This is a genomic window from Shewanella sp. MR-4 (assembly GCF_000014685.1).
Taxonomy (GTDB): domain Bacteria; phylum Pseudomonadota; class Gammaproteobacteria; order Enterobacterales; family Shewanellaceae; genus Shewanella.
Window position 1 is genome coordinate 3,928,847 of record NC_008321.1, and the last position, 57,671, is coordinate 3,986,517.

Sequence of the window (57,671 nt, forward strand, 5' to 3'; positions counted from 1 at the left end):
CTTGTACCACCAGCTTGTACAGACCATCACTTAAGCTCTGGCTAGATAGCTGAAAACTGCCGTCGCTACCAAGGCTTGTGGTACTCACATTGCCGATCAGGCTTTGGCCCGCACCGTCGAGCAAATAAATGCCCATAGTTACCTGCGCGACATACCCATCGCTATCATTAGCCATGCCAGAAACAGTCAGCACGCCCGCGTTATCTGCACCTGTGACATTGGCAAGGGTAGGCAAGGCATTACGGTTTACCCTTTGGTTATTGTCGGCAAAAAATTTTCCTAAATAGGTGGCAAAGTTAATGCTGTCGTCGGCCACATAATCCCCCGATGCACCCGCCCCACCAGACCATGAATGGTCTAAGCCATCGAACCACAACATTGCCACCCGTTTGTTGCTCCACAGGGTTTCAGATGCCGTATGTCCAGCGCCCTCAGATAACGCATTGGTTCCGCTTAACTTAGTCACGCCATAAACCGTGGCAAAACCATCGGCATTCTGCTGGTTATAGCAAGTGTTGACCGTAGTGTCGGCCTTACCATGGCCAATCACGGCTAACTGAGTCCCCAAATAACTCTTATAGCTACCCGCGTAGGATTCACAGCGTGATTTAAAAGTAGATGTCGATACGGTTTCACAGGTAGAGATCGCCCCATTCGAACTCGTCCCTATGCTTGGCCCCGCGCTTGAGGCCACCCCTGCAAACACATCGGGTGCCACGCAAGCTGTTTGCATTGCCATCGCCGCGCCCGAGGAGAGTCCTGCAATATACACCTGAGTCGGGTCGATATGACGGTTTACATCACCCGACAGGGCATTGGCCAAGTTAATCAGATTTTTATAATCCCCCGATGTACGATTAATGCTGCCCTGCCAATAGGACCAACAGCTGTAGCCCGCCTTATTCATCGCATCGGGTACGGCAATGACCATGCCGTGAGCCTCTGCAGCCTGTTCAAGGTTGGCAGTGAGATAGTTGTTGATGGGTTGCACGCAGCCATGCAGCACTAACATCAATGCCTTACCGTCGCCCACCTTAGCGTCAGTATCTGGAGTGTAGATATGTACTTTGTTAAAACCACCAATGGCTACATTCTGTTGCCAACTTCCGGCGTACGTCAGAGATGAAAAAAGCCCAATTACAAGGAGTAGAAATTGGGCGACGAGACACGATTTATTCCATTTCATTGTTATCACCTTTAAGGTTATTTTTGTTTGAAAATAGACATCAAACTAAACCTAGGTGAATCGCCTTTAAACGGATATGGGTCTTTAGAAGTAGATGCTAAAGTAATACTAACCTGTTGAGCTAAAAACGATTAGACCGACCTTGGATACTAACCTATTGCGCGGTCCAGGCACCGTCCATGGCCAGCGATGCGCCGGTAATACCCCGCGCCGCACTGCTACATAAAAACAATACAAATTCACCAATCTGACGCGGGTCGAGCATCTCTGGCAGGGGTTGTTTTGCCGTGACGAGTTGATACTTAGCCTCGTCGTAACTTAAGCCCTTATTGCTGGCGATGGCCTCAATCTGCTTGTTGATCAGCGGTGTATCCACCCAGCCAGGGCAAATCGCATTGACGGTAATCCCCTGCTCGGCGCACTCGATGGCCACGACTTTGGTTAGGCCGACAATCCCGTGTTTAGCCGCACAATAGGCCGCCTTATTGACCGAGGCCACTAAACCATGCACAGAGGCGATATTGATAATGCGGCCCCAACGCTTTTCGGCCATCGCAGGCACGGCTTGTTGAATGGTATGAAAGGCCGAGGACAGGTTAATGGCGATAATGTCGTTCCATTTATCAATCGGGAAATGAGCAACATTTTCAGTGTGTTGAATACCGGCGTTATTCACCAAAATATCAATACTGCCCAGAGCCTTAACACCTGCGTCCATAAAGGCATGAATGCTCTCTGGATCCCGCAGATCGGCGTTACTGAAGAAAGTATGAATGTGATATTGCTCGGCAAACTCCGCCGCCAAGCGTTGCCCCTCAGCTTCGGGCATTAAGCCGTGCAGAATAAGATGACAACCTTGCTCCGCCAGCACATGAGCCGTCGCTAAACCAATTCCACTGGTGGAGCCGGTGATCAGCCCCACCTTGCCCTTTAACCCTGAGTGTTCAACCGCCATATTGCTTGTCTCCCGATGCTTTAAAATCCAGTCACAGCCCTTTATCCATGCCTTGAACACAGGGATGGCGGGGCGCATATCCCCAACACCCCAGACTCAATACCATTAGAATATGGCAATTGACCGCGGTTTTATTTGGCACCTTAGTACCATAGGAGCGCTCGAAAAATTGGGTAATAGTAAGCGCCACACTTTCAGCAAGCGTAAGAGAGCACTCCATGTCTGGATTGAATAAGGTGGTTACCAGCTACAGCGATGCGTTAGCGGGACTCGAAGATGGGATGACGGTGATTGCGGGCGGCTTTGGCCTTTGCGGTATTCCTGAAAATCTAATCAAAGAAATCAAACACAAGGGCACCAAAAACCTGACCGTCGTCTCCAATAACTGCGGCACTACGGAATACGGACTTGGGATCTTATTGCTCGATAAACAGATCAAAAAAATGATCGCCTCCTATGTGGGCGAAAATGCCAACTTTGAAGCGCAGATGATGTCTGGCGAACTGGAAGTCGAACTCACGCCGCAGGGTACGCTAGCGGAAAAAATGCGTGCGGCGGGCGCGGGCATTCCAGCTTTTTATACCGCAACCGGCTATGGCACTGACGTAGCAATCGGTAAAGAAGTCAAAGAATTCAATGGTCGCCATTACATTCTTGAAGAATCTATTACAGGCGACTTTGCCATAGTCAAAGCCTGGAAGGCCGACACCTTCGGCAATTTAGTCTTTCGCAAAACTGCCCGTAACTTCAATCCCCTTGCCGCCACCGCGGGCAAGATAACCGTGGTGGAGGTGGAGGAAATTGTCGAACCGGGTCAATTAGATCCCGATGAAATCCATACGCCCGGCATCTATGTCGATAGGCTTATCCAAGGCAGCTTCGAGAAACGTATCGAGCAACTGACTACCCGCCCCTCCAGCAAATAGGATTTGGTTATGGCACTTTCAAGAGAACAACTCGCCCAGCGCGTCGCCCAAGAACTCAAAGATGGCTATTACGTGAATCTTGGCATTGGTATCCCCACACTGGTGGCTAACTATATTCCCGAAGGCATTGAAGTGATGCTGCAATCCGAAAACGGTCTGTTAGGGATGGGGCCTTTTCCGACGATGGAAGAGGTCGATGCCGACTTAATCAATGCTGGCAAGCAAACAGTGACTATGGCAAGGGGCGCCGCCATCTTCGACTCGGCCGAGTCCTTTGCCATGATCCGCGGCGGCCATGTGGATCTCACCGTATTAGGCGCCTTTGAGGTCGATACTCAGGGCAATATCGCCTCCTATATGATCCCGGGCAAATTAATTAAGGGCATGGGCGGCGCCATGGATCTTGTCGCCGGCGCCGACAATATTATTGTGACCATGACCCACGCCTCAAAGCACGGTGAATCCAAATTATTAACCGAGTGCACCCTGCCGCTAACGGGCAAGGGCTGCATCAAAAAAGTACTGACAGACTTGGCCTTTATCGAAATAAAAGAAGGCAAATTTCATCTACTTGAACGCGCGCCCGGTGTGAGTGTCGAGGAGATTATTAAGCTCACCGCTGGCGAATTGGTGGTACCTGAGCATGTCCCCGAAATGATGTTTAACTAACCATCTTCGAATAAGGCATGTTACAGAGGAGGAAGACAGAAGGTTAATGGGAGTGAACACGGATTCCTTAACCATTAAATCTGTCACTGCTTGCATAGAAGCGGTCAAAGTAGAGAGGGAAATTGCTTAGCGATGTCCATCTCTACAATCTTCATCATTACAATTAGATTACCTCGAGAATCTCTAGCCATAACTAACTCAGATTTACGGGCAAAAATTGTTTGTGTGTCTTAACGGCTAAGTCCCAACATGTACTATTAATATTTGATTTAATATCTTGATAAAACATCTTGAGCAATAACTCCTCAGATGTACGAGCAGAGATATCTGCACCGACTTTAATGGCCCCTTGGATCGTCTCTTTATAGTACTGGTTATCATTGTATGACTGGGTTAATGTCCGACCCGTTTCAAAGTAGTAGTGTAGATAAACCAACTCACCCACCATAACGCCATAAGAGTCTGATTCTGTTTGATCATCTATTTCCATTCTCAAAGCCGCAGCTAAGAGAATGCATTCTCCGATCTCTTTTGATGGTTCAGGCTCCTGAGCATTGACTATAAATGAGCCAACAAACGAACAAGCGATAGCTAAGCCGACAACGAGGCTTTTGATTGATGTTTTCATAATGGTTTTCTATTTGTTGATAAACCGAGCGACATAACTCTCACAAGTCATGTTAGTTGCTGCTCTAGTTACATCTTGGAAATAACGGGTTAATTGCTCTTTGGTATAGGCTTTCTCATCAAATAGAGCATTCTCATTAATAAGTCTCTCGGCTGTTACATTGATATAACTAGCTGATTTAAATCCAAACTGCCTGACTCTTGCCTGCTCAGCAAGTACAACTCGTGCTTCAGCATAAAACTCACTCTCATCTCCTACAGACAAGTCACGGATTGACTGAGCTAAAGCCGCACAAGTGTTGAGGAAGTTCGTAGTGTCATCCGATGGCTCAACCTCCGCCCTTACCGATAGTTGGATAAAGCCTAGGAGGAATGCTATTGCGACTATACGTAGCAAAATGATTCTTACCGATATCATTAGTTATCTCCTCATCAGAAAAGCTTTAGCGCTACCCAAGCGAACACAACGGCATATCCGAGAATGAGGAATAAGTTAGCTAATTCAAGTAATGCAAATTTAGTTTTATGTTTCATGGATGGTTACCTCTCTATTGGTTGTTCGTATTGGCCAGGCTATCTCTGGTTATCATTCTGGAGAATGATTGGGGTTAGCCGGCCGAAAATCGCTTAGTGGTGGCTTCCTATTTGGTTTAAATTGATGCATCTTGCAGCCCCTGAACGAGGAATGGTTTGCCACTGAGAATCCTAACTTCTTCATGGAAGTCAGCTTCATATCCGGCTAACAAGTGACTGATTAACGGTGAAAATGCACTACATATCGAAAAAATGGTTTTGTTATCTAGCTTGAATTTAACGTTTAAAGACATGGCCGATAGGATTGGGTCCAGCTAACCACCTAGATACTGTCTTTAGATTGTCCCCCCCTCAATATCAGCCACCGGTGAATTGGGGATAACAATAGATTAGCGTCACGCGAAAACTGGGTGAGTTAAGTCTTTTGGAACTCAAACTTCTCGTCGAACTTCTCTGTTTGCTGGCCATCTTTTAGATTGATGATCCTGCCGTATAATTCACTGACTTGTGGAATCTCATCACCCGTGAGAATAATTCCGCCTAAATCAACGGTGAAGATAACCTGGGAGTGGTCTTCAAGGGTGTCAGCAACCCACTCAATGTCTGTCACAAATTGAAAGTCTTGCACAATTTGAGCGCCTTCTATTGAGGCCCAGATTTTCCCCCACTGACCATCGACAACTAACCGACCAATATCGTTATCTTTACTGTCTAGGCAGGTGATGATGTTACTGCCGTCCCCCCAATCTTCAATCACTCGCGCACATGGCAACTCCACTCCAGTTAGCGCTTTGATGCCATTTGTGTTGTAAATGACTGGAGGCTTTAAACCACGGTCATAGGGAGCTTGATCTAGAATCGCTTTACCATTGTGCTCTTTGATTGATGGACCAAATGCAGCATAGAGTGATAAACCTATGTTGATACGCTTGGCCAACTCTTGAGGTGCACTCAGAGCCGCCTCTCCAACTGTCCATACATCCCCCACATTTTGGGCTACACCAGCAACAACATATGCAACTTTCTGTAATGCTGGCTTAACGGTGCCAGCGTCTGCTTCACTTCCACATCCTCCTAATAAGATGCCAATGGATATCAGCAGGATAGATAAATACTGTGTTTTCATTTAGAACCCCAAATGCGGAATAACATCCCATAGTTAACTCATTTCCATCCCTCGAAATTGCCGAAATGACCATCAACAAACTGACTTCCCCTAAAGGCTTCACCAAACACGTCAATTTGCATAAATATTCAAACAGACTTTTAACAACGGTAAGATGTTAACAACCGCTATCCACTGTCGAATACTGAGGTAAAGTGGTTGCAGTTGCAGCCTCATAGACTAAATAACAAGCATTAGATGCCGTGCTATCTGCAGTTTTTCCCTTTGGAACCAGTTTAAAACTCGTCCCGTTAATAATGCGGATCCCCCAATCTTCAGAGGACACTGAAGTGGTATCATCACTTAACTCCTGCAAGCTCACATCTAATATGTCCTTTAAGTCTTCTGCAACAATTCCAACAGAAGTATTGCTCGTCATGTAACCATAATCGGCGATGACAATAACCCCAGGCTCCAATGTCACGATCTGGGCTTTAGCCTTTTCGAGCCCCGCTATTACTGCTTTTGAATACACTAATGAATTTGCTCCTTGCAATGCTCCCTTCATCCCTTGAAGTGTCGATTCCCTCGCATCGGATTGTAGATTTATAAACTTTGGTGCAGCCGTAACAGCTAAGATCCCAAGAATAATGATCACAACGACCAACTCTATCAGGGTAAATCCAGTTTGTTTTTGCATGATAAATTACCTTCATTGAATAGCTAACCAAACAAACCATACGTACACTTTTTAAACTGCTCAAGCTAAATTGTTTCAAAATTACACAAATCAGTTCAAATTGTGAACAAACGCTGATTTTTGTGAAATTAAACTACAAAAAAGTTTTTTAAGGACTAAAGTTATTTGGTAATTAATCGATAATTACGCATAGATATTCAATCAAACTGACTAACCCTGATATTTTTGAAAACTCATATACCAGTGAGCACAAAAGCAAAGGTTTTCCGCCGTAGGCTAGTACATCAGTTTTCACAAAATATTTTGGAATGACATAGGACCAGAAAATGAAACATTTTAAGAACATAGGCTTCGGTGGTTTATTCTTACTCTCACTCGGAGCTCAAGCAGCTTCAACCACACACTTAAATGATCTTATCGATATGAGAGCAAGCAGTGGTGAGCATCAGCTAGAAGAGCGAGGCTATACCTATAAAAACACGGTAAAAATCTCGAGCAGCTCTATTACTTATTGGTGGAGTGCAGACAGGGAACAGTGTATTGCAGTCACCACAAAGGAGGGACGTTATAGTGCCATTATGAATCAACCGTCAGAGGTATGTGGTCATTCATCATCTAATAACCACAGTCGTGATAATAAGCACGATCACGATAATAGACATGAACAGGATAGGCATGAGCACAATAGACACTCAAATAGCTTGGATAGCATTGTTGGCCTGCGTGCTAGTTCGGGAGAGAGTGAACTCCAAGACCTAGGCTATTTCCACCGCAGCACCAAAACGCTTAATCACAGTAAAGTCAGCTATTGGTGGAATCCAAATAAGCAAAACTGTATTGCTGTCACCACCAAGGATGGAAAATACGCCTCCTATGCGAATCACCAAAACAATAAGTTTTGTGATGACGAGAATACTGATGAAGCAAGACATCACAGTGTTCGCCACCATGCAAACAACAATAGTAACAACTCAAATGATATTCAAAATCTTGTGGGAGGAAGGGCTAGCGGAGGTGAAAGAGTACTGGAAAGCCATGGCTATGAGTTCATCAAGTCTCAAAAAGGTCCAGATCGTATCTGGGGCTTCTGGTGGAATAAGTCACAGCATAAGTGTCTCACGGTAGTCACTTTTGATGGTAAATACGAAACAATCACGGATTCCCCCGCTTTCGATTGTGGTCGTAAATAAGCGACTACAGTCACTAAATAAAGGGTAACAAATGATATTAACTGGCAAGCAAGAGCAAAGTATGAGAGCGATGACTGACTTCCCATTTTATAATGGCAAGCCGATAAGCTTAACCGCTGGTCAGTGGGCGCTGTTAATCTTAGGGGCGATACTAGGCTTTATTAGCTTGGTATCTCCTTACCCTTTTGGAGCATATCCAGGACGAGATTGGGTAAGTACCATTCTCTTTCCTGGTATTCCGCTCTGTATGTTTTACCTTATTGTTGGTGAGCATTGGCGATTAATTTTTGACAAGCTTGACTTAAAAGCGGTTGGGTGGATGTTTTTGGTTGCCCTTCTCAACATAGTGGTCACTTTAGTCATCGGTAAGATGGTAATAGACACTGTGGGCGCAACCGCTAATCCTGTGTTTGAAATGCTCCGTCATCAGGATATAGGGGAAACACTGCAATTCTTTTTACGCACTATTCCGCAACTCTTCGGTGAAGAGATTATCACTGTCTTTCCATTTTTAGCCTTAATGTGGTTGCTCCACACTCATTTTGGCGTCCAACGCAAAACCGCCATTATTATCGCTTGGATAGGTTCAGCAATATTGTTTGGCATGGTGCATCTACCCACGTATCAATGGAATTGGGTTCAATGCCTGATTGTGATCGGTACAGCGAGAATCATACTGTTACTCGCCTACTTGAAAACAAAAAATATCCTTGTCTCTACAGGCGCACACATCATCAACGATTGGACCCTATTCAGTGTGGCACTATTACTAAAGTAGCGACTGAATGACTCACAACTCGTTAATAAAAAGGGATACCTAAGGTATCCCTTTTTTTACGCTATGCCAAAGAGGCATAGATTGCAGATTTTACAGCGCTTAGCCGAGGCGGCGACGCAGTTCGCGGGTCGCATCGACCATGTTCTTCAGTGCGGGTTCTACCTCATCCCAAGTGCGGGTCTTAAGGCCGCAATCGGGGTTAACCCACAGTTGGCGCACAGGCACTTTTTGCGCCGCTTTTTCGATAAGGTGCACCATGGCCTCAACACTTGGGGTATTTGGCGAGTGGATATCGTAAACGCCTGGGCCAATTTCATTTGGATATTCAAAATCTTCAAAGGCGTTGAGCAGTTCCATGCGTGAACGCGAGGTCTCGATGGTGATAACATCCGCATCCATGGCGGCAATGGCCGCAATCGTGTCGTTAAACTCGCTGTAGCACATATGGGTGTGGATTTGGGTTTCATCCACAACCCCCGCCGCACTCAGTTTAAAAGCATTCACCGCCCAATCTAAGTAAGCTTGCCACTCGCTTTGCTTTAATGGCAGACCTTCGCGGAAAGCTGGCTCATCAATTTGGATAATGCCAATGCCTGCATTTTGTAAATCCACCACTTCATCACGAATCGCCAGCGCCAATTGGGTAGCAATGGTATCGCGGCTGATATCTTCACGGGCAAACGACCAATGTAGAATCGTCACAGGGCCAGTTAGCATGCCTTTGACGGGTTTGTCCGTCAGGCTTTGGGCGAATTCGGCCCACTCAACCGTCATAGCCTTAGGGCGGCTCACATCACCATAAATCAACGGCGGCTTAACGCAGCGAGAACCATAACTCTGCACCCAACCATTTTTGGTAAAGCCCACGCCTTCAAGCTGCTCGCCGAAGTATTCCACCATGTCATTACGCTCGGCCTCACCATGAACTAGTACATCGATACCGAGTTTGAGCTGACGGTCTATGGTATCGCGGGTCACTTGCTGCAACTGCTCGGTATATTGAGCATCGCTTAGCTCCCCTTTGCGCCAACGGCTACGTAAGCCACGGATAGCAGGCGTTTGTGGGAATGAGCCAATAGTGGTCGTTGGCAGTAATGGCAAACGATACTTACGCTGCTGCACCGCTTGGCGCTCAGTAAATTCGCTCACACGTTCATAGTCGGCTGGGATCAGCGCAGCGACACGGGCGATCACTTTAGCATCCGCCGCCTGAGCCTTAGCCTCACGGCGTGCCACACAGGTGTTAACTATCTCTTTGGCCGCGACAGACTCAGGCGCCAGCAGCAATTGGCGCACATTAGCCAGCTCCAACAGCTTTTGCTTAGCAAATGCGAGCTGCTGACGTAGCGTCGGCGTGAGCGTCGTCTCCACCTCTAAATCTACAGGGCTGTGAAGCAGTGAACAGGAGGTGCCAATCCATAGGCGCGCTCCTAAGTCTCGGGCAACACTACCGATACGCTCGACAATCAGGTCAACCTCTGCTGCCCACACGTTACGGCCATTAACTACACCCGCCGACAGAATTTGATCTGGTCTTAAGGCATTGGCAAACAAGGCCAATTGTTCAGGGGCTGTTACTAAATCGAGGTGCAGACCCGCCACCGGCAGCGCGGAAACCAGCGCCTGATGATGACTGATGCTGCCATAGTAGCTGGTGAGTAAAATCTTCACTTGAGCCGTTTTAAGCGCTTGATAAGCTTCGCTAATCGCAGCTTGCCAATCGGCGGCTAATTCGAGAGCCAGAACCGGCTCCTCAAGCTGTACCCAAGTCACGCCCTGCGCGGCAAAACGCGCAAGTATGTCGGCATAGGCCTTTAACAGATTGGGCAATAGGCTGAGTTTATCGAAATCCTGACCCACGGTTTTTGCCAGATACAAGTAACTCACAGGGCCTAACAGCACGGGCTTGGCTTGATAACCCAGCGCCTGCGCCTCGGCGACTTCATCAAAAAACTGCTCATAGGCGATAGAGAACACTTGGTCTTGCTTAAGTTCTGGCACTAAGTAGTGATAGTTAGTGTTGAAATACTTAGTCATTTCCGAGGCTGGCGCATCGGTGCCAGTTGGCGCACGGCCACGGGCAACGCGGAATAAGGTATCAAGATCGATAGCGCCCTCGCCACGGTGACGATCTGGAATGGCGTTTAGGGTCGCACTCAGGGTTAACACTTGATCGTAAAAGGCAAAATCACCCACTGGCACTTGCTCGATCCCAGCGGCGACTTGCCATTGCCAATGGGTACGACGTAACTCCTTGGCCACCTCATGCAGCTCGGCTTGAGTGCTCTCACCACGCCAGTATTTTTCGAGGGCAAATTTCAGTTCACGACGACGCCCGATACGGGGAAAACCAAGACTGTTTAATTGCATACCATATCTTCCTTTATTTGAGATAAGCCATATTCGGCACTAGCACCCACCAGATTGTGTTTCTGGGCAACTTTTCGCATTTAAGTCTGGATAAATCACAACGGGCGTCTGGACGTCTAGAAGTTTATTGTGATAGTCTCTATGCCAGCAACCGAATTGATTTCAAGCACAACATGAGCGAAATTCACTTGGAGTGATCATGATCGAACTAAGACATCTGCGAACCTTAATGGCACTGAAGGAAAGTGGCAGCTTGGCGGGCGCAGCCAAAAAACGTTTTGTCACTCAATCGGCTCTCTCCCATCAAATTAAGGAGTTAGAGCAACGAATTAATTCGCCCATTTTTGTGCGTAAAAGCAAACCCCTCTCCTTTACTCAAGAAGGCGCACGGCTACTGCACCTCGCCGAAGAGATCCTGCCTAAGGTGTTAGAAACGGAAACGGATCTGAAAAATGGCCTAGAGACAGAGACCAATCAGCTCAGAGTGGGGATTGAATGCCACAGCTGTTTTCGCTGGTTAATGCCAGTGATGGAGCAATTTAGGCAAGATCATCCGCAGGCCGAGTTAGATCTATCGAGCCGTCATCTATTCGATTCGCTCAATGCCTTAGAGATGGGCGAACTCGATATAGTACTGACCTCAGATCCCGTACCGGGACACTCGCTCGCCTATCAGCATTTGTTTGATTTTGAAGTGAAGTTAGTGGTTGCCAAGGATCATCCCTTAGCGAAAGAAGCCTATGTTACGCCTAAGCAATTGGCCCGCTTACCCATTATCAGCTACCCAGTGCCACTGGCGCGTTTAGATATTTATCGCCACTTTTTAGAACCCGCAGGCGTTGAAGCCGGCGAGCAAAAGACCTGCGATTTGACCATGATGTTACTTCAACGCATCGCCTGTAAGGACGGTATCGCCGCCCTGCCCAACTGGTCAATCAATGAGGGACATGGTTTGAGTTTAGCTTCAGTCAAACTCGGCCAAGAAGGCTTAAAGCGACCACTATTTGGGGCCTATCGCCGCCACAGCGCGAACTCGGCCTTAGTGCAAAACTGGCTGCAACTGGTGGCAAGCGAAGGCTTAGCGCGTCAGCAAAAATCCAATTAGTGCCGTCAAAACAGCATAAAAAAGCCTGCAATTGCAGGCTTTGTTTTTATGAGCAGTGCTTAGAGCGGGTTGAGTAACATACCGCGCATCGAGAGCACACGGCGCAGGATTAACCCTGGAGAATTTTGATTACGGGTCTGGCGCAGATTGTGGGCGATCATAAACTCTTGGCGCAGATCCTGATCGAGATCTAAAGCCTCAAAGGCTTCGATGGTTAAGGTCTGCTGCTGATTATCAATCAATGACTTAATCACGCTTAACGGGAAAGATTGCTCAGAGCTGGCATTTAAGTAAGCAAAGGCGGTTAAGGCAATGATTTGCCCGAATACACTAAACAGCGCCAAGGTTTGTACTTCATCGGGGTCAACATCGACATCCGGCATATCGACTAGGCTGTCGACCGCATCGGTAGCGATATTTTCCGTGAGTTTCCAATAACCTTGTACCAACTTCTTATAGGGTTGGGGCAATTCATCGAGGCGTTCTTTCAAATAGAAGGTGAAGGCATAACGATAAATATTGACCTGGCCTAAACGGATTAGGGCGTCTTTTAAGGAGCGAGATTTAGGATTTACTACACCTGAAGCCTGCGCCGAATTACTGCGCATCAACATGTGGGCAGCTAATGCGGGATCGCTCGAAATAATATCGATCACATTACGAATGTCGCCTTCGGCTAGGATCGCTTTTTTGAGTGGAATTAAGATCCCACGGCGACCGATCACTTGCTCTTCATTCGCTATGATGGCTCTCACTTGAGTAAAAACCTGTTGCTCAAGATCTGTCATAAGACACTTTACACCTGTTAATTAGCTATAAGATGATTCGAATACCGCTCACATCATACCCAAACTACAAAGAATTTCAGCCCTAAGTCGTAGAATAATTGTGACAATGCGTTATATGCAGTGATCTACAGCACAAGCAACGACTTAACTCATCTCAAAATAGGCTGAACCTATAAAGAATACACCGAGAAGATAGATTTTTCTCTGCGCATCCCCAAACAACAGAAATAATAAAGCCAGACTGAGTCTGGCTTTAAAGATTCACTATTGAACCGAGCTTAGAAACGATAGCCTAAGGTAAAGCGAATATCACGGCCTCGGCCTGAGTAATAGCTATCACCCCAAATGCCACCGTAGTAACCCGAGCTAACATACTCTTTATCAAACAGGTTATCGATACGCAGGCTCGCTAACCAAGCATCACGGGTATAGTTAAGGGCTAGATTACCTAAGACATAGCTAGATAATTTATCGCCTTCGTTGCCGTTATCGCCTTCAATAAAACGATCGCCCGTGTAAATCGCCTCGGCAAATACTTGGAAATGCTCGGCAAAATCCATGCTGACATAACCGCGTCCCGTATGTTCAGCCACCCAAGACAATTGCTTGCCATCATTCACCCCGTCGGTAAATTCGGCATCGATATAGTTATATTCCAAGCCTAAGGTGAGGGCTTGAGTGACCTGCCAATCCCAATCGGCACTCGCGCCATAGCGGCGTGAAGCATCGGCATTGACGTTGGCGCCTTGGAAACTGCCACCAACTGGTTTTTCAGCACTCGGATCGAAGACGATTTCATCTTCTAAATCGAGGCGATATAGGCTGACGCGTAGGCTTTGGCTCGCCACAGTCCAATCCCAACCTGCCTCATAGGAACGGCCTGTCTGCGGCTTTAAGCCATACACATCTTTCGGGGTGTAGGCTTGCTCATCGACCTTAGCAAAGCGGAAGTTTTCATCGCCACGCAGATAGAATCTGTGCTCGGCGCTCGGACGGTAATTTAAACCGAACTCGAATGCGGTCGCATCTTCATCTAAATCGATGCCGTTTGGATACACATTGCCATCGACCAGATCGTCGGTCACCCGCGCATAACGGCCACCCACCACATAGCTTAAGGTGTGGCTTAATGGCACAGTGGCTTGCAGGTAAGCACTTTGCATTTCCTGCACGTTGCTGCGCGCCATAGAGTCAAACTCGGCCTTACCGCGGCTGATATCCAAACCAGTGACTAGGTTTAGCTCACCTTGACGGGTGCTGTAATTAGCGAGTGCTTTAGGGCTAAACATCAGCAGCGAGCGAGTATTTTGGCTACCCGCGCCCCAGTTTAATGAGGTCACTAAGGTATCGCTGTAATCCAGATCCGCCGCTAACGCCCAGTTTTGGTTTAGCTGATGCTGATAACCGCTGCGCGCAGCAGTCGTCATCTCATGAACATATTCGCTACTATTGAAAGATTGGCGTGGATCGTCCTTGAACTGATCCACCGTCAACGAGCCAGGATTTTCGCGATCATCATCGTAATAGCTAGTTTCAACGAAGAAAGAATCTGTGGCGGTTTTATATTGAATACGGCCAAGGATAGAACCCGTTTCATTGGCATTGTGCTTGCGATAGTTATCGCCTTGGTTGTAGCTACCGGTCAGGAAATAGTGCCAATCTTTATTGATGGCGCCCGACACATCGCCGCGACCTTCATAGGTATTAAAGCTGCCGCCGGATAATTGCACGCTGCCGCCCGTATTCTCAGGTGACTTAGTCACAATGTTGATCACCCCGCCTACCGCTTGGTCACCATAGAGCACGCCCGCACTGCCCGATAAAATTTCGACACGCTCAATTAAATTGAGTGGAATGGCATTCAGGCTAGGGGCGGCGATATCGATGTTATTTAAGCGACGACCATCGAGCAAAATCAAGGTGTTGTTAACGGCGGTGCTGGCGCTAAAGCCGCGCATCGCGAAGCTAGTACCAATGTTATTGTCGGACAGCTGAATACCACTTTGACCACGTAACACTTCGGTCAAGCTGGTTGCGCCACTCTGCTCAATCGCAGCGGCATCAATCACATTCACATTGGCGGCAATATTTAAGGGGGTCTTGTCTGAACGGCCAATCACGACGATATGCTCATCGACTTTGGCAACGCTGGCATCATCGGCCGCCACGGCGGGGGCGATAACAGAAAAACTGCAAAGGCTGCCGATCAGCAGCGCGATTTTTGTTGGATGTGTTCCCATTTTACCTTTAACTCCTGCAAGGAAAACGGGGCATTGGCGCCACGATACCGTTGATTCAGTAACAAATACTGACAGTCACTATCGCATTTTGAGATCTGCCCACCGAAATCTCAAAAACACCTTTAGGGCCGGTCTCCGGACTTAGGCTATGTTAATCCAAGCAATAGAAGGACTAACTCGAAACTGACCTTTCACATTGCTTATCGGGTTCTTCTTGAACGCCTAGCGAATGCGGTCGTCTCTCACCTTTTACCGTTGCGGGGGCAGTGCCAGAATTTCACTGGCTTCCCGATTATCTCGCGACGAATGCATCGCAAGCACCACAGAAGGTTGACTAAAAATAGGTTCAGAGGGCGAAAAACCAGTTAACGCCCAATAAGGCTCGTGGCATATCAAGCCTGAGCGCGCGCATTATAGACGTCTATACGGATGAAAGTCCATGTTCATCCGTCTGTCGACTGATAACTACTTTAATGAATAGGGCGCTAAGCCTGAAATAAAGTCGGCACTATTAGCCGCCTGCAAGGGAGGTTTATCGGCAGAAAACACATCGCCACGCATCGATTTATGCAGTAAATACAAGTCCTTGTTACCACTTACCACGGTATAGTAACCAATTTCGCCCTGGGGATTTGAGGTAAAGGCACTGGGATTAAACTGAGTCGCGCCATGGACATGCGGCATTGTGGTACATCCGAGAATAGCCTGAAAGCCTTCGTGACCATCCACTTGGGTATCACCCAATTTCTGATAGACCACTTCACCGTCACAGGCGGCTTGATATGACTCGGCCATCGCATCTAAAAACTGCTCCGGGCTGGCAGTTTCGGCCATGCCCTTAAAGCCTTGCACACAAAACAGCGCACTCCATTGATTAAGCGCTTCCTGCTCCGGCACAAATTCCGCCATAAACATGTCCGCACGTTCTTCATGGTAGGCTTTGCGCCACCCCGCTGGCAGGTTAAATCCTAATTGCTGACTAAAGACAGGCAACACATGGGTGTGCGACGCGCCACTTTCACTGCGAGGCATATCCAATTTTGCCTCGACGGATTCAGAGCCGATTAGGCTGCACAGCATTAATACGCTCGCGCCCTGCCATAACCTCATCTGCATATGGGGTATACATTTCATTATTATCATCCTTGTATCGCATTGGTATGGTTAATACGACATATGAAACTGCATAGAAAACATCCTGTATTCTAGCGAAGATGTAAATAAGATAACAGTTAAAATGCTAAATGAAATAACACTTATACAGTCATAACAACTGTAAAACTTCAGATAACAGCCAAAGATAAGGTCTATGATGGCTTAAAAAGCTGATGAACCCCGTTTCACCAGCCTTTCGCATTACTCAAAGACTAAAAGCTAGATTAGTCAAATGACCAATTGATTTTACGTTGCGGCCTTGCCTGACTCAAAATCGCCTGCCGTTGCTCTGGGGTCTCACATTGGGCAGCGGGGGTAAATTCCAGTGGCTTAATCACCAAGGAATCGGCAGGTTGTACCGGCGGTTTATCAAACATTCCGAGATTCATCGACCAAGAGACCCATTCTCCTTTTTCACTGATCCCCACAAAACCATCATTTGCCGGCGCTAACCAAGTGAGGCGTGGAATGCGTTCAATCAGTTGCTCGACATTTTTAAGGTTTGCCCGATAACCGACAGGCACCACTTTGCCATCGGGGCGCGTAAAGGCAAAGGAGGACTTGCCTAGGGTAATTTTGCTGCCTTGCTGCCAATACTTGTCGAGGATCGCTTGAGCATGATGAAAGCCAAACAGATAGGCGTAATCCGTATCGTCAGCGAGAATTTGCGGCGCAGCGTTGTCACGCAGTAGCAAGAATCCCGGGCCGACACTGATAATCTCTTTCACGCCTGTGATATCGGTTTTCTTGATCCAATCGACGCCACAGTTAATGCCATCGCCCCAGAAATGGGCATCCCCCGTCGGACTTAACACCGCAAACGCGCAACTGTTTGCCGTGAGACTCGCCACATCCTTAAGAGCGCTGCGGATCGGATAAGCATCACTGCGCCAACCCCAACTCACCACTGAGCCATCTTTTTTCAAAGCGGCATAGGTATTTTGAAAATATTCGATATGTTTAATATCCGTCAGCTGCGACTGCAACTTCTTCATATTGGTCGAACTTTCAACCTCACCCCACACTACGGCGCTGGCGTCTTTTTTCAGGGCAATAAAACTGCGCCCTTTAGCAAAGATATCGACCACATCGACTAACTCATCCTGCACCTGCAAACTATTGCCGCCGTAAGGCCCGTAGCCCCAAGTATGCACCTTACCATTGGCGTCGAGCGCGGCTAGGGCCTCTCGGTTGGCGAATAACTTAGTGATATTGGTCATGCGCGCTTGCAATGCCTTGTCCAGATTTAATTTTCCCGCATTGCCCCAATAGACCACAGAGCCATCTTTACGCAGCGCGGCAAACCCATCTTTAACGGGGACAATTTGCGTCACTTGCTTAAGTTGTTCTGTCACCTCACGGCTATCGCCACCAGCAAAACTGTCACCCCAAGTGATCACTTCACCCGACTGAGTTAATGCGGCAAAGGCTGTACTGTTGGTCACCACAGTCTCAACTGCGGGTAAATCGCAGGGAATATGGCGATAATTCGGATTAGCCTTTTCCTGAAACTGGATAAGCTTACCGTTATCAAATTGCAGCAAGGATTCCTTTTCATTTTCGACTACGGCTACGGGTTTAGGTTGGCTACAGGCGGTTAATTGCAACGCCACTAAGGCGGCCACCAATGCCAAGGGGCGTGATATAGGATAAGACTGCATTACTTATTTCCCAGTATTTACTGAAACTTTGGTTGCTGAAATTTGGGTTACTGACAACGCGGGTTACTGATTGGGTTGTGCTAATTTGGCGAATATCGACTCGAGTATCGGCTTGAGTTGGTATTCAAAGCCCTGATGTGCATCTATACGGGTTAAGAGAACTTGAATTTGTTTATCGAGCGCCTGCGCACTGTTTTGGCTTAGGGTATCGAACGCCTGCGCCTGCGTTAAGGCAGCTAAGATCAGCCGTTGAACTGGGCCGATAGCGTGCCCCGCTTGGCGGTTTAGTGCTGTATTGTCGAGCACTAATGTCACTAGGCTGAGTAAATAATCGAGGTGCACCGCAAAATCGACGGGGCATTGTTTTTCATCCGCCAAGCCGAATTTCAACTCCTTGGCATCACACAACGCCTCGAATGCCGCTAACTTTTCTGCGGTTAATTCCAATGCAAAGGACAACTGCTTAGTGCGCGTCATCAACACAAAGCTGACTAAGGTTTTAGCCGACAGCGCCTGCTTACTACGGGCTAACATCGCCAACGCTAAGTCGTGAAATCCTAATGAACTCAAACGGTAAAAGCTTATCATCACGATAGATTCATCTATTGATTCCAGCTTTTTTTTGCTCGGTGAAGATTGCATTTGTTCAAATAAGTCGACAAAACGCGGATAGTGCTCGGGGGAATGGCCTAAATGTTCAGCCGCCAGCCAGACCAAAATATTCGCGGCGGGATGCTGCCGATAGGTTTCAAGCAAACGGATAATCCCAGTGTAATCCTGTTGCTGTCCTAAACGCTTGAGTATTGGCACATAACGGAACTCGGCCCAGCGGATCCTTAATAGCGTCAAACAGAAATAACCGACAAGCAAACAGCCTAATATGCCTGCGATGCCAAAGCCGAAGTCCAGTTTGGCGCGATCGCGGGTTAACTCAAGATCGGCGCTCGCCCGTGTTGGCGCCTCGGGAAGATAATGCACAAAACTTTGCCCGTAGTTGGGCACTAATGCGCCAGGGGTGTCGCCCTGCGGCGGCCGTAATTGATAGGTCGCTTGGCAATTCACGCCATCGAGTTCCCATTGGCGAACGAGGTTGCCCTCTGCGGTGCGATACTCAACCAAGCAAATCAATCTTTGGTTATATACGCCCGTCGAACTGCGCTCACTGCGATAGGCAGTCTCAACCACTCGACCTATGGCCACATCGCCACGCTCTAGCAACTGATTGACCAGAAACCACTTTTGCGCCCCTTCCCAGAGAAAGAGCGCAGCAACACCTGCCAAAAAGAGAGGGACACTGGTCAAGAGTATTTCTAACCAACCCCAAAAACGCGCGGGTGCACTCGTGGTTAATTGACTGCGATTCATCAACACGCCAGAACGTCCTTATCATTCCATGATCGGTAAGGCATTAGAGAACTTGATTCTGCCTAAAGCGGGGCGCTATTGTAGCAGCTTATTGATAGAAATCAGAAAAAGCTCACAGTTTGCCTTAAAGACTCGGCCACATCCTAGCCTGCAAACGTGGGCGTGCTATTCTTAGCCTCCATTCCCGCTGTTTAAAGGAGTAACAGTATGAGTCGCCCAATTATTTTGGATTGCGATCCCGGCCATGACGATGCCATCGCACTCATTTTAGCCCTCGCCCATCCCGAGCTAAATCCACTGGCCGTGACCACCAGCGCCGGCAACCAAACCCCAGATAAAACCCTCAATAATGCCCTGCGGATCTTAACCCTGCTCAATCGCAGCGATATTCCAGTCGCGGGCGGCGCGGTTAAACCCTTAAGCCGTGAGTTGATGATTGCCGATAACGTCCACGGTGAAACGGGACTCGATGGTCCAGCTCTGCCTGCACCGAGTTTTCAACCTCAAGCCGTAAATGCCGTCGAGTTGATGGCCGAGAAAATCCGCCAAAGCGATAAGCCAGTAACCTTGGTGCCAACGGGGCCGCTGACCAATATCGCGCTGCTACTCGCCAGCCATGGCGAATTGCACGCCAAGATTGAGCGCATTGTATTGATGGGCGGCGCTGCGGGTGTGGGTAACTGGACGCCCGCCGCCGAGTTTAATATTTTTGTCGACCCCGAGGCGGCCGATATCGTCTTTAAATCTGGCATTCCTATTACCATGTGCGGCCTCGATGTTACCCATCAGGCACAAATTATGGATGAAGATATCGAGCGCATTCGCGCCATTCCTAATCCCGTGGCTAAATGTGTCGCCGAGTTGCTAGATTTCTTTATGATTTACCATAGAGATCCCAAGTGGGGATTTGTCGGCGCGCCGCTGCACGACCCTTGCACTATCGCTTGGTTACTCAACCCAGCATTGTTTGATGCCCAAGACTGCTGGGTAGGCATTGAAACTCAAAGCGAGTTAACACTGGGAATGACAGTGGTCGATCGCTATCAGCTTACGGGTAAACCCACGAATGCCACTGTGCTATTCGGTATTGATAGACAGGGCTTTGTTGACTTGTTAGTTGACAGTTTAGCGGTCTACACACCAACCTATCTCAATCGCAGATGAACTTAAGGTAACGCTTCCATGAGTCACATACTCGTTATAGGCAGTGCCAACGCCGACCATGTTATGAATTTTGAGTATTTGCCCGCACCGGGGCAGACCTTAATGAGTCGAAGCTACCGACTAGAGCATGGTGGTAAAGGGGCGAATCAAGCGGTGGCCTGTGCCCGCTTATGTCAGGCCGATTCTCGAGTGGATTTTATTTGCCATTTGGGCCAAGACAGCGTGGGTAACGAGATGCGCGAAAACTGGCTCAAGGATGGAATAGAAGCCGATGGCATTACCCAAGTCGCCAATCTGAGTACAGGTACGGCGATGATTTTTGTCGCCGATAATGGCGAAAACTCCATCGGCATCGCCGCTGGCGCCAATGCTAATCTCACGCCACCAGAGCTTGAGAAACATTACGCTCTGTTTGTAAATGCCCAGTACATGCTGATCCAACTCGAAACGCCAATGGAGACAGTAAACCACGCATTGCAAACCGCCAAACGCCTTGGCATTACCACAGTGCTCAACCCCGCCCCTGCTGTCAGCCAAGAACTGGATTATCTCAAGTGGGTGGACATTATCACCCCGAATGAAACCGAGGCCGAAGCGTTAACGGGCATTGAGGTCAATAACGAAGATGATGCCAAACTGGCCGCCCAACTGCTGCATCAACAGGGCGTGACGACTGTGGTGATTACCTTAGGCAGTAAAGGCGCATTTATCAGTAGCGCAGGCTTTACCGGATTAATTCCTGCACTTGAAGTACAAGCCATAGACACAGTTGCCGCTGGCGATACCTTCAATGGCGCCTTAGTGGTGGGCTTAAGTGAGGGCATGTCGATTGCCGCCGCCGTCGGCTTTGCCAACGCCGCATCCGCTATCACTGTGACCCGCGCCGGCGCTCAGCGCGCCATTCCCTACCGCCACGAACTGCCGCGTTAATAACCATGAGTGCGGCAAATTGTCGCACTCGCCTTATTTCACCCTAAAGTTGTATATACATAATTTACATATCGAATTCATTCCCATTTAATGAATTCAGCCTATGCTGGCAAGCGCATACTCGAGTCACATCGGCTCGAGCCACCTTGTTCAGAATAAGGAAGTACCAGATGAAAGCGAAAAGCACCACTTTCCGTAATATGACTAGCGCTAGCTTACTCGGCCTAGGATTATTCGTTGCTAGCCAAGCGAGTGCTAACGAATGTGAACTCAAGATTGCAGCAACTGACGCTATGCAATTTGACACTAAAGAGCTGTCTGTTCCCGCCACTTGTAAAGAAGTGACCCTGACGTTAACCCACACTGGCACACTGCCAAAAGCGGCGATGGGCCACAACTGGGTGTTAACAAAAGCCGCTGATATGTCTGCCGTTGCGACCGATGGTATGAGCGCTGGCGCCGATGCTGCTTACGTTAAAGCTGGTGATACCCGCGTTATCGCTCACACTGCATTAGTGGGTGGCGGCGAATCAACTTCTGTAAAATTTAGCACTGCGGGCATGAGCGCGACTGAAGCTTACCAGTTCTTCTGCAGCTTCCCAGGCCACTGGGCGATTATGCAAGGTAGCTTTAAGATCCAAGGCTAATTCCATTGCCTAATGCTCGCTTAAGGGAATACCTCAAGTGAGCCAACAAAAAAGCGGACCTCGGGTCCGCTTTTTTGTTGAATGCTTATTGGCTCACAAGCCAGTTTGCCTTCGAGGATTTTGTTTCGGGATGTCTTCCGAGATTTACTCTTCGTCGAACTCGTCTTCATCATCAAAATCATCGGCATCGGTTGCCGCTTCAGCCGCTAAAGCCGCCGCTAATTTGGCCTTAGCTTGTTTCTCTGAGCGACGCTTGTTGCGCTCAGCCAGTGTGCCTAAAAACACTTGCAGCTCGGCTTGACCCCAAGCTTGTGCCTCGGCCTCGGTCGCAAAACCGTCATGGCTTTTCGACACTACCGTCTTAGTCGACGTCATACGACGGGTGATTTCCGTCTTCCAACCATTTTCAGCCTGAGTGACGCGAAAATCGTATTTTTTACCCTTGCTCATTCTGCTCTATTTCCTAAATGATGCTTGCCACGTTTGTCTTATCAAGCGATACAAACGCCATCATAAAACAAAAGGAGCGCAGTTTACTTGATTTCGGCACAGAAAGATCGCTTGCGAGAAAATTTTCATGTTTAGCACTTTCAAAGAGCCGTAAGAATCGCAAAAGTAACGCGGCATGCTAGATGATTTTTCGCCCTAATCTTAGTCCTAAGCTCAGTATCAAGCTAGCGCAAAAGCGGCTGACGGACGGTATCTTTTCTTGTTTTGGTCATAAAAATAAGTAAATTTAGTCATATAGCAATTTTAGAGTGTGAGGGACCCTATTAATAAGTCATTCATAATTTAGGAAAGATGATGAATACCTCCTCAGTAACACTCTGTATGCTGTTGGCAAGCACGGCCCTGCTAGCAGGCTGTAACAGCGATAACAAAGATAGCGAGACTACACCGCCACCAGCGAAAATGGTGCCCGCCCAAGTCGGTGAGCGACCACTGTTTTTAGTGCGCCAAATGCAGGACAGCAGCTTAAAGACCCGCTTAGCCCAGTGCGAAACCGATCATTTCTACCGTAGTGATTTTTCCATTGGTCACCGCGGCGCGGCGATGCAATTCCCTGAACACACAAAAGAATCCTATCAAGCCGCCATCGACTCTGGTGCGGGTATCGTCGAGTGTGATGTGACTTTTACCGCGGATAAAGCCTTAGTCTGTCGCCACTCCCAGTGCGATCTCGCCAGCACAACCAATATTTTGGCCATTCCCGAACTTGCCAACAAATGCTCGGTCCCCTTTACCCCCGCCGATGCGGCCAATGGCGTCTCCGCCACTGCAACTTGCTGCACCAGCGATATCACCCTCGCCGAATTTAAAATGTTAAAGGGCAAGATGGAGGGCGAGAATCCAAAGGCGACCAATGTCGAGGAATTTATCAATGCCACGCCTAAGTGGCGCACCGATCTCTATGCGGGCAACGGTACCCTGATGACCCACGCAGAGAGTATTGAGATGTTTAAAAAGGCAGGCGTTAAAATGACGCCCGAGCTAAAAGCCGCCAGCGTGGCTATGCCCTTCGATGGCTTTACTCAGCAGGAGTATGCCCAGAAAATGCTCGATGAATATACCGCAGCGGGTGTCGATGCCTCGCAGGTATTCCCCCAATCCTTTAATTTAGAAGATGTAAAATACTGGATTGCTAACGCCCCCGAGTTTGGCAAACAAGCGGTATATCTTGATGATAGATATGATATTCACACGGGCTTTGACCCACAGGACTCCTCCAGCTGGTCGCCCTCAATGGCGGAACTTAAAGCCCAAGGCGTAGAGATTGTCGCGCCGCCACTCTGGGTGCTGGTGACCTTAGATGCGGATAAAAAAATCATTCCATCGGAATATGCCAAAGCCGCGAAAGCAGCGGGACTTAAGATCATCACTTGGAGCTTAGAGCGCTCAGGATTATTGAAAGATGGCGGCGGTTGGTATTATCAAAGCATCACAGATGCCATTGATAATGAAGGCGATACCTACGAACTACTCGATGTGCTCGCCAAAGATGTCGGCGTGATTGGCGTGTTTTCGGACTGGCCGGCGACTGTCACTTACTATGCCAACTGCATGGATTTATAGGCCAAAACAATAGGCTGTATTTCAAAATCGAGAAACAAAAAAGCGTTAGCAAAAACTGCTAACGCTTTTTATTAACAGATTCTTTTTACTTAAAAAGATGCTGAATATTTTTTAAATCGCCCTTACCTTCGGCAATTTCTTCCGGCGTTAACCCTGTCACTTCGTGTGGGAACACTAACCAGTCCTCAGAAGCATGGATATAGTAATCAGGCTTTAAAGGCACAGCGGTATTCTTTGGCTTGTAATAAGGGCAAGCGATACGAATATCCTGCGGCATGTTTAAGCGCATCAGTTGACTTAACTTTTCCTTCAACGCGTGGATACTGCGGCCAGAGTCAAACACATCGTCCACAATCAGTAAGCTGTCGCTAGCATTCGCATTTTCAACAATGTAATGCAGACCATGGACTTTGATTTCTTTGCTTTGCTTGTCGGTACCAATACCGTAGTAAGACGAGGTACGCACGGCGATATGGTCGGTTTCAACCTTCTTAAAGTCGAAAAACTCTTGTACCGCGATCCCGATTGGAGCACCGCCACGCCAAATACCCACGATAAACTGCGGACGGAATCCACTCTCATAAACCTGTGAAGCTAATAGAAATGAATCTTCGAGCAGTTGTTGTGCGGTAACGAAATATTTTTCTGACATGACACCGATCCCCATCTTAATTATTGATTTTAGGTGTTAAAGCGAGAGCTTTTACCCTGTAAGGTCTGTTCGGCGTCCAAAACACGAGAACAGCATTCTCTTCATAAGAGTCCTAGCAAGTGTAGGCAGCCGCCGAATTTTGGGAGCGAATTTTATACCAAAAAAAACCGCCGTGCTGCAGTTATAGTCATAAGTTGCAGGTGAACGGCCGTTTATTTTGCATTTTTAGGACGGAACTAACAAAAAGCGTACAAAAAAGGCCACCCAAAGGTGGCCAACAAGGAACGAGCACAGGCTCAAAGCAAAGTGTGACGCTTAAGTTTGACGCTTAAGTTAGCTCACAGGGTTGATAATAGGTTCACCGACCTTAGTCATGGCGCTGTAGCTGCGGCTACTCGACTCTTCAAACTCCTTCGCGAGAATCGTGCTGACATAATGCCAGTCGCTACGCACCGCTTCCTTGGTGAAGGTTAAAGTCATAAAGCCGCGATCTTTGAGGTTGGTGTATTTAAGATCTGGCACCAACTCGACGATCGCCGCCTCGGTCGCGGGGATCTGTTCTGCTGGTAGATTTAAGTAATATTCCAAACCTGGTGATGACACTGAGCTTGTGGCAAACTCGACCCCTACGGTATCGCCGTTGACATCTTTAAGCTCATTCGCCCAGGCATTATGGGTGTCACCGGCAATCACCACTAGGTTGTGATTTTTCGATTTAGCTGTACCTAAAATCACTTCCCTTTCATAGGCATAACCATCCCATGCATCCAAGTTATAGGGAATTGATGGCAGTTGCAGCAGGGCAATCACTTCTGGCGTTAACAGGGCTTGATTGGCCTGCAAGTACTGTAATTCCGCCGCCGTTAGGGTTGGGTCATTTGCCGCAGCGCGGGCGGCTAACTTCGCCAGCGCCCCAAGCATGGCATATTGTGGAATGCTCATCTGCTGGGTAGCAATCGCCGCAGGTAGAGACATTTTGCCCATGAGGATCTGTTGTCCTAATACCTGCCAAGTGCCCGTGGCTTGCAATAAGGTGCCCTGTAACCAGAGTAACTGGGTCAGACCTAACATAGTGCGCGAAGTCGATGTCACATCGGCGCGGAAACGCTCGCCATCGAAGGCGCCCGTACTGGCATCCATATAATCGGCATAATCGAGCTGCTTATCACGGGCCAAAACGCGCGTATCCAGCATATGTAAGTCAACTAAGTTGCCGTAACTGAAGCTGCGATAAATCTCCTCATGGTTACCCTCGCGCCATGGACGGATTGGCAGCCACTCGAAGTAAGCCTGCAGTGCGGCTTCTTTACGAACCGCAAAATCCCCTTCGCCTTCGTTGTGGTTCTCGGCGCCATCACGCCAAGTATCGTTTGCTACTTCGTGGTCGTCCCATACCGTAATAAATGGCACTTTCGCGTGCAATTTTTGCAGGCTGGCATCGGTATGATATTGGCCGTAACGGGTACGGTAATCGCTGAGGGTCAGCAGTTCGTTGGCGGGTAACACTTCACGGCCAAGCTCTGCCGCATGTTCGCTGGCATAGCCGCCGCGAGCATATTCGTAGATATAGTCACCCAAATGCACCACGGCATCGAGGTCATCCTGCGCCGCAGCCAATTCATACACGTTAAAATAGCCGGCTGGAAAATTAGCGCAGGACATGACGGCAAGTTTTACCGAACTCACATCACCCTCGGGCAGAGTGCGGGTCTTGCCCACCTCAGAGGTTTTTCCGCCCGTCATAAAGCGGTAGAAGTAGGTTTGTCCCGCACGTAAACCACGGGCATCGATTTTGACCGTGTAATCACGGTTAGCGTTGGTGACCATCTCCCCTGTGGTCACTAATTGTGAGAATGCCGCATCACTGGCCACTTGCCAGCTGACTTTAACATCCCCAGCAGAATCAGGCGTCACGCGGGTCCAGAGGATCACCGCGTCTTGCGCAGGGTCACCACTGGCTACCCCATGTAAAAACTGCGCAGGAACAGATTTATCATCATCACTGTCACTACACCCCATTAGGCCGTAGGAGATCACTGCTGCACCAATGCCTTTGGCCGACATGGCTAAAAAATCACGACGAGTCACGGTTCGTTTCATTATTATTATTCCCTTATAAGATGAGGTTTCACTGGTATGAGGTCTAATGAGGCCCCGATTGTGAGACATCACTGTTACACATTTGTGACATCTTTGTCAGCCTTTTATGATTTCTTTTAATTCATAAGCTTATACTGGATGACGTACTTTATTTGTACAGCACTGGCACAAGCTATGAGTAAGCTGCTAACATCGGATCAGTGGCAAATCGCTCAGATTTTGGCTCGTCGAGCATCAAACCTGAGCCTTGTTAAAAAAGGAATTTATAGGATGAAAGTCAGCGATATTATGAGCACTGAGGTCATCTGCATCAGCGATGGTGCTAGCCTGAAAGATGCCCACCATTTAATGCAAACCCGCGGTGTGCGCCATTTACCTGTGATATCTGAAACCGACGGCACCTTAGTCGGCGTACTCACCCATAAGAAGATGATCGCCAGCGTATTGTCTATGTTGAACAAATACGGCCAAGGCGCATTGGATCGCAAGGAACGCTACACTCCCATCGCGACTGTGATGGACAAAGACTGCCAGCACTTAACCGCCGATGAGCCTTTAAGCGTGGTAGTGGAATACTTTATCGACAACAAACTCGGCTGCTTACCCGTAGTAGATAACGATAAGAAAGTATTAGGGATCGTCACCTCTTCCGACTTTATTAAGCTCTGTCGTACCCTGCTGCAACAGCAAGCTTAACGCCTAACATCATCACTCTTTCTCGCTGGCCCTCGGTTATCAGGGCTGGCGAGAGTCATTATTTAACAATCCCAAGGAAGCACGTGGCCAAGTTATTAACCCAAGAACAATTTATCCGCGCCTATGAATGCGCCGAATTAGGCTGTATCACCAACCATGATCGCCTCGCCCAATTGCTCGCCGATCCCGATTATGACGCTTTACATGAATACAGCGCCTACTTTGGCAAAGCGGCGACACAAATCGTCTGTATCAGTGACTTACAAAGTATGGAGGAATTACATTTTGTCGCGGGTAACTTGAATTGGGATGACCATGATCCCGATATGGTGAGGGCGATTATCGAACATCCGCTCTGCGATGCGGGTACCGCTTTATTGCTTCTACTGGTACGGACAAGGCTTTTATTACTCCACGCCACAGAGGCTAGACACGCCTTTTGGACAGCTATTCAAAACCATCACCGAACGCTTTGTTACGCGCGACTATGCCAGTTATAGAATCCATTTTGATCCGTTTAAAGAATGTTTTATGCCCTCATTAGAGGACGTCCTCACGAATGGATGCCAAATTCCAGGGGCCATTTTTGCCCCCTACAGCACCATGGAAATCGAAACCGATGCAGGGCATTCAAGGTATCTACAATTTAAAAATGAGCAGCTGAAATCCGGCAAATGGGGCCAGCAATAAGCCCCGTTCTGTCTTTAAATAGAGCGCTTAAAGCCAAGCTATTAACGTGATGAAACAGGCGTTGCTGGCGGAATACGGGTAAAACGCTGCCAGCGACCCGAGCGCCAACGGTGCACCATAATCAAGCCTCGCACCCATTCATCGGCCGCAACAGCAAGCCAAGCGGCCAGCACGCCATAACCTAAATGCAGCCCAAAGAACCAAGCCAATAGCACGCCAATTCCCCACATGCTAAACAGGCCCACGCGCACCGGAAACGCCACATCCCCCGCGCCTTTTAATGCCGAAATAATTACCAGATTAAAGACTCGGCCGGTTTCCAGCGCAATGGAACCCAATAGCAGGAGTGCGGTAAGTTGAATGACCTCAGGGTTTTCACTCAGCCAGCCCACTATGGTAAAACGCTGCCAATAAAAGGTTAACACTATGGCGAGGGAAGCAATAAAGCCCACAAGGCAATATTTTTGCACCCGCACAGTAATCTCATCGAACCATTGTTTACCGACGTAGTAACCGGTTTGAATTTGCGATGCCTGCCCAAGCGCCACCGCAAAACAGTAAATAAAGCGGCTGATATTCAAACCATAGGTATAGGCGGTCAACGAGAGTGTGCCCATCTGACTAATAAAATAGATGATGGTCATCTGTGCCACGTTGTAGGACAGCATTTCGCCCGCATTGAGCAAACCTATGCGCATCACACTCCAATAGGTACTGCGCGGCAATAACTTCAACCTTGGCATCGGCAGCGGGATACCTTTACGGTGGATCACAGCCAGCATAATCAAGGCACCGATAATCTGGCTGGTTACAGTCGAAATCGCCACCCCAGTCACTCCATAAACCGGCAAACCAAAGGGAGAATAGAGGGCAATATAGTTACCGAGCACATTCATCAATCCCGTGCTGGAGGTGACTAACATGGCCGAGCGGGTAAAACCGTAGCTACGTAAGATGGCGGCAAAGGCGATGTTCATCACCAGCCCAATACTTAAACTGCCGCAGATCAGCAGATAGTCATAACCATAGCCTGCGACCTCTGGCTCTAGGGCAAACAAACCGATAATGCCGTGGGCACCGAAAAACATCGATGCCCCCATAATCACGGCTAAGCCTAAACTTAAGGCCACACTGGCGACACCAATATCGGTTGCTTGCTGCGTCTGCCCCGCACCATTATTTTGGCTGATCAGAATGCTGGCGCCCGTGCTGACCATCATGGACATCACCATCATAAAAAACATCAATTGGGTGGTGAGCCCCACTGCGGCGACGGCATTATCGGAATAATGGCTCAGCATAAAAATATCGCTGATCCCGAGTAAGGACTGCAGCAAGGTTTCGATAAAAATCGGCCAAGTGAGGGCTACAATGCCCATGCGTTGTTGCAGGGTTTTAGCTGATTTGGCCACGTTCTATCCTTACCGCTGGAAGACAAGTGAAATAGCAATAACACGCCAAGGTTGGCGAACGGTAATTTTCTTACATTTTTAGATTGTGCTCAATCTTTCATTACAACCAAACTGACCGCTGCAACCGTATTCATTGGCGATGCCTCCATCAACAAGTTTTATCAACAAGTGCTAATCAACTGAAATAGATGGAGTTAATAGCAAATCAGCCAATACACTACCCTTTTCAACATTGAGCCGATACACTTTGCCGACCACAAGGGGCGATAAGCGCTCACCGAATATATTCAGGGAAACTGCACATGAGCCAACTCTATTTAGAAGACGGAATTAAACAATTGGTGAGCGAGTTTATCGCCGCAGGTTGCCCTTCGGTGCGCGAGCAAAGCCTTGAGGAACGTCGTCAAGGGTATATCGCCAGCACGGTATTGGCTGGCGAGCCGGAAGCGGTGTTTGAGGTCAAAACCTTATCCCTTGAAAGCATAGAATTAACCCTATTTAAGCCCTCGGCGGACAACAACTTACCCGTAGTCATTTACTATCACGGCGGCTGTTTTGTCAGTGGCGGCATCGCCACCCATAACCAACAACTGCGTAAAATCGCCAATGATTCTGGCGCGTTAGTGGTGGCGGTCAGCTATCGTCTCGCCCCTGAGCATGTGTACCCCGCCGCCCATGACGATGCCTTCAATGCAGCCAATCTCGTGCAGCAACATTGCCAGCAATGGGGCGGGGACAACACCAATATCACTCTGATGGGCGACAGCGCCGGCGGCCATTTAGCCTTAGTCACTTGCCTGCGATTAAAATCAAAAGGGCAATGGTTACCTAAAAAACAAGTGCTTATCTATCCTATGTTGGATGCGACCGCCAAAAGTCAGAGCTATATCGACAATGGCGACAAGTACATTATCACCCGCGACACGCTGCTCACGGGCTTTGATATGTACCTCGATTGGCACCCCAGAACCGATGTCGAAGCCAGCCCACTTCGCAGCCAAGAGTTAGAAGGTTTACCCGAAACCCATATCATTACCGCCGAGTTCGATCCCCTGTTAGATGAGGGTGAACAGCTATTCCGTAACCTGTTGGATGCGGGCGTAAATGCCCATTGCCGCCGTTATTTAGGGGTGATCCATGGCTTCTTCCAACTCGCTGGTGTCAGCCAATCGGCGCGGGATGCCATGGTGCAGGTAACCCATATTATTCGCGCTTAACCTGCTTAAGCCGCATGCCTTAATGCTTGGCATGCGGCTATAGAATCCATTCAACAAACAACCCATTGCATGATAACGCAATGATCAAACGACGCTATTTCGTCTCTGGCCGACTCAGTTTGTGGATCACGTCTTGATGCTGCGGATACATGGCCCGCAAAGCTTCTTGGCTAAACAATTCAAAGTCATCGAAGGTAAAACCGGGTGACACCATACAGCCCACCAGCGAAAACCCTGGTTGATTCATGGCCGAGCCAAAAATACAGCCCTTAGGCACTAAAAACTGTGGCCTTTCGCCCGCGGCTAAATCCAGCCCCAACTGCGCCGTGGTCAGCTCGCCCTCGGGGGAAATCATATAAATCGTCAGGGATTGACCCGCATGGAAATACCACATCTCATCGGCCGTGAGTCGATGAAAATGCGACACTTCGCCGGTTCGCAGTAAGAAATAAATGCTGCTCCACAGCTGACGACTCGGATCAAAAGCCGATTCTGAGCGATAGGAAGAACGGTAATATCCGCCTTCTACATGCTGCTCAAGTTCTAAATACTGAATAAAATCATCTGCATTCTGCATCTTTACTACTCCATTCATTTTCAGAATTTGTATCTTGGCTAATACCTTTTTTAAGAAGATGTTAGAACCATGACCAAAATCAAATAATAATTATTCTCATTTACATATAATGCTGCCACTTGTAATTTTACGGAGAAATGAGAGTGAAGCCTACTTACCTTGCCATCCTGTTAGCAGCCCTACTACATCCCCCCTTGGCCAGCGCAGACGAAGTGAACCAACCTGAACTGGATAAAATCGAGCGCGTGAGTGTTGTCGGCGTAAGACAACGATTAGAGCAAGCCGGAACCTTGGCTAACACTATCATGAAAACCGAAGTCATCGACGCCAGCGTGATTGAGAACAAAAATGCCGTTAACCTCTCCGAGGCGATTGATAATTCCCCCGGCGTCAAAGTCTCCAACGAATGCTCTATGTGTGGGGTTAAGCGGATTATGCTCAACGGCATGAAAGGTGAGCAAACCACGATTTTGGTCGATGGTTTACCCGTACACACCATGATCTCGGGCTATTATGCGGTCGATGCCATTCCAACAACTGGGGTGGAACGGATTGAAGTTGCCCGTGGTGCGGGCGCATCCTTAATTGCCCCCGAAGCCATTGGCGGCACCATTAATATTGTCAGCTACGAGCCCACAGAAAACGGCGCAGAGTTGGATATCTCCGCCGGTGAAAATGGCTACCGTAAACTGGGTTTTCTCGGTAAAGGCGTGACCCAAGATGGCCGCACCCGCGCGACACTCGTTGCCCAATATGATGATAGAGATCAAGCCGATGCGGACAATAACAAAGTCAACGAAGCACCGATGCAGGAAAACCGCAGCCTGACCGCTCGAGTCTCCCACGATGTGACCGATACCGATAACTTAGTGATGCGCGTCGCCAATATTCAATCGGAAATTTTCGGTGGCCCTATGTTAGGCAGCACCTTTGCCGATGGCGTCGCTTCTAGTACGGGGAACGTGTTATCCGGCTACGATGGTCAGTCGAGCGAGCCACAACAGCTGTTTGAAGATGGTGATGTGCGTAAGCGCTACACAGGAAAAGCCTGGGAAACCACCGAATGGATTAAAACCCAGCGTAACGAGGCCTCACTCGCTTGGCTGAGGGAATTTAACGACAACTGGAACATGCACCTTACCGCCAGTTACGCCGACCATAAGCAGGACTCCTTCTATGAAGGCTTCGACTACACCGCCGATGATAAGATGTGGTTCTTCGACGCGCGCTTTAACTATCTTTTGACCGATAGCCAACTACTCACCTTCGGCGCCGACTTACGCACAGAGGAAATGCGCTCCCATTCCCGCTCGGGCAGTGCCAACCCTGACTATGTTTCCGACTCCTTTGACTATGATGTAAAAGGCGTTTATCTACAGGACACTTGGCAAGCCACTGAGTCTTTAGAAGTTGCAATGGCGCTGCGTTACGATACTATCAGCGCCGATTTTACCGATCCTAACAAACCCGGCACCGAACTCGATGAGTCGATTCTGTCTCCTAGGGTCGACATTCGTCTGCGCCACAATGATGAGTGGACTTCACGCCTATCCGCAGGTCGCGGCTATCGCGCGCCATTATCCTTCTTTGAAACCGACCACGGCATCTTAGACGGATCACTCGGCTTTGACATCGATATCGACGAGCTAGAACGCTCCAACTCAGCCAACTATGCCCTGAGCTACGAGGGCGAGCGTCTCACCTCGACCGCCTCGATTGCCTGGACCGAAGTCGAGCATTTAGCGGCATTAACCACCAACGACCATGGTATTCCTTTGCTGACCCAACTCGATGAAAAAGCAAGGGTTATTACCAGCGATATCGCCCTAGGCTATCGTTTGACCGACGATATGAGTCTAAGCCTAACAGCCGAGCATTTTGATTATGACTCTGTCTTTAAATCCTCCTATGCCATTGCACCTGTTGAAAAACGGGTCACGCTCAGCATGGATTGGGACGTGAATGACTGGGAAATCTTTGCCAACCTAGTATGGATTGGTAGTCGCGATCTGTCCGACTTTGGCTACGAAGGCTATAACCGCCTCGATGCCAATGGCCAAGTCGACCCTAGCTCGAAAAAGACCACGGATGCCCCCTCTTACGTGACTTTAGATTTAAAGGTCAGTTATCAGCTTAACGATACCCTGTCGCTCTACACTGGGGTCAGCAACCTGTTTGACTACACCCAAGCGGGAGATGAAGAAACACCGCTATTTTACGATGCGGAAGGCGCCTTCGACGTGGGCTATATCTATGGCCCACTGCGAGGCAGAGAGATCTATGCAGGCATGAAGTTTAGCTTCTAATGCAGCGCACTCTTCTCCTTATGCTGTTGTGCTGCGCCCTGCCGTTATCGGCGGCGCAGCTCACCCGCGACTATCAGTTTCAAGCTTTGCGGGGTCAGCAAGTGACCGACTTGTCGCATCTCGAGGGGCAAGCCACGGCATTGATGTTTTTCGAGCCTGAATGCCCTTGGTGTATCAAGCAGGCCAGTGTACTCAAGCAGCTGCATCAAAGCTGTCGTCAACCGATTCAACCCGTGGCGCTTGGGGTCAACGGGGATAACTTAGCCTTAAAACGTGCCCTGTTTAGGTTGAATTTTCCCTTTGAGGCCTACCGTGCGCCGCCCGCCTTGCTACAGGAGATGGGCGGCATTCCCGCCACGCCAATCCTGCTGCTGCTCAATACCAAGGGAGAATTAATCAAAGGCTATCGCGGTTTTACCGATGAAGCAGAACTTAAGGCTCAACTCTGTCGCGCAAGTTAATATCAACATAATTTAATCTATTGTTTTCAATCAGAGTTTTGTTTTCTTCGCTTAAAGAATACGCTATCCTGATTGGAAGCAATAGGTTTCACCTTACGAAATCAACGCTTATCTACACTGTTCATTACCAACATCAGATACACTTAGAGTGTTACTCCGGCTCATGCCTAGGCTCGAAAAAATCCACCTGGGTAGATGATTTGGAGTAATTGCAGTAACAGGTGTGATAACAGATTAGAAGCAAACAAAAGCGCTTCTATCTATTAGACCCTTTAACGAATAGGGGCTTGTTTGATGGTCAATGTTGAACAAATGGCTTTAGTGCTGGACGCGCTACCCGATCCGGCGTTTATTCTTTCCAAGAGTGGCCGCTATGTTGCCGTGTTTGGCGGCAAAGATGCGCGTTATTACCACGATGGCAGCGGATTAATCGGCCTCTCCCTCGGTGATGTACTCAACGCTGAAAAGACCGCTTACTACCTTAATATCATTGAACAAGCCTTAGATAGCCGTAAGTTGCTGATCGAGGAATATGAGCTCAGTAATAAGGATGTCAAAGGCTTACCCGATAACGGCCCTGCCCAACCTATCTGGTTTGAGGGGCGTATTCAGGCGTTAGATTTTCTCGTCGATAACGAACCCGTCGTCCTCTGGGTCGCCAGCAATATTTCCAAACGCCATAAACTGGAATTACAACTGCGGCAATTAAGCGATACCGACCAACTGACCGGGCTCTATAACCGCCGTCGTTTAGACCGTGATTTACAACTACTCTTCGACACCTTTAGCCGACATCACATTCCCGCCTCGATCTTAGTCTTAGATCTGGACCACTTAAAACGGATCAACGATCAACTCGGCCACCAAGCAGGGGATCGGGTGATCATAGCCGTCGCCGAAGCCTGCCAACAACAATTTAGAAAGACCGACAGCGCCTACCGTTTTGGTGGCGATGAATTTGTGATTGCCCTGCCTGGGGTTGAGCATGACCAAGCCATAGTGTTTGCCGAATACCTCTGTGACTGCTGCTTTAAAGCATTGCAAAAACTGTCAGTAAAGGGGTTGTTTGCCACCGTCAGCATAGGTGTCGCGAGTATAGAGGCGGGCGATAAATCCTATGAAGACACCCTAAAACGCGCCGATGCCGCGCTCTATCAAGCCAAGCGAGATGGTAAGAATCGCGTTATTGCCAATAGCGCTTAAGGCTGTATATCCTTGGCAAACAACCATTAAAAAAGCGAACCTAGGTTCGCTTTTTTATACACATCAGATTCTTAGACGTTTGCTATTAGTTCGCCGCTTTGGCCTTGCGGGCGGCGTGCAGTTTCTTATAGCTCTCGATTAAGCGTAAATGTGGCTCAATCCCTTCGAGCTGCATGCTGGTCTTAGTTAAACCGCTGAAACGAACTTTACCAGTAACACTACCGACCACTTGTTCCATCACTTCCGCGCCAAACATGCGGGTAAAGTTATGGCTAAAGTCTTCGAGCTCAAGGTCTTCATCCAGCGTCACTTCCAGTACCGCGCTCATTGCTTGGAAGAACAGATTGCGCTTCACGGTATTATCGTTAAATTGCAGGAACTCACCGACTAATTCCAACGCCTCTTCATGCGCGCCGAGTGCCAGATAAATCAAGATCTTAAGTTCGATAATCGTCAACTTACCCCAAACGGTATTTTCATCGAAGACGATACCAATCAGGGTACGAATATCGGTGTAGTTATCGAGCTGACTTTCTTCTAAACGATTGACTAGGTTAACCAATTGCTTAGTGCTTAAAGAATGCAGATTCAGAATATCTTCACGGTAATCCAGCGCCTTGTTGGTGTTGTCCCAAATCAGGTCTTCTACTGGATAAACTTCTGAGTAATCAGGCACTAAAATACGGCAAGCCGATGCGCCTAATTCGGTAAATTCGGCGACATACACCTCTTTACCTAGCTCTTCTAAAATGCCGAATAAACGGTCCGCTTCCTCTTGGTTAGTGCCAGAGAAATCCCATTCGCAGAACTCATAGTCATGCTTGCTGCTAAAGAAGCGCCATGAGATCACCCCAGTTGAGTCGATAAAGTGCTCAACAAAGTTTTCAGGCTCGCTCACCGCCATGCTGTTAAAGGTCGGTTTTGGCACATCGTTTAAGCCTTCGAAGCTGCGACCTTGGAGCAATTCGGTCAGACTGCGCTCCAATGCCACTTCAAAGCTTGGGTGGGCACCGAAGGAGGCGAATACCCCGCCGGTTTTCGGATTCATCAGCGTCACGCACATCACAGGGAACTGACCGCCTAAGGAGGCATCTTTCACCACCACTGGGAAGCCTTGTTCTTCTAAGCCCTTAATGCCCGCAAGAATGCTTGGGTATTTTTCTAACACCGACATAGGCACGTCTGGCAGGACGATTTCTTGCTCGATAATTTGGCGTTTCACCGCGCGCTCGAAGATTTCAGAGAGACACTGTACTTCGGCTTCTTTGATGTTGTTACCCGCGCTCATGCCATTGCTTAAGAACAGGTTTTCAATCAGGTTCGATGGGAAGTACACAGTCTCGCCATCGGATTTACGCTTGTACGGAATCGCACAAATGCCTCGGTCACGATTGCCCGAGTTAGTGTCGATAAGATGTGAGCCACACAGCTCCTCATCGGGGTTATAAATCTCTAGGCAGTAGTCGTCTAACAGACCCGCTGGCAGGGCGTCGTCTTCCTCTAGGGCAAACCACTTTTCGTTGGGATAATGCACAAACTCGCTATTGGCGATTTCAACGCCAAAGAATTGATCGTTATAGAAAAAGTTATTGTTTAAACGCTCAATAAATTCACCGAGGGCCGAGCACAACGCGCTCTCTTTGGTTGCGCCTTTACCATTGGTAAAACACATGGGTGATGCGGCGTCACGGATATGCAGTGACCACACATTGGGCACAATGTTACGCCATGAGGAGATCTCAATCTTCATCCCAAGCTCAGCCAAAATGCCGGTCATATTGGCAATGGTCTGCTCCAGCGGTAAGTCTTTACCCAAGATATAGGTGCTACTGTCGTCGCCTGGGTGACCCATCAACATGGCATTGGCATCGGCATCGAGGTTTTCAACGGTTTCGATTCTAAATTCTGGGCCAGTCTGCACGACTTTCTTTACTGTGCAGCGGTCGATGGAGCGCAAAATACCTTCGCGATCTTTATCCGAAATATCGTCGGGTAATTCGACATTGATCTGGAAAATCTGGTTGTAGCGATCTTCTGGGTCGACAATATTGTTTTGCGACAGACGGATATTGTCCGTCGGAATATCGCGGGATTTACAATATACCTTCACAAAGTAGGCGGCGCACAATGCCGAAGAAGCTAAAAAGTAATCGAAGGGACTCGGCGCCGAGCCGTCGCCCTTATAACGGATGGGCTGATCGGCCGTTACCGTAAAATCGTCGAACTTGGCTTCGAGTCTCAGGTTGTCGAGAAAATTAACTTTGATTTCCATTAGAATTTTTCCACTCAATATGCTCAAACGCGGTAATCGCATTCGTTACCGCACAGCATTGCCCTTGGGCGCTATCGTCTGGGGGGAATTATCGGTGTTTTTCGCCCATTAGTCTTGGGTTAATTATGTTAAAAAAACACCAGCGGGATTTTTATGCCTTGGGCAGCACGCAGCAGAGTAGGATTTATTGCTACATTCCCTGTGGGTTAATGCTCAGCACTGCCTTGCTTATCCGCCTCGCGCTTAACCAGTAAAAAGGTGAGATACATCTTTGTCGGCAGGGATAACGCCATGCCAACGGCAACGCAAACGGCGCTGATAATAATGCCTTTTACGCCCATGGCTTCGACGGTTTCATTAAAGTTATGCAGATAAATCCCAAGCATAATCAGGCACAGCCCAAGGCCAATGCAGATTTTTAACAGCGTTATCAGCCTTTGATTAGTCACAGTCCTGCCTTTAGTTGCGCGTCTTGATTAAGCTCAAACAAACAAGCGCCGCCTATGCATAAAGATTAGCTAATATAATGAGCGCATTGGCTTATTTAGGCTTTGATTAAGATCAACGAAGTGACTCAGCCTTTCGCCCTCATCCTTAAGTCAAATACCACTTTGCACTTTTGTCGGTTACATTAGATTTTTGTTAACTTAAGCACTTAAGAATATTGGGGATTCGTTATACTGCCCTGCAATAATAAAGCGGCTTATTCCGGAGTTGTTGAACATGTCTAATTTCAGTTTACGTAACAAATTGCTCCTACTCGCACTGTTCCCGTTGATTCTGACCCTCATAGTGCTGATGACAGTTTCCTACCATGTCGAGCAATCGGCGCTTGCCGATGAAGTCACCACATTTAGAGAAAAGTTAATCGGTGAGCGTAAAACCCAAATCAAAGAAGCCACCCAAATCGCCGCAGGCATAGTGCAATACCAGCTATCGTTAAAAGAACAGGGCAATGTTAACCAAGCCCTACGTGATATTCGCTTTGGCAGTTCGGGCTACTTCTTTATTTACGATTCCCAAGGTAAAAACCTATTCCATGCGGTCATGCCCAACCTCGAGGGGCAGAATAAAATCGATATGACCGACCCCCGTGGCACCAAGATCATTGTCGGCCTACTCAATGCCGCCAAAAACGGTGACGGTAATTTCTCGTTCTATTTCCAAAAACCCAATACCAACGAGCAAATCGAAAAAATCGGCTACTCCATGATGATCCCAGGCACAGATTGGATGCTCGGCACTGGCGCCTATATCGACGATATCGATGCCGTGGTTGAGGATTACCGCACCACAGTCACCGAGCAGATGATCGATAAGTCCTACGCGATTTTATTGATTGCACTGTTATTAGCAGCCATTACCGCCGCCGTGATCTTAGTGACCGCCCAGCGCATGGTCACACCAATTAAAAACATGGCCGATAACTTAAACGATATCGCCAAAGGCGAAGGCGATTTAACCAAGCGCCTCGCGGTGAAGGGCGACGATGAAATCGCTCAACTCGGCCGCTCCTTCAACCTGTTTGTCGATAAACTGCAAACCATTATCGGCGATGTGGCCCATGCCACCGCTAAGGTCAAAACCGCAGCCAATGCGATTCATGACCAAACTAAGGTGATGTCGCGCCAGCTTATCAGCCATAACAATGAAACAGATCAAGTGGTTACCGCCATTACTGAGATGTCTGCCACCGCGAGTGAAGTAGCGCAAAACACCACCCAAGTGGCCGAAGCGACCCACGCCGCCACGGGCGATGTGGCCAATGCCCAGCGTTGTGTCGATGCCTCGTTAGAGGAGATTTCGGCGCTGATGGCGCAAATCAATAATGCCGCCAGTAACATTCAATCCTTGAGTGAACAGTCGCAAAAAATTAATAGCGTGCTCTCGGTGATCGGCGGCATTGCCGAGCAAACCAACCTGTTGGCATTAAATGCCGCGATTGAAGCCGCCCGCGCTGGCGAGCAGGGTCGTGGCTTTGCCGTGGTGGCCGATGAGGTACGTAACTTAGCCAGCCGTACTCAATCAAGCACATTAGAAATCAACGAGATGCTATCTGAACTGCACAAGCTGGTGAGCTTAGCGGTTAAAACCATGGAAGAGAGTCAGCAGAGTTGTATACGCTCGGTGGATTCGTCCCGCGCCATCTCCGAAAGCTTAGGCTCAGTGACCTCGGCGGTGACCGCCATCAACGATATGAGTACCCAAATTGCCACGGCGGCGACCGAGCAAAGCTCAGTGACCGAAGAAATCAACCGCAATGTGTTTGCTATTCAAGAGATTGTGAATGAGCTGCTGCACTCTAGCGAAGAGGCGGCGAGCGTGAGCCAAACCGTGTCGCAGGAAGGACTTAACCTCGGCAAACTCGTCGGCCAATTTAAGATTTAACGCTAAGGCGTGATATTGGCGGTCGGCGTACGTCGATTCAGTGATAGTCGATGCGGTATCAATAGTTATCTTTAACCACCTAAGGCCTCAAGCAATTGAGGCCTTTTTCTTGGTGGCTGCTTGCTAATAACCCAACATAATAGAGTTCGGCATCAAAGCTCGGCCTCGAAGCGGGCAAGGCGCGCCTCGCTCATCGTGCATTGTGTTTGTTGCATCAGCTCGCCCAAGGTAATGGCAGGGTTTTGGTTAATTAGGCGAACCAATTTTGCGCCGAGTGGTTCAAGCTTATCTGCGTGTTGTAATAAGCCGCTATCGATCTTTTTGATCATAAAGGCAAATTCGGCAGTATCACTCTGCGCTTTTAACTCGACGCAGCAGCTTTGAATCGCGATAGCCTGCCCTGTGATGCTCCAATTACGGGAGCGGCGCACCCGCTTAAGCTCGCAGCCCTTTTGCACTGCAATCGCCTGCGCCCGCTTAACCGCCTCGCGGCCGATGCGATGGATGAGGGATGGCAAGGGAATACTAATATCATCATGCATGGCAAGTTAACTATCGGGCCTTGGGTCGAATATGGGTGAATAACGGAGCGCGGCGCTAAGTCGTAAGTGCTAAGTTGTAAGCTGTAAGCGCTAAGCCTTAAGCGTAACGCCTTATGTGCGATGCCTTATGCTCGATGCCTTATGCTCGATGCCTTATGCTCGATGCCTTAGGCGCGAAACCTATAGCCAACGCCGCCAGAGTTTACCCTGCGGCGGGTGCGAACAAAAGACGATACAGACTCATGCAACAACTCACGCATCAACTCACGCTAAGTACCGCTCGCCCAAGATAGCGGCTTAGGCGTCACAGACTGACAACAACAGTCCTTGAGCAAGGCGGCGGGATTGCCTACAATAACGCACTTTTTGTTCACTACAGATAACGACCATGACTGACACAACTTCACAACCCGCATTACCGGATCGTCTTTCGGTTAACCCACGCAGCCGCCACCATGTAGCTGAAGTCTTCCAATACGATGTGGGTATCCGCGTGAACGGTAAAGAACGTTTCGATGTCGAAGAATACTGCATCAGCGAAGGCTGGGTTAAAGTACCAAGCAAATCTTTAGACCGTCGCGGTCAACCTCTACTGTTAACCATCAAAGGCACAGTAGAAGCATTTTACCGTTAAGCACCCGCGGCTTAATGGATAATAAAAACGGCCAATTCTATTGGCCGTTTTTATTTGCCCTGTATAACCCCAAAACGCCCAGCAATTCATCTCCCCAAGCATTCGCAAGTTGTTATTTAAAATAAGCTTTTGTGATAAAACGCATTGATTAAACCGCATAGCGCGGGTTAAAGTGTGACCACTAAGGGAAATGCAGAGCCACACTCGAACGCCAGTATCGAGCACGCTATTTAGGGATGAAGCAGCCAATCTGTACCATGCCGCCCCACTCTTAACAGCCTCCTCTGCCACCAAGGTATCAAGCACATTCAACATGTGTGCGTTATGGAATTAACGATAAACCTTTCTATTTCAAGGATGTAAATGGCAGATTTTACAAACAATCTTTTATCGATAGTGATCATCCTCTCCAGCATGTTCGTCACAATTGGAGTGATGTACGCGCTGCTCAAGTACCGCGATGCTACTGTCACCCTGCCCGTTGATCGCGAGCAACTCAGCCGTATTCCCGCCTATGGCTTACAAAAGCAAATCCAAGATCTGCAATTAGATTTAATCGGCAGCATGATGATGGGGCTGATGATAGTGTGTTTCCCCTTTGCAATAAGCAGTATTCAAGCACATATTGCCGTCGGGAAATTCCCTTGGGTTTACGCCCTAACAGGTTTAATGGGATTAACTTATTGCGGTATTAAAACTTGGAAAAACTTCTCCAAACTCACCAAATTACGCCTAGGGCATACGGCAGAGATCGCCACCGCCAATGAGCTTATCGGCCTACAAGCCTTGGGTTATCAAGTGTTTCACGATGTACAAGCCGACGGCTTTAATATCGACCACCTCGTTATCGGCAAAAATGGCGTATTCGCGATAGAAACCAAAGGCCGCCATAAGCGCAATAAAGACCTACGCCAAACCAATGGCAATGGCGGAGGCTCTGGCTCTAGTTCTGGTAAGAAAGGCTATCAAGTATTTTACAAAGACGGGCGCTTAAACTTCCCCTCGTGGACAGAAACCAAGCCAATCGAACAAGCCGAGCGCCAAGCCCAATGGGTCAGCCAATGGTTAACCAAGGCTACAGGCTCCCCCGTCGCCGCCACCCCAGCCCTAGTATTCCCCGGCTGGTATGTCACAAGCCAATCGAAACCACCGTTCCCGATCCTAAATCACAAACAATTAGTCGGAACAATCCCAAAACTGAAGACCCAAGACCTTACCCAGCAACAAGTCGACTCCATCATCTACCAAGTCGCCCAAAGATGCCTAAGTAAAAGCGAGGTGGGGAAATGATGACACTTGTCAGCCAAATACAGCATTGCTAGATAATAAAGATGAACAAAATGAATACTATGACCCAATCTGATGGTGGCGGTGTTGCGGCACTTAAAGGTTTCACATATCAAAACTTAGCAGCGGCATATTATGTGCTCAATATGCTTCAAGATAAATCACTGCTGTCAGTACGTTGTGAAGTAATAGACGATATAGACTTAATTTATGCAGATAAGATCGAATACATCCAAGTAAAAACAACCGACAGTGATACAAAATGGTGCATAAAAGAATTTGCGGAAGCAAGCATAAAAACAGTTCCTCCGACTGGACGACAAAGGGTAAATCAAAATATTAGTTTGGAAGATTCAATTCTACATAAATCTATCAAATGCGATAAAGAGAAGCTACCTAGCTTCTTTAGAATATTGACTTCTCGAGATGTCACTGATGCTTTGAGATACTTAAAAATTTCAATTATTGACCGAAATGAAAAAACACAAGAAAGGGAACCTTTATTAAAGAGACTTGATACAGCTATTAATCGTAATCGCAAAAAACTACCGCCTTATACCTCTCCAAATGGTAATGATACAGAGTATTGGCTAGATCATGCCGAATGGACGGTGATTCCAAATCGTGAACATCTAGAGTTACTTTGTACAAAATTAATTCTTCAGTCAGCACAACAGAAAGGAATTTACTTGAGTGCTAATGGGGATCCAGAGCGTATTCTGGCTTCTCTGCTAAAAAATGTTACCGATAAAGGCGCAGCTTCGAGGATTCTAAAAACTATAGCAAATAAATCTTACCATCGAACTGACTTTATTCCATGGTTTAATGCAGAAGTGGAGTATTATGCAGGCCTCAGTAGAAACCATGTAAAAGTGTATACAACCAGCCGAAAGGAACTAACAGCGATTCTTTCATCTTTTTTCCATGATAGGGATATATACAACCTTACAGGTGAAAAATTATGTACAGGTCTTCAAGGCCAATATCATCAAAGAAAATATAGTTATAACCTTCTAGCTAAAAACTTGCACTTATGGCTACCTGAAGTTCTACTACACCCAACAGAAATTGCAGATAACGCCCCTGAAAATTTAGTAAACAAGTTCTCTACATTTACTCAAAGATACAATACGAATATAACATTTATCAAAAACTTAATATCAAAAGCCTTACTTCACTCGATAATTAGAACTCAATATAAATCACAACCCATAGCAGCTGAACTACATATAGATGATAGCAAAAGAACATGTTTTGATAATATTCATATTGTATTAGAAGATCATGCTCCAGATAAGCTACTAATGGGATTTAGTGAATTAATATTCAACGATATTAATAAATCATTATCTGAAATCGTGAAAAAATTTCATAACTTAATTGACTCTGATGCTTTCTCAACTCAAAAAGATAAAATTTTAACAGCTAAAGATGATAGCTATTTACTTGAGCACGATATAGATGAAATACTCTCTAAAAATAAATCTTTAGATGATTTTTTAGACAGGATAAGATTTATTTTTTTCATTGGATATGAATCAGTTCATCTTAAGTGCAATATGAAAGAAATGGAGAAAACTTATCTAGAAGAATTAACTACCGAAGTTATAGATAGGTTTAAGTCTCTCATTGATGAGCTTATTTTAGAAAATGAATTTTGTGAAGAATTACATATAGAAGTATTTCTATACCCTATTCCATCAATGTCATCACTTATCAGTGCAGTTCAGAAACAAGGGGATCAAAATGGACACTAATCTAAGCCCTGAAATCTGCCTAACTGAAGTAAAAAATAAACAGTTAAGTGCATTTTCATATCTAAAAAAGGCAAATGATTGCTTATCATCTCCACAACTAAACACGATTGGCCGAGAATATTTAATAAGAGCTTTAGATCAGTTCCAGCTCTTTGAAGAACAAAAAATATTACTACAAAACCTACTTAGAAAAGCTGGATTATTTCCGTATATAAAAAAATACTTTCAAAATTTAACTCCTGAAAAAGAGCTTGTTCTAGATATATATAGAAGCAACTTTGACGAAAATTTCATTTTCCATTCTATGCAGGCAAAAGTATTCAGGTTACTAATGTCTGGTAAAAATGTGGTGCTAAGCGCCCCCACAAGCATGGGTAAAAGTGCTATCATTGATGCACTTATTACAGAGAGAAAATTTAAAAAGATCGTCATCGTAGTACCAACTATTGCTCTAATTGATGAGACTAGGCGTCGAATTCAAAAAAAATTTGGACTAGATATACAAATTATACATCATGGGTCTCAAATTAAACGTAAAGATAGAGTAATTTACATCCTCACTCAAGAGCGTGTCAATGAAAGGGATGACTTACGCAATATCGATTTATTCATAATTGATGAATTTTATAAATTAGCTTATAACAATGATGAGTCATCTCGAGTTATTTCATTAAATATAGCATTAAGTAAACTGTTAACAATATCAAAACAATTCTACATGATTGGACCATACATTGATGGATTTAGAGGTATGGAAAAATTAGGTAGAGACTATACTTTTATTCCATCCGATTTTAATACGGTAGCTCTTAATATTCACAAATATGATATTGCAGCAAATAATATAACAAGTAAAAACGAGCAGTTAGCTAAAATTATTGAAGAGCATAAAGAGCAAACTATAATATACTGTAAATCAGCATCGTCTATCGCACAAATTATTAACTTCATAACTAATTCAGAAAAAATCAAAGATATAAAAAATAAAAATACAAAAGAATATTTAAAATGGCTTACTGAAAACTATGGCTATCATTGGAATTGTACTAAAGCAGTAAGTTATGGAATTGGTATACATCATGGAGCACTACCTCGTGCAATTCAGCAAAAGTCTATTGATTTATTCAATTCTGGTAGAATTAAATTTTTATTATGTACATCCACGATGATTGAAGGCGTAAACACTTCTGCAAAAAATATAGTCATATATGATAATAGAAAAGGCACACCATCAATTGATAACTTTACGCACAAAAACATTTCTGGTCGTGCTGGACGAATGAACCAATATCTCATTGGTAATGTTTTCTGCCTTGAGGAAATACCTCCAAAAGAAACTCAGGTAGTAGAACTACCTTTAGGTCAAATAAATGAAAACTCACCAATTAATTTATTAGCCGGAATTCAATCAGAACATTTGTCGGATAGAGGAAGTCAAATTTTAAATACGTTTTCAAAAACATACAATATTCCAATTGAAATCATAAAAAAACATCAATCATATAAAGCAGAAGTAATTGCAGATGGTTATAAGTTTTTAACAGAGCTATCTTATCATAACAAAAATGAATTAATTAAGATAAAAACACCTAAAAAACATCAATTGGAATTACTTACAGAATTTATAAAAAAAGTTGAGTATGGAGCCCTTAGCAAAATTAACATACATTATCTTGATAACGACGAACTAAAAAATCGTTTAGGGTGGTATGTTTATGCGGATAGTCATAGTTCATATTTAAAAGAAAGAATAGAACATATCTATGAATCAAGAATAGATGAACAATTACGTTCTGATGCAACAGATAAAGAGCTTAAGATAGTCAGAAATATTTTTAAGCATGCAGTTACTAGAGCATTACTACTTTTAGAAGATCTATTAAATTATGAAATGAACAATTTAGTAGATAATAAAGCAGATTTTGGCTACTTAATTCACTTGTTTGAAAACAATCATTTACCTCCTTCATTCTCTGCACTAGAAGAAATGGGGATCCCTATCGAAACATTAGAGAAGCTCGTTACAGATAGACTAAGTGAAACCAGTATTGACATATTAATAAGATATTTACGAATGCATTACAATTATTTGCCACAATTAAGTTACATGGATAAATCATTTATCAAACAAGCAGTTTTGTAAAATTATAAACTCTATTTAATAGTTATATAAATTAGGTACTATGAATATATGGTCAACAGAAACGACTAAATGCAGGTAAAACTCTTCACTCAATGGTTACACCAAAACTGGCATTGTTGCACCAGTGACCTTCTAAAACATGGATGTTTTAGCAGAGCTTACAGGGATGTATTTACAGCGAGTCACTGGTGTAACAGTGCGAGAGCCTGCGGCAGGCAATTGGGAAGTACCGTTGCCAGAAGCCACAAAATAGCCCATTCGCAGCACACCATTCGACAGAAACTCACTTATCTTAAACACAACTAAAACCCAAATTGCAGGCAATAAAAAAGCGAACCGCTATGGGTTCGCTTTCATCAAACGTTAGACCTGAATAACGTACTATTCAGCCCTTATTCGTAGTCTGATAACGGCACACACGCACAGAACAAATTACGGTCGCCGTACACGTCATCAATACGATTCACGGTTGGCCAGAACTTGTTAGTACGCACCGCGGCACTTGGGAACACGGCAACTTCACGGCTATATGGGCGTGAATCAAACGCGCTGTCCATAATATCGGCCATAGTGTGTGGCGCGTTGTGCAGCGGGTTGTTGTCCGCTGGCCACTCGCCCGCTTCAACCTTAGCGATTTCAGCGCGGATTGACACCATAGCGTCGATAAAGCGGTCCAGTTCAACCTTAGACTCAGATTCGGTTGGCTCAATCATCAGCGTGCCCGCAACAGGGAAGCTCATGGTTGGCGCGTGGAAACCGTAGTCGTTCAGACGCTTAGCGATATCCATTTCGGTCACGCCAGAGGCTTCTTTAATTGGACGCAGGTCGATAATACATTCGTGCGCGACGCGATCGTTACGGCCACGGAACAGTACTGGGTAGTGTTCAGACAGCTTCTTCATCACGTAGTTAGCGTTTAACAGCGCGGTTTGAGTCGACTTTTTCAGGCCGTTTGAACCGAGCAGCTTAATGTACATCCAGCTGATTGGCAGAATGCCAGCACTGCCGTATGGCGCTGCTGATACCGCACCGTTGTTATCGCTTTCGCGGCCTGGTTTCACCACAACGTGACCCGCTACGAACGGTGCTAAGTGTGCTTTCACACCGATTGGGCCCATACCTGGACCACCGCCGCCGTGTGGAATCGCGAAGGTTTTGTGCAGGTTAAGGTGCGACACGTCGGCACCGATAAAGCCTGGTGAGGTTAAGCCAACTTGGGCGTTCATGTTGGCGCCGTCCAAGTACACTTGACCACCGTGCTGATGCACTATGTTGCAGATTTCGCGGATAGATTCTTCGTACACACCGTGAGTCGATGGGTAAGTGATCATGATACATGACAGGTTTTCTGCCACTTCAGCCGCTTTGGCCTTCAGATCTTCTAAATCCACGTTACCTTGCTTGTCACAGGCAGTCACAACCACTTGCATACCGGCTAATTGCGCCGATGCAGGGTTAGTACCGTGGGCAGATTGTGGGATTAAGCAGATGTTTCTGTGGGCCTGCCCGCGAGACTCGTGGTATTTACGAATCGCCAGCAGACCTGCGTATTCACCCTGTGCGCCAGAGTTAGGTTGGATACAAACTGCATCGTAACCTGTGACATTCACTAACCATGAAGATAATTCTTCAATCAGTTGAGTGTAACCCTTGGCTTGATCCAGTGGGCAGAATGGGTGCATGTTAGCAAATTCTGGCCAGCTCACCGGCAGCATTTCAACCGCAGCGTTTAACTTCATGGTGCATGAACCCAATGAAATCATTGAGTAGTTCAGTGCTAAGTCTTTGCTTTCGAGACGCTTGATATAACGCATCATCTCGGTTTCGCTTTGGTAGCGATTGAAGGTTGGGTGAGTCAGAATCGCATCCTGACGCACTAAAGCCTCAGGAATCGATTGGCTACCTTGCGCCACAATTTGCGCATCTAATGCGGCAACGTCTAAGCCATGACCAGCACCTAAAATCACATCGAACAGGGCGTCGATATCGGTGCGGAGAGTGGTTTCATCTAAGCTCACGCCAACGATGCCGTCAGCATCGAAACGCAGGTTCATTTCAGCGGCCAGCGCGCGAGCATTCACAGCTGCAACGTCTAAGCCTTTGATGCTGATGGTATCGAACCAAGTGTTGTTCACTAAGCTCACGCCTTTAGCTTGTAAGCCAGCGGCTAAGATATCGGTGAAGCGGTTGATGCGTGATGCGATGGTTTTCAGGCCTTGTGGGCCGTGGAATACGGCGTAGAAAGACGCCATGTTCGCTAACAGAATTTGCGCGGTACAGATGTTTGAGTTGGCTTTTTCGCGGCGAATATGTTGCTCACGAGTTTGCATCGCCATACGCAGTGCGCGGTTACCACGGGTGTCCTTTGACACACCGATGATACGGCCTGGCATAGAGCGTTTGTGCTCGTCACGGGCCACGAAGAAGGCCGCGTGTGGACCACCAAAGCCCATCGGCACACCGAAACGCTGCGCGCTACCGAAGACCACATCGGCGCCCATGGCACCCGGTGACTTGAGTAACACTAATGCCATGATGTCGGCAGCCACTGTCACAATCACGTTTTTCGCGCGTAATTCGGCAAATAAGTCAGTGAAGTCAGTGATTTGACCGAAACGGTTTGAATACTGGAACAGGGCACCAAACAGTTCGTGGTTTACTGCTTCATGGGCAGGACCTACCACCACTTCAAAACCAAAACACTCAGCGCGAGTCTTCACTACGTCTAAGGTTTGTGGGAATACGTCATCGGCTACGAAGAAGATGTTGGCTTTTTTGGCTTTAGACACACGCTTAGCCAGCGCCATCGCTTCGGCGGCGGCAGTCGCTTCGTCCAGCAGTGAAGCAGAGGCTAAATCTAAACCGGTTAAATCCATAGACACTTGTTGGAAGTTTAGAATGGCTTCTAAACGGCCTTGGGCGATCTCTGGCTGATAGGGCGTGTACGCCGTGTACCAACCTGGATTTTCGAAGACGTTACGTAAAATCACATTAGGTACTTGGGTACCGTAGTAACCCATACCAATATAGCTTTTGAAGACTTGGTTTTGTTTGGCTAAACCACGAATGTAAGCAATGCCTTCGGCTTCGCCGCAGGAATCACCAATGCTCAACTCTTGGCTTAAACGGATCGACTCAGGCACGATTTGCGCAGTCAGATCGTCCAGAGACTCAGCACCAACGTAGTTCAACATTTCTTGTTGTTGGCTGCTATCCGGGCCGATATGGCGACGTAAGAATAAATCGTGCTGTTCTAACTGAGTGAGGGTTTGCTTGGTCATGATAAACCTTGTTCCAGATTTGCCGTAGCTCAGAACTGTAGGGTACTGATAAACGGGCTATTGTTATGTCAAACTTGCGCTAAAACAAACGAAGCCCCTTGGGGCTTCGTTAGCGTCGACGATTATTCCTCGTCGATTACAGCTTGGTAACCTTCTGCATCGAGCAGAGCGTCAACTTCAGATTCATCTGAAGGCATAACGCGGAAGAACCAGCCTTCGCCGTAAGCGTCGCTGTTTACGAGCTCTGGAGAATCTTCCAGTGCTTCGTTGACGGCAATCACTTCACCAGAGATTGGCGCGTAGATGTCAGAAGCCGCTTTCACTGATTCTGCCACTGCACAGTCGTCGCCTGCAGTCACAGTGTCGCCCACTTCTGGCAGCTCAACGAAAACCATGTCACCTAACAGCTCTTGAGCATGCTCAGTGATACCCACAGTGTAGCTACCGTCTTCTTCCTTGCGGATCCATTCGTGTGAAGAGGCGTATTTCAGTTCTGTCGGAATATTGCTCATTGTTCTTGTTCCTTGTTCCGTTTTTTTAAAATGCTTGTTTACCGTTGCGCACAAAGTTTGGCGCTACTACTCTAACAGCCACGCGCTTTTTACGCATTTCGACTTCCGCCGTATCCCCAATCGAGTTAGGAACACGCGCCATCGCAATAGAATAGCCCAATGTTGGCGAGAAAGTACCGCTGGTAATCACACCTTGCTGCTCAACACCCGCTGCATCGGTGAAAAATACTGGCATATCATGGCGTAACACGCCTTTTTCTTCCATCACCAGACCGACTAATTTGTCGGTACCCGCATCGCGCAGGGCTTCAAGCGCCTTACGACCGATAAAGTCACGGTCAGTTGGCTCCCATGCGATGGTCCAGCCCATGTTGGCGGCCAGTGGGTTGATGGTTTCGTCCATATCTAAGCCGTAGAGGTTCATACCGGCTTCGAGACGTAATGTATCGCGAGCGCCTAAACCACATGGTTTAACGCCTTGATCTAACAGAGCTTGCCACAGGGCTTCGGCTTCAGTTTCTGGCACGATGATCTCGTAGCCCACTTCACCTGTGTAACCAGTGGTCGCAATAAACAGAGAGCCTGCTTGCTTACCGAAGAAAGGTTTCATGCCTTCGATGGCGGCATTTTGATCGCTACTGAATACGGCGGCGGCTTTAGCCTTAGCGTTAGGACCTTGAACGGCGATCATCGCCAGCTCAGGACGCTCAGTCACTGTGACATCAAAACCTTGGGATTGTTTGGCGATCCACGCTAAGTCTTTTTCGCGGGTCGCGCTGTTGACGACAACACGGTAGAAAGTGTCGGTCAGGTAGTAAGTGATCAGGTCGTCGATGATGCCGGCATTGTCATCTAACATGCCGCCGTATAAGGCTTTACCAGGAACTTTAAGTTTGGCCACATCGTTTGCCAGCAACTTACGGAGGAATGCACAAGCGTCGGTTCCGGTCACATCAACCACAGTCATGTGGGACACGTCGAACATACCTGCGTCTTGACGCACGGCGTGGTGTTCTTCGATTTGTGAACCATAGTTGAGGGGCATATCCCAACCGTGGAAGTCGACCATCTTAGCGTTTGATTCTAAGTGCTTGTTAAACAGAACAGTTTTATTAGCCATTGTTATCCCTTTTTTGCGGCCTTCTTCAGGTCTCTGCCTAGCGTAGGGTGATACAAATCCGGCTAAATATCTGGCTAATCGGCATTTCACTTCCACGATGCATCAATTTGAAAGGTGATTCTTTCTGTATCAATGCGTCTGTCACTGCAACGCCTGATTTCGCTCTGAATTAATCAGATATTTATCGTGATTGGTATAAGTACTAGGGTCTAAAATGCGGCGAAATTATACCTTGCGTCACAAATTTGTATACAGGAGATTTTTCTAATCCGAAGCCAGTGTCATTAGATTTTCTCATCTTTAACATGTAATTTTTTTACATACGAAAGCGAGATTTGCGCAGCCTGCAATCAAATCGCTGATATTATCAGCAATTATGATTACATTAGCGCAACCGAGGCTAGCGACATAACTTGGGGAGTGAGGACTTATTGCCCATGGCCTGTTGCATGAACACTGTTTTCAGCCCAGCGACATTATCAACGAGGTTGAGTCCCAGATCGCGAATGGCTTTTTTAAGGGGATTGCTACCCTCGAACAGGCGCTTAAAGCCTTCCATCGCCGCAATCATCTCCATCGCATCCGCCTTGCGCCAACGCTCAAGGGCGCGCAGCTGGGCATAATCACCGATATCTTTACCCGCCTCGTGTAGCTCGCCGATGACTTCGATAATGCTGGCGGCATCGAGGAAGCCTAGGTTTACCCCCTGGCCAGCTAATGGATGAATGGTGTGGGCCGCATCCCCCGCGAGCACTAAACGGTGGCGGGCAAAATGGCGGGCGTAGCGCATCCGCAGTGGAAAGGCTTGGCGTTCACTCTCAAGCTTGCAAATGCCGAGGCGACCGTCGAAGGCGGCGGTAAGATTGCGCTCGAACTGCTCTGGCGCCATCTCGAGTAACTCGGTGGCGCGCTCTGGCGGCACTGACCAGACGATGGAGCAGAGGTTGTCTTCATATAACGGCAAGAAGGCCAGCGGGCCGTCCTGCAAAAACACTTGGCGGGCGGTGGCAAGGTGCGGCATTTCGCTGCGAATGGTCGCCACAATCGCATGATGGCCATAATCCCAGAAGGTTAACGGGATCTTACATTGTTCGCGCACCCAAGAATTAGCACCATCAGCGGCAATTACGAGTGCGGCGCTAACGCTCTCGATTTCGGCATCGGCGCTATTGGCTAAGGTCAACCAAGCTTCACGCTCACCAAAGGCGATACGCTCTATGCGTTGGTTTTCGATATGGGTGATATTGTCAAATTCACTGGCACGCTTGGCGAGGGCGTAGCTGATGGCATCATTTTCGATAATGGCGCCAAGGCTAGGTTCACTGATGCTACTGGCATCGAAGGCGATTTTACCAAAGCCGTCTTTATCCCATACCGCCATTTTTTGATAGGGCGTCGCGCGGCTGGCATCGACATAGTGCCAAGCGCCGAGGTGCTCGAGCAGACGTTGGCTCGCTTTGTTGATCGCGCTGACCCTAAGCCTTGGCTCACCGCTCACGGCTTGGGTGCTTTGAGCATCGATCACGACGACATTCAAGTTGGCCTGCGCCAATCCTATCGCGGTGGCGAGTCCCACCATGCCGCCACCCACAATGGCAATGTCATAGGCTTGTGAACTTAACATGGGTACATCCTTTTCGCGTTGCGATACCAGTAATGATTATTTCCAGCCCATCGCCTTCTGCGCGACGGGGGTTTTCAGTGGCGGGAACCAAGATAACAGACGCAATCCCAGATTACGCCCAAGGGCCAAGGGCCAGTATTGGTTAGAGAAGCCACGGACTAAAAATTCAATATTGCGAATAGTGCTGTTTCTATCCGCCTCACGGGCCTGCAAATAGCCATGGGTAACGGCGACACCGCCGATATCCTCACCCTGCGCCAGCGCGCGTTGCAGCACATCGAGCAGGCTGACGACATCCCGAAGGCCCAAGTTAAACCCCTGCCCCGCAATCGGGTGCAGAGTCTGCGCCGCATTACCGATAAACACGCACCTATGGTGAATCGGCCTTGGCATGTAGGACAGATTTAACGGATAAGCATGGCGCTCACTAACGTCGATAAACTGGCCTGCGCGATAGCCAAAGGCTTGCTGCAACGCAGCTAAAAACTCGGCCTTGGGCACTGTGAGCATCGTTTGAGCGCGGTTATCGTCGAGTGCCCAGACGAGGGATAAACGCGGCTGTCCTTGGCTATCAGCCATTGGTAATAATGCCAGTGGGCCAGTCTCGGTAAAGCGTTCATAAGCCCAGTGCTGATGCGGCTTATCGGTTTGCAAATTGGCGATAATCGCGGTTTGCTCAAACGCCACTTGAGTGATGGGCAGATTAAAACTACTGCGCACCTTGGACTGCAAGCCATCGGCCGCGACCACCAGCTTGGCGCAAATCCGCTCGCCGGAATCGAGCACTAGGGTGTGACTCTCGTTAGCCGGGATTAACTCTGACAGTTTGGCAGGGCAATACAGCTTAACCTGAGTTTTATGAAGCTCGCTAAACAGCACTTGGCCGACTCTTTCCAGCTCGACGACTTGGCCCAGCGCATCTAAGTGAAACTGACTGGCGTTGAGCTCCGTCATCCCAAAATGGCCGCGATCGGATACGTGGATATCCTTAATCGCCGTGCCTAAATGCGCCAGTTTCGGCCATAAACCTAAACGGGATAACTCGAAGATGGAACCATGGGCAATCGCGATGGAGCGGGCGTCAAAGCCGGGGTGGCTATTATCGGGAAGATGCGCCTCGATTAAGGCAATAGATAAAGGTTTTTCAGTGCCAGACAAACGCGCTAAGGCCAGCGCGAGAGTAGCCCCCGCCATGGCGCCACCAACAATGGCAATATCGACATTTTGAACTGAATTATCCATGTGCTCTGCTACCGTCATGGGGTTCTCATTCAAGCTATGGCATGGCTAAAAGCGTTTCGCCATCAGGATGTTAGATTTGAAACTCATTAAAGGCGGAATCGTTCCGCCTTTCTCTTTCTACAATTAATGGATCACCGCGGGATCGTCGCCCTCTCCGTGGCTCGGCTCAGGGCCAAACTCGGAGTAACACAAAATGGCGGCAATACGCACAAATTCCAGCAACTCTGTGTAAGCCGTTTCCGATTCTTCATCATCGGCAACATCAAATTCCACTTGGGCGATCTCGGCCAGATCTTTGATCACTTCACGCACTTCGGCCGAGGCTTTATTCAGCTTAGGCTGGATAATGGCAATGCCCGTTAAGAAGCTTTGCGTCCACAGGGACAAGGCCTCAACCCGTTGACTTAACGGCTCTTCCTCTTCGGGAAGCAATGGCATAAAACCAAAATCAAAGTCACTCAAACGGGCAACCGAGTCTTGGAACAACTCACACACCAATTGATGCAGAGGTGCGGGTAAGGGCTGACCATCATTCATCAGGTCAAATAACGGTTTAATCCACAGATCGCCGGTTTGCTCTACGCCACCGCAGATTAAACCCACAAGGGCACCGTGCACTTCCACGGGATGCTGACCAATTTCAGCCGCATCGAGGGCGATTTTTAAGCTGTCGATGCGTAACGAAGGAGGGGTCGCCATATCAGATTCCAATCAGAATTTTCTAGCAGCAATGCTAGCAGAGATAAAGACTTGAACCAACTCTGATCCGGCATTCTTGAGGACGAAGATAAAAATTCCGGCAACTGCTCACACAAGCAGCAAACAAAACGGCGAATGTGCAATCCATCGGCGGCTTACCTTGCACTTTTAATATCAGCCCTATATAGTCCGCCCTATCGATGCCAACGAAAGGATCATCTTCGAATGAGTAATAGTGCAGTTGAAATCACCCTGCTAGGGCGCACCTACTCTATCGCCTGTCCGAAAGGTCAGGAAGATGCCTTACGCGTAGTGGCGCAAGGGGTTGAGCTACAGCTAACCACCTTAAAAAATCGCACTAATAGCTTAAGCCGCGAAGAAATTGCCATTATGGCGGCGCTGAATATTGGACACGAGTTGTACCAAGAAAAGCAAAAGAATAAGCAGTATATGAAACAAATGGATGACCGCATCAGCCTGTTGCAGTCAACCTTGGAAAACGCCTTAGTTGAGCGTTCAACCAAATAGATTTAGACTGTGCCACTCGGTGCCAAGCACCATCAATCTGAGAAGAGTTGCACAGTGAATGGCTAAACTGGCCTATACTTTTTAAGCCAAGATATTAGCGATTCAATACCGTTTTTGCTCCCTGGGGTGCAGGCCAACTGGTAATGTCCCTGTGCCGATAATTTTGATCTCAGGGTGAATGCTTTACTGACATTGAGCATGCTCGGCTCGTACCGAGAAGCCTTAGGAGGTAATCATTTACCCGCCTTGAACCTACGGTTCAAGGGCTACACCGGTAGCGGCATTCTGGGGAGCATCTTATTTATGTCTATCACTTCACCTGTCTCGAACACTTCAGCCCCAACAGTCAAGGGGCCACACGGCAATCAGTCTGCAATTGATACCCAGTCGCTAAGCCCAACGCTAAGCCGCGCCGAATTACGCAAACAGATCCGCTTGGCTCGCCGCTCGCTGCCGATTGAAGTGCAGACTGAGGCGAGCCTTGCCGCCAGTCAGCGAATGCTCGAAAAACTTAGCGCGCTGAATGCCCAGCATGTCGCACTTTACCTCACCCACGATGGTGAATTGGCAACCGCTCCGCTGATCGCAGCGCTTTGGCGACAGGGGATTCAAACCTATCTGCCACGGCTCCACCCCTTTAATGCAGGGCAATTATTGTTTTTGCATTACCACGCCGACTCGCCAATGCAGCCGAATCAATTTGGCATTTTAGAGCCTAAGTTGGATGTGCGCGCCGTGATGCCGATTGAGCGACTCGATGTGGTGGTCACCCCGCTGGTTGCCTTCGATATCAAAGGCAATCGTATGGGCATGGGCGGTGGCTATTACGACAGAACATTAGCCAATTGGCACGCCAAAGGTAAACCTCTGCCCATGGGTTACGCCCATGATTGCCAACAGGTCACGGCCCTGCCCTGCGAGCATTGGGATGTGCCCTTACCGGCTATCATCACCCCAAGCAGAGAATGGGAGTTTTGAAAAGTAGGTGCTAGAAGCTAGAGCGCTTCGCTGCTAGAAAAAGCAGAGCATCGCTCCATAACGACTTCTTCTTGATTGAATCTAGATTCTAGAGCCATGCAATGGCATTCTAGAGGCCGCAGGCCGTTCTAGATTCTTTTTACTTTAAATGCCGCCCACCATCGACATTGTGGCTACGCCCTGTGACGTAGCGGCTCGCCAATAGATAATCCACTAAGGCGATAATCTCCTGATTTCCAGCTTCTTTTGGCAAGATGGCCTTAGCCAAGGTCTTTTGCCGATAGGCTTCATCATCGCTTGGATTAAAGAGGATCATCGCAGGAGCAATCGCATTCACTTTGACCTCAGGTGCCAATTTTGCCGCAAAGGATAAGGTTAAGTTATCCAGTGCCGCCTTGCTGGCCGCGTAAGCCATGTGCTTGGCGCTGCCCTTTTCGGCCACATAATCGGTGAAATGGATAATATCGCTGGCGCCAATCTCGCCCTCGGCTCCCGCTCGCAGCTGCGAGGCTAAGGCCAAGTTCATTTGATAGGGCACGCTCACATGCACCTGCATCATGCGCTGCATGACTTCATGGGCGGCAAGGCTTGGGCTGTTATCTGGCAGCCAGTCAGAGGCGTTATGGATAATGGCGCGGATTTTGGGATATTGGCTCAATTGCTCAATCAGGGTTTGGAGCTGCGTATTATCGTAGAAGTCGCATTGGATTAAGGTCGCGCCCAAAGACTGCAACTCATCGATGCTGGGATAATGGCTGCGATAGGTGCCAATCACCTTGTGCCCTTGGGCGAGCAAGTGTTTCGCGAGGGCGTAGCCAATGCGTTTACCCACACCTGTGATAATAATGGGAGCTGTCATATTCATCCTGTTATTTGCCGAATACGGGCTTATGCGTTCAATGTAGGGCAAATCTTGTTAAGTAAATCATCAATAAAACAGTGTAATACGCAGAATGTTACTGTCTTTATCATCCTGCACCTAATCATTAAGGCATTAAAGGCTGCATGATTAAGATCTAAAATGATGGCGCCCGCGTATACTCAAGGCCAGCTTAATCGAGGAAGCCCTATGGAACTGCGGATTTTTTACGACGGTAATTGCCCTTTATGTAGCGCCGAAATGCGTCAGCTTAAAGCGCGCGATCCCGATGATCGCATCGAACTTGTGGATCTTAATGCCGA

The 57,671-nt window shown here is 47.8% G+C and carries 52 protein-coding genes, 1 other RNA gene and 1 riboswitch (2 of these 54 running past the window's edge); of the genes, 25 read left to right on the top strand and 28 right to left on the bottom strand.

The genetic code is table 11. The features are described 5' to 3' along the window. A protein-coding gene (locus tag SHEWMR4_RS17205) for a PHB depolymerase family esterase (RefSeq protein WP_011624024.1) crosses the window boundary here: on the bottom strand, positions 1 to 1,186 show its 5' portion. Its footprint begins 866 nt before the window's first position; the window shows 1,186 of its 2,052 coding nt (coding positions 1-1,186); its start codon is at positions 1,184 to 1,186; its stop codon lies beyond the left edge, outside the window. A gap of 154 nt (positions 1,187 to 1,340) precedes the next feature. After that, positions 1,341 to 2,219 (bottom strand): 3-hydroxybutyrate dehydrogenase, encoded by an 879-nt coding sequence (locus tag SHEWMR4_RS17210; protein WP_011624025.1) that lies wholly within the window; start codon positions 2,217 to 2,219, stop codon positions 1,341 to 1,343. A gap of 140 nt (positions 2,220 to 2,359) precedes the next feature. Here SHEWMR4_RS17210 and SHEWMR4_RS17215 point away from each other — a divergent pair, with 140 nt between their 5' ends. Together SHEWMR4_RS17215 and SHEWMR4_RS17220 are read left to right on the top strand one after the other, a co-directional pair. Then, a complete protein-coding gene (locus tag SHEWMR4_RS17215; protein ID WP_011624026.1) occupies positions 2,360 to 3,067 on the top strand; it encodes a CoA transferase subunit A in 708 nt (235 codons plus the stop codon). Positions 3,068 to 3,076: 9 nt separating this feature from the next. Next, entirely contained in the window at positions 3,077 to 3,736 is a 660-nt protein-coding gene (locus tag SHEWMR4_RS17220) for a 3-oxoacid CoA-transferase subunit B (protein ID WP_011624027.1), read from the top strand. Positions 3,737 to 3,929: 193 nt separating this feature from the next. Here SHEWMR4_RS17220 and SHEWMR4_RS17225 read toward each other — a convergent pair whose 3' ends face one another. The 4 genes from SHEWMR4_RS17225 to SHEWMR4_RS17240 form a co-directional block, all read right to left on the bottom strand. After that, positions 3,930 to 4,364: a hypothetical protein gene (locus tag SHEWMR4_RS17225; protein WP_011624028.1), complete on the bottom strand. Its 435-nt coding sequence runs from the start codon at positions 4,362 to 4,364 to the stop codon at positions 3,930 to 3,932. A 9-nt stretch (positions 4,365 to 4,373) separates the two neighbouring features. Next, on the bottom strand, positions 4,374 to 4,781 hold the full coding sequence (locus SHEWMR4_RS17230; RefSeq protein WP_011624029.1) for a hypothetical protein: 408 nt from the start codon (positions 4,779 to 4,781) through the stop codon (positions 4,374 to 4,376). A 531-nt stretch (positions 4,782 to 5,312) separates the two neighbouring features. After that, a complete protein-coding gene (locus SHEWMR4_RS17235) occupies positions 5,313 to 6,023 on the bottom strand; it encodes a hypothetical protein (RefSeq protein ID WP_011624030.1) in 711 nt (236 codons plus the stop codon). 157 nt (positions 6,024 to 6,180) lie between these two features. Further along, the gene (locus tag SHEWMR4_RS17240; protein ID WP_011624031.1) at positions 6,181 to 6,702 is read right to left on the bottom strand and encodes a type II secretion system protein; all 522 of its coding nucleotides are present in this window, start codon (positions 6,700 to 6,702) and stop codon (positions 6,181 to 6,183) included. Positions 6,703 to 7,028: 326 nt separating this feature from the next. On the opposite strand from SHEWMR4_RS17240, the gene SHEWMR4_RS17245 reads away from it, so the two are divergent. Further along, a complete protein-coding gene (locus tag SHEWMR4_RS17245; protein WP_011624032.1) occupies positions 7,029 to 7,892 on the top strand; it encodes a hypothetical protein in 864 nt (287 codons plus the stop codon). 31 nt (positions 7,893 to 7,923) lie between these two features. Then, positions 7,924 to 8,670: a CPBP family intramembrane glutamic endopeptidase gene (locus SHEWMR4_RS17250; protein ID WP_011624033.1), complete on the top strand. Its 747-nt coding sequence runs from the start codon at positions 7,924 to 7,926 to the stop codon at positions 8,668 to 8,670. A gap of 99 nt (positions 8,671 to 8,769) precedes the next feature. On the opposite strand, the gene metE is transcribed toward SHEWMR4_RS17250, so the two are convergent. Then, positions 8,770 to 11,040: a 5-methyltetrahydropteroyltriglutamate--homocysteine S-methyltransferase gene (gene metE, locus SHEWMR4_RS17255; RefSeq protein ID WP_011624034.1), complete on the bottom strand. Its 2,271-nt coding sequence runs from the start codon at positions 11,038 to 11,040 to the stop codon at positions 8,770 to 8,772. A gap of 199 nt (positions 11,041 to 11,239) precedes the next feature. On the opposite strand from metE, the gene SHEWMR4_RS17260 reads away from it, so the two are divergent. Next, positions 11,240 to 12,145, top strand: coding sequence for a LysR family transcriptional regulator (locus tag SHEWMR4_RS17260; RefSeq protein ID WP_011624035.1), 906 nt, complete (start codon positions 11,240 to 11,242; stop codon positions 12,143 to 12,145). A gap of 59 nt (positions 12,146 to 12,204) precedes the next feature. Here SHEWMR4_RS17260 and SHEWMR4_RS17265 read toward each other — a convergent pair whose 3' ends face one another. The 5 genes from SHEWMR4_RS17265 to SHEWMR4_RS17285 all read right to left on the bottom strand — a co-directional run bounded on the left by SHEWMR4_RS17265 (position 12,205) and on the right by SHEWMR4_RS17285 (position 19,354). Continuing rightward, positions 12,205 to 12,933, bottom strand: a complete 729-nt coding sequence (locus SHEWMR4_RS17265) for an HDOD domain-containing protein (protein WP_011624036.1) — start codon at positions 12,931 to 12,933, stop codon at positions 12,205 to 12,207. Positions 12,934 to 13,211: 278 nt separating this feature from the next. After that, positions 13,212 to 15,173 (bottom strand): TonB-dependent receptor, encoded by a 1,962-nt coding sequence (locus SHEWMR4_RS17270; protein ID WP_011624037.1) that lies wholly within the window; start codon positions 15,171 to 15,173, stop codon positions 13,212 to 13,214. Positions 15,174 to 15,281: 108 nt separating this feature from the next. Further along, positions 15,282 to 15,513, bottom strand: a riboswitch (cobalamin riboswitch). Between the two features lie 125 nt (positions 15,514 to 15,638). Next, positions 15,639 to 16,307, bottom strand: a complete 669-nt coding sequence (locus tag SHEWMR4_RS17275) for a hypothetical protein (protein ID WP_011624038.1) — start codon at positions 16,305 to 16,307, stop codon at positions 15,639 to 15,641. 245 nt (positions 16,308 to 16,552) lie between these two features. Continuing rightward, positions 16,553 to 17,989, bottom strand: a complete 1,437-nt coding sequence (locus SHEWMR4_RS17280) for a hypothetical protein (RefSeq protein ID WP_011624039.1) — start codon at positions 17,987 to 17,989, stop codon at positions 16,553 to 16,555. A gap of 63 nt (positions 17,990 to 18,052) precedes the next feature. Next, positions 18,053 to 19,354 carry a hypothetical protein gene (locus SHEWMR4_RS17285; protein WP_227499209.1) on the bottom strand — a complete coding sequence of 434 codons (1,302 nt, stop codon included), beginning with the start codon at positions 19,352 to 19,354 and terminating at the stop codon, positions 18,053 to 18,055. A gap of 207 nt (positions 19,355 to 19,561) precedes the next feature. Between SHEWMR4_RS17285 and rihA the strand changes: the two genes are divergently transcribed. The 3 genes from rihA (at position 19,562) to azu (ending at position 22,095) form a co-directional block, all read left to right on the top strand. Then, positions 19,562 to 20,518 carry a pyrimidine-specific ribonucleoside hydrolase RihA gene (rihA, locus tag SHEWMR4_RS17290; RefSeq protein ID WP_011624041.1) on the top strand — a complete coding sequence of 319 codons (957 nt, stop codon included), beginning with the start codon at positions 19,562 to 19,564 and terminating at the stop codon, positions 20,516 to 20,518. Positions 20,519 to 20,536: 18 nt separating this feature from the next. After that, positions 20,537 to 21,448, top strand: coding sequence for a ribokinase (gene rbsK, locus SHEWMR4_RS17295; protein WP_011624042.1), 912 nt, complete (start codon positions 20,537 to 20,539; stop codon positions 21,446 to 21,448). A gap of 170 nt (positions 21,449 to 21,618) precedes the next feature. Beyond that, positions 21,619 to 22,095, top strand: a complete 477-nt coding sequence (gene azu, locus SHEWMR4_RS17300) for an azurin (RefSeq protein WP_011624043.1) — start codon at positions 21,619 to 21,621, stop codon at positions 22,093 to 22,095. Positions 22,096 to 22,239: 144 nt separating this feature from the next. On the opposite strand, the gene SHEWMR4_RS17305 is transcribed toward azu, so the two are convergent. Further along, complete coding sequence (locus tag SHEWMR4_RS17305) at positions 22,240 to 22,545, bottom strand: DUF3622 domain-containing protein (RefSeq protein WP_011624044.1); 306 nt, start codon at positions 22,543 to 22,545, stop codon at positions 22,240 to 22,242. A 354-nt stretch (positions 22,546 to 22,899) separates the two neighbouring features. On the opposite strand from SHEWMR4_RS17305, the gene SHEWMR4_RS17310 reads away from it, so the two are divergent. Next, a complete protein-coding gene (locus tag SHEWMR4_RS17310) occupies positions 22,900 to 24,168 on the top strand; it encodes a glycerophosphodiester phosphodiesterase family protein (RefSeq protein WP_011624045.1) in 1,269 nt (422 codons plus the stop codon). A gap of 85 nt (positions 24,169 to 24,253) precedes the next feature. Here the strand turns inward: SHEWMR4_RS17310 and SHEWMR4_RS17315 are convergent, their stop codons facing one another. Both SHEWMR4_RS17315 and SHEWMR4_RS17320 read right to left on the bottom strand, forming a co-directional pair. Further along, positions 24,254 to 24,820 (bottom strand): phosphoribosyltransferase, encoded by a 567-nt coding sequence (locus tag SHEWMR4_RS17315; RefSeq protein ID WP_011624046.1) that lies wholly within the window; start codon positions 24,818 to 24,820, stop codon positions 24,254 to 24,256. Positions 24,821 to 25,153: 333 nt separating this feature from the next. After that, on the bottom strand, positions 25,154 to 26,920 hold the full coding sequence (locus SHEWMR4_RS17320; protein ID WP_011624047.1) for an alkaline phosphatase D family protein: 1,767 nt from the start codon (positions 26,918 to 26,920) through the stop codon (positions 25,154 to 25,156). Positions 26,921 to 27,190: 270 nt separating this feature from the next. Between SHEWMR4_RS17320 and SHEWMR4_RS17325 the strand changes: the two genes are divergently transcribed. From SHEWMR4_RS17325 to SHEWMR4_RS21115, 3 genes are all read left to right on the top strand, one after another. Then, on the top strand, positions 27,191 to 27,616 hold the full coding sequence (locus SHEWMR4_RS17325) for an HPP family protein (protein ID WP_011624048.1): 426 nt from the start codon (positions 27,191 to 27,193) through the stop codon (positions 27,614 to 27,616). Between the two features lie 83 nt (positions 27,617 to 27,699). Continuing rightward, entirely contained in the window at positions 27,700 to 28,116 is a 417-nt protein-coding gene (locus tag SHEWMR4_RS17330; RefSeq protein ID WP_227499210.1) for a DUF4274 domain-containing protein, read from the top strand. A gap of 31 nt (positions 28,117 to 28,147) precedes the next feature. Then, positions 28,148 to 28,306, top strand: a complete 159-nt coding sequence (locus tag SHEWMR4_RS21115) for a hypothetical protein (RefSeq protein WP_227499211.1) — start codon at positions 28,148 to 28,150, stop codon at positions 28,304 to 28,306. A gap of 41 nt (positions 28,307 to 28,347) precedes the next feature. On the opposite strand, the gene SHEWMR4_RS17335 is transcribed toward SHEWMR4_RS21115, so the two are convergent. Continuing rightward, positions 28,348 to 29,718: an MATE family efflux transporter gene (locus SHEWMR4_RS17335; protein WP_011624049.1), complete on the bottom strand. Its 1,371-nt coding sequence runs from the start codon at positions 29,716 to 29,718 to the stop codon at positions 28,348 to 28,350. Between the two features lie 302 nt (positions 29,719 to 30,020). Between SHEWMR4_RS17335 and SHEWMR4_RS17340 the strand changes: the two genes are divergently transcribed. After that, the gene (locus SHEWMR4_RS17340) at positions 30,021 to 30,935 is read left to right on the top strand and encodes an alpha/beta hydrolase (protein ID WP_011624050.1); all 915 of its coding nucleotides are present in this window, start codon (positions 30,021 to 30,023) and stop codon (positions 30,933 to 30,935) included. 94 nt (positions 30,936 to 31,029) lie between these two features. Here the strand turns inward: SHEWMR4_RS17340 and SHEWMR4_RS17345 are convergent, their stop codons facing one another. Beyond that, positions 31,030 to 31,512, bottom strand: a complete 483-nt coding sequence (locus SHEWMR4_RS17345) for a cupin domain-containing protein (protein ID WP_011624051.1) — start codon at positions 31,510 to 31,512, stop codon at positions 31,030 to 31,032. Between the two features lie 137 nt (positions 31,513 to 31,649). Between SHEWMR4_RS17345 and SHEWMR4_RS17350 the strand changes: the two genes are divergently transcribed. The 3 genes from SHEWMR4_RS17350 (at position 31,650) to SHEWMR4_RS17360 (ending at position 35,482) form a co-directional block, all read left to right on the top strand. Next, positions 31,650 to 33,818, top strand: coding sequence for a TonB-dependent receptor plug domain-containing protein (locus SHEWMR4_RS17350; protein WP_227499212.1), 2,169 nt, complete (start codon positions 31,650 to 31,652; stop codon positions 33,816 to 33,818). Continuing rightward, on the top strand, positions 33,818 to 34,279 hold the full coding sequence (locus tag SHEWMR4_RS17355) for a TlpA family protein disulfide reductase (RefSeq protein WP_011624053.1): 462 nt from the start codon (positions 33,818 to 33,820) through the stop codon (positions 34,277 to 34,279). Before SHEWMR4_RS17350 ends, SHEWMR4_RS17355 begins: the two co-directional genes overlap by 1 nt. Positions 34,280 to 34,573: 294 nt before the next feature. Beyond that, complete coding sequence (locus SHEWMR4_RS17360) at positions 34,574 to 35,482, top strand: GGDEF domain-containing protein (RefSeq protein WP_011624054.1); 909 nt, start codon at positions 34,574 to 34,576, stop codon at positions 35,480 to 35,482. Positions 35,483 to 35,567: 85 nt separating this feature from the next. On the opposite strand, the gene SHEWMR4_RS17365 is transcribed toward SHEWMR4_RS17360, so the two are convergent. Both SHEWMR4_RS17365 and SHEWMR4_RS17370 read right to left on the bottom strand, forming a co-directional pair. Further along, positions 35,568 to 37,754, bottom strand: coding sequence for an OsmC domain/YcaO domain-containing protein (locus SHEWMR4_RS17365; RefSeq protein WP_041408883.1), 2,187 nt, complete (start codon positions 37,752 to 37,754; stop codon positions 35,568 to 35,570). 206 nt (positions 37,755 to 37,960) lie between these two features. Then, a complete protein-coding gene (locus SHEWMR4_RS17370; protein WP_041408884.1) occupies positions 37,961 to 38,203 on the bottom strand; it encodes a hypothetical protein in 243 nt (80 codons plus the stop codon). A 274-nt stretch (positions 38,204 to 38,477) separates the two neighbouring features. On the opposite strand from SHEWMR4_RS17370, the gene SHEWMR4_RS17375 reads away from it, so the two are divergent. Then, positions 38,478 to 40,142: a methyl-accepting chemotaxis protein gene (locus SHEWMR4_RS17375; RefSeq protein ID WP_011624057.1), complete on the top strand. Its 1,665-nt coding sequence runs from the start codon at positions 38,478 to 38,480 to the stop codon at positions 40,140 to 40,142. 152 nt (positions 40,143 to 40,294) lie between these two features. Here SHEWMR4_RS17375 and SHEWMR4_RS17380 read toward each other — a convergent pair whose 3' ends face one another. After that, positions 40,295 to 40,684 carry a ribosome recycling factor family protein gene (locus tag SHEWMR4_RS17380; protein ID WP_011624058.1) on the bottom strand — a complete coding sequence of 130 codons (390 nt, stop codon included), beginning with the start codon at positions 40,682 to 40,684 and terminating at the stop codon, positions 40,295 to 40,297. 388 nt (positions 40,685 to 41,072) lie between these two features. On the opposite strand from SHEWMR4_RS17380, the gene SHEWMR4_RS17385 reads away from it, so the two are divergent. From SHEWMR4_RS17385 to SHEWMR4_RS17400, 4 genes are all read left to right on the top strand, one after another. Beyond that, positions 41,073 to 41,318, top strand: coding sequence for a DUF3297 family protein (locus SHEWMR4_RS17385; protein ID WP_011624059.1), 246 nt, complete (start codon positions 41,073 to 41,075; stop codon positions 41,316 to 41,318). Positions 41,319 to 41,681: 363 nt separating this feature from the next. Then, positions 41,682 to 42,608: a nuclease-related domain-containing protein gene (locus SHEWMR4_RS21005; protein ID WP_011624060.1), complete on the top strand. Its 927-nt coding sequence runs from the start codon at positions 41,682 to 41,684 to the stop codon at positions 42,606 to 42,608. 50 nt (positions 42,609 to 42,658) lie between these two features. Next, positions 42,659 to 44,362 carry a dsDNA nuclease domain-containing protein gene (locus SHEWMR4_RS17395; protein ID WP_198134659.1) on the top strand — a complete coding sequence of 568 codons (1,704 nt, stop codon included), beginning with the start codon at positions 42,659 to 42,661 and terminating at the stop codon, positions 44,360 to 44,362. Continuing rightward, a complete protein-coding gene (locus tag SHEWMR4_RS17400) occupies positions 44,352 to 46,505 on the top strand; it encodes a DEAD/DEAH box helicase (RefSeq protein ID WP_011624062.1) in 2,154 nt (717 codons plus the stop codon). The genes SHEWMR4_RS17395 and SHEWMR4_RS17400 overlap by 11 nt, the downstream gene beginning before the upstream one ends. A 132-nt stretch (positions 46,506 to 46,637) precedes the next feature. Here SHEWMR4_RS17400 and SHEWMR4_RS20960 read toward each other — a convergent pair whose 3' ends face one another. From SHEWMR4_RS20960 to SHEWMR4_RS17430, 7 genes are all read right to left on the bottom strand, one after another. Next, the gene (locus tag SHEWMR4_RS20960; RefSeq protein ID WP_157037034.1) at positions 46,638 to 46,805 is read right to left on the bottom strand and encodes a hypothetical protein; all 168 of its coding nucleotides are present in this window, start codon (positions 46,803 to 46,805) and stop codon (positions 46,638 to 46,640) included. Positions 46,806 to 46,897: 92 nt separating this feature from the next. After that, complete coding sequence (gcvP, locus tag SHEWMR4_RS17405) at positions 46,898 to 49,786, bottom strand: aminomethyl-transferring glycine dehydrogenase (protein WP_011624063.1); 2,889 nt, start codon at positions 49,784 to 49,786, stop codon at positions 46,898 to 46,900. 122 nt (positions 49,787 to 49,908) lie between these two features. Beyond that, the gene (gene gcvH / locus SHEWMR4_RS17410) at positions 49,909 to 50,298 is read right to left on the bottom strand and encodes a glycine cleavage system protein GcvH (protein ID WP_011071083.1); all 390 of its coding nucleotides are present in this window, start codon (positions 50,296 to 50,298) and stop codon (positions 49,909 to 49,911) included. A gap of 25 nt (positions 50,299 to 50,323) precedes the next feature. Continuing rightward, positions 50,324 to 51,418, bottom strand: a complete 1,095-nt coding sequence (gene gcvT / locus SHEWMR4_RS17415; protein ID WP_011624064.1) for a glycine cleavage system aminomethyltransferase GcvT — start codon at positions 51,416 to 51,418, stop codon at positions 50,324 to 50,326. A 400-nt stretch (positions 51,419 to 51,818) separates the two neighbouring features. Beyond that, entirely contained in the window at positions 51,819 to 53,042 is a 1,224-nt protein-coding gene (locus SHEWMR4_RS17420) for an FAD-dependent oxidoreductase (RefSeq protein WP_011624065.1), read from the bottom strand. Between the two features lie 36 nt (positions 53,043 to 53,078). Beyond that, on the bottom strand, positions 53,079 to 54,302 hold the full coding sequence (gene ubiH, locus SHEWMR4_RS17425) for a 2-octaprenyl-6-methoxyphenyl hydroxylase (protein ID WP_011624066.1): 1,224 nt from the start codon (positions 54,300 to 54,302) through the stop codon (positions 53,079 to 53,081). 105 nt (positions 54,303 to 54,407) lie between these two features. After that, positions 54,408 to 54,983: a UPF0149 family protein gene (locus SHEWMR4_RS17430; RefSeq protein ID WP_011624067.1), complete on the bottom strand. Its 576-nt coding sequence runs from the start codon at positions 54,981 to 54,983 to the stop codon at positions 54,408 to 54,410. A 225-nt stretch (positions 54,984 to 55,208) separates the two neighbouring features. Between SHEWMR4_RS17430 and SHEWMR4_RS17435 the strand changes: the two genes are divergently transcribed. The 3 genes from SHEWMR4_RS17435 (at position 55,209) to SHEWMR4_RS17440 (ending at position 56,489) form a co-directional block, all read left to right on the top strand. Beyond that, positions 55,209 to 55,511, top strand: coding sequence for a cell division protein ZapA (locus SHEWMR4_RS17435; RefSeq protein WP_011624068.1), 303 nt, complete (start codon positions 55,209 to 55,211; stop codon positions 55,509 to 55,511). A 115-nt stretch (positions 55,512 to 55,626) separates the two neighbouring features. After that, positions 55,627 to 55,807, top strand: a non-coding RNA gene (gene ssrS / locus SHEWMR4_RS20850) — 6S RNA. 7 nt (positions 55,808 to 55,814) lie between these two features. After that, complete coding sequence (locus SHEWMR4_RS17440; protein ID WP_011624069.1) at positions 55,815 to 56,489, top strand: 5-formyltetrahydrofolate cyclo-ligase; 675 nt, start codon at positions 55,815 to 55,817, stop codon at positions 56,487 to 56,489. A gap of 139 nt (positions 56,490 to 56,628) precedes the next feature. Here the strand turns inward: SHEWMR4_RS17440 and folM are convergent, their stop codons facing one another. Further along, complete coding sequence (gene folM / locus SHEWMR4_RS17445; protein ID WP_011624070.1) at positions 56,629 to 57,348, bottom strand: dihydromonapterin reductase; 720 nt, start codon at positions 57,346 to 57,348, stop codon at positions 56,629 to 56,631. A 210-nt stretch (positions 57,349 to 57,558) separates the two neighbouring features. On the opposite strand from folM, the gene SHEWMR4_RS17450 reads away from it, so the two are divergent. Beyond that, positions 57,559 to 57,671 carry the start of a thiol-disulfide oxidoreductase DCC family protein gene (locus SHEWMR4_RS17450; protein WP_011624071.1) on the top strand. 277 nt of this gene lie beyond the right edge of the window, so the window shows 113 of its 390 coding nt (coding positions 1-113); it begins with the start codon at positions 57,559 to 57,561; its stop codon lies off the right edge, out of view.

Excerpts from the sequence above, each read along its gene's own strand:
- SHEWMR4_RS17210 (WP_011624025.1), bottom strand. The coding sequence starts at position 2,219 with ATGCGCCCCGCCATCCCTGTGTTCAAGGCATGGATAAAGGGCTGTGAC.
- SHEWMR4_RS17215 (WP_011624026.1), top strand. The coding sequence starts at position 2,360 with ATGTCTGGATTGAATAAGGTGGTTACCAGCTACAGCGATGCGTTAGCG.
- SHEWMR4_RS17220 (WP_011624027.1), top strand. The coding sequence starts at position 3,077 with ATGGCACTTTCAAGAGAACAACTCGCCCAGCGCGTCGCCCAAGAACTC.
- SHEWMR4_RS17225 (WP_011624028.1), bottom strand. The coding sequence starts at position 4,364 with ATGAAAACATCAATCAAAAGCCTCGTTGTCGGCTTAGCTATCGCTTGT.
- SHEWMR4_RS17230 (WP_011624029.1), bottom strand. The coding sequence starts at position 4,781 with ATGATATCGGTAAGAATCATTTTGCTACGTATAGTCGCAATAGCATTC.
- SHEWMR4_RS17235 (WP_011624030.1), bottom strand. The coding sequence starts at position 6,023 with ATGAAAACACAGTATTTATCTATCCTGCTGATATCCATTGGCATCTTA.
- SHEWMR4_RS17240 (WP_011624031.1), bottom strand. The coding sequence starts at position 6,702 with ATGCAAAAACAAACTGGATTTACCCTGATAGAGTTGGTCGTTGTGATC.
- SHEWMR4_RS17245 (WP_011624032.1), top strand. The coding sequence starts at position 7,029 with ATGAAACATTTTAAGAACATAGGCTTCGGTGGTTTATTCTTACTCTCA.
- SHEWMR4_RS17250 (WP_011624033.1), top strand. The coding sequence starts at position 7,924 with ATGATATTAACTGGCAAGCAAGAGCAAAGTATGAGAGCGATGACTGAC.
- metE (WP_011624034.1), bottom strand. The coding sequence starts at position 11,040 with ATGCAATTAAACAGTCTTGGTTTTCCCCGTATCGGGCGTCGTCGTGAA.
- SHEWMR4_RS17260 (WP_011624035.1), top strand. The coding sequence starts at position 11,240 with ATGATCGAACTAAGACATCTGCGAACCTTAATGGCACTGAAGGAAAGT.
- SHEWMR4_RS17265 (WP_011624036.1), bottom strand. The coding sequence starts at position 12,933 with ATGACAGATCTTGAGCAACAGGTTTTTACTCAAGTGAGAGCCATCATA.
- SHEWMR4_RS17270 (WP_011624037.1), bottom strand. The coding sequence starts at position 15,173 with ATGGGAACACATCCAACAAAAATCGCGCTGCTGATCGGCAGCCTTTGC.
- SHEWMR4_RS17275 (WP_011624038.1), bottom strand. The coding sequence starts at position 16,307 with ATGAAATGTATACCCCATATGCAGATGAGGTTATGGCAGGGCGCGAGC.
- SHEWMR4_RS17280 (WP_011624039.1), bottom strand. The coding sequence starts at position 17,989 with ATGCAGTCTTATCCTATATCACGCCCCTTGGCATTGGTGGCCGCCTTA.
- SHEWMR4_RS17285 (WP_227499209.1), bottom strand. The coding sequence starts at position 19,354 with ATGAATCGCAGTCAATTAACCACGAGTGCACCCGCGCGTTTTTGGGGT.
- rihA (WP_011624041.1), top strand. The coding sequence starts at position 19,562 with ATGAGTCGCCCAATTATTTTGGATTGCGATCCCGGCCATGACGATGCC.
- rbsK (WP_011624042.1), top strand. The coding sequence starts at position 20,537 with ATGAGTCACATACTCGTTATAGGCAGTGCCAACGCCGACCATGTTATG.
- azu (WP_011624043.1), top strand. The coding sequence starts at position 21,619 with ATGAAAGCGAAAAGCACCACTTTCCGTAATATGACTAGCGCTAGCTTA.
- SHEWMR4_RS17305 (WP_011624044.1), bottom strand. The coding sequence starts at position 22,545 with ATGAGCAAGGGTAAAAAATACGATTTTCGCGTCACTCAGGCTGAAAAT.
- SHEWMR4_RS17310 (WP_011624045.1), top strand. The coding sequence starts at position 22,900 with ATGAATACCTCCTCAGTAACACTCTGTATGCTGTTGGCAAGCACGGCC.
- SHEWMR4_RS17315 (WP_011624046.1), bottom strand. The coding sequence starts at position 24,820 with ATGTCAGAAAAATATTTCGTTACCGCACAACAACTGCTCGAAGATTCA.
- SHEWMR4_RS17320 (WP_011624047.1), bottom strand. The coding sequence starts at position 26,920 with ATGAAACGAACCGTGACTCGTCGTGATTTTTTAGCCATGTCGGCCAAA.
- SHEWMR4_RS17325 (WP_011624048.1), top strand. The coding sequence starts at position 27,191 with ATGAAAGTCAGCGATATTATGAGCACTGAGGTCATCTGCATCAGCGAT.
- SHEWMR4_RS21115 (WP_227499211.1), top strand. The coding sequence starts at position 28,148 with ATGCCCTCATTAGAGGACGTCCTCACGAATGGATGCCAAATTCCAGGG.
- SHEWMR4_RS17340 (WP_011624050.1), top strand. The coding sequence starts at position 30,021 with ATGAGCCAACTCTATTTAGAAGACGGAATTAAACAATTGGTGAGCGAG.
- SHEWMR4_RS17345 (WP_011624051.1), bottom strand. The coding sequence starts at position 31,512 with ATGCAGAATGCAGATGATTTTATTCAGTATTTAGAACTTGAGCAGCAT.
- SHEWMR4_RS17350 (WP_227499212.1), top strand. The coding sequence starts at position 31,650 with ATGAGAGTGAAGCCTACTTACCTTGCCATCCTGTTAGCAGCCCTACTA.
- SHEWMR4_RS17355 (WP_011624053.1), top strand. The coding sequence starts at position 33,818 with ATGCAGCGCACTCTTCTCCTTATGCTGTTGTGCTGCGCCCTGCCGTTA.
- SHEWMR4_RS17360 (WP_011624054.1), top strand. The coding sequence starts at position 34,574 with ATGGTCAATGTTGAACAAATGGCTTTAGTGCTGGACGCGCTACCCGAT.
- SHEWMR4_RS17365 (WP_041408883.1), bottom strand. The coding sequence starts at position 37,754 with ATGGAAATCAAAGTTAATTTTCTCGACAACCTGAGACTCGAAGCCAAG.
- SHEWMR4_RS17375 (WP_011624057.1), top strand. The coding sequence starts at position 38,478 with ATGTCTAATTTCAGTTTACGTAACAAATTGCTCCTACTCGCACTGTTC.
- SHEWMR4_RS17380 (WP_011624058.1), bottom strand. The coding sequence starts at position 40,684 with ATGCATGATGATATTAGTATTCCCTTGCCATCCCTCATCCATCGCATC.
- SHEWMR4_RS17385 (WP_011624059.1), top strand. The coding sequence starts at position 41,073 with ATGACTGACACAACTTCACAACCCGCATTACCGGATCGTCTTTCGGTT.
- SHEWMR4_RS21005 (WP_011624060.1), top strand. The coding sequence starts at position 41,682 with ATGGCAGATTTTACAAACAATCTTTTATCGATAGTGATCATCCTCTCC.
- SHEWMR4_RS17395 (WP_198134659.1), top strand. The coding sequence starts at position 42,659 with ATGAATACTATGACCCAATCTGATGGTGGCGGTGTTGCGGCACTTAAA.
- SHEWMR4_RS17400 (WP_011624062.1), top strand. The coding sequence starts at position 44,352 with ATGGACACTAATCTAAGCCCTGAAATCTGCCTAACTGAAGTAAAAAAT.
- gcvP (WP_011624063.1), bottom strand. The coding sequence starts at position 49,786 with ATGACCAAGCAAACCCTCACTCAGTTAGAACAGCACGATTTATTCTTA.
- gcvH (WP_011071083.1), bottom strand. The coding sequence starts at position 50,298 with ATGAGCAATATTCCGACAGAACTGAAATACGCCTCTTCACACGAATGG.
- gcvT (WP_011624064.1), bottom strand. The coding sequence starts at position 51,418 with ATGGCTAATAAAACTGTTCTGTTTAACAAGCACTTAGAATCAAACGCT.
- SHEWMR4_RS17420 (WP_011624065.1), bottom strand. The coding sequence starts at position 53,042 with ATGTTAAGTTCACAAGCCTATGACATTGCCATTGTGGGTGGCGGCATG.
- ubiH (WP_011624066.1), bottom strand. The coding sequence starts at position 54,302 with ATGACGGTAGCAGAGCACATGGATAATTCAGTTCAAAATGTCGATATT.
- SHEWMR4_RS17430 (WP_011624067.1), bottom strand. The coding sequence starts at position 54,983 with ATGGCGACCCCTCCTTCGTTACGCATCGACAGCTTAAAAATCGCCCTC.
- SHEWMR4_RS17435 (WP_011624068.1), top strand. The coding sequence starts at position 55,209 with ATGAGTAATAGTGCAGTTGAAATCACCCTGCTAGGGCGCACCTACTCT.
- SHEWMR4_RS17440 (WP_011624069.1), top strand. The coding sequence starts at position 55,815 with ATGTCTATCACTTCACCTGTCTCGAACACTTCAGCCCCAACAGTCAAG.
- folM (WP_011624070.1), bottom strand. The coding sequence starts at position 57,348 with ATGACAGCTCCCATTATTATCACAGGTGTGGGTAAACGCATTGGCTAC.